The organism is Epilithonimonas arachidiradicis (genome assembly GCF_003610695.1).
GTDB lineage: Bacteria > Bacteroidota > Bacteroidia > Flavobacteriales > Weeksellaceae > Epilithonimonas > Epilithonimonas arachidiradicis.
This window is the reverse complement of the sequence record NZ_RAQH01000002.1, coordinates 346,029-403,699: the sequence shown is the minus strand read 5'-3', so window position 1 is coordinate 403,699 and position 57,671 is coordinate 346,029. Positions and strand designations below refer to the sequence as shown.

Annotated in this window: 57 protein-coding genes and 2 tRNA genes (2 of these 59 cut by a window edge); 23 read left to right on the top strand and 36 right to left on the bottom strand. The window is 35.2% G+C overall.

Annotation, left to right across the window (positions count from 1 at the left end):
* The 6 genes from argB to BXY58_RS05745 all read right to left on the bottom strand — a co-directional run.
* Nucleotides 1–582, bottom strand: the 5' portion of a protein-coding gene (argB, locus tag BXY58_RS05770) for an acetylglutamate kinase (protein WP_120212864.1). 210 nt of this gene lie to the left of the window's left edge; 582 of the gene's 792 nt are visible here — the first part of the coding sequence; its start codon is at nucleotides 580–582; its stop codon lies off the left edge, out of view.
* Nucleotides 583–673: 91 nt separating this feature from the next.
* Nucleotides 674–1,633, bottom strand: coding sequence for an N-acetylornithine carbamoyltransferase (locus BXY58_RS05765; protein ID WP_120212863.1), 960 nt, complete (start codon nucleotides 1,631–1,633; stop codon nucleotides 674–676).
* Nucleotides 1,634–1,759: 126 nt separating this feature from the next.
* A complete protein-coding gene (locus tag BXY58_RS05760) occupies nucleotides 1,760–2,929 on the bottom strand; it encodes an aspartate aminotransferase family protein (RefSeq protein ID WP_120212862.1) in 1,170 nt (389 codons plus the stop codon).
* Nucleotides 2,930–3,001: 72 nt separating this feature from the next.
* Nucleotides 3,002–3,967 carry an N-acetyl-gamma-glutamyl-phosphate reductase gene (gene argC, locus BXY58_RS05755; protein ID WP_120212861.1) on the bottom strand — a complete coding sequence of 322 codons (966 nt, stop codon included), beginning with the start codon at nucleotides 3,965–3,967 and terminating at the stop codon, nucleotides 3,002–3,004.
* Nucleotides 3,968–4,200: 233 nt separating this feature from the next.
* Nucleotides 4,201–5,394 (bottom strand): argininosuccinate synthase, encoded by a 1,194-nt coding sequence (locus tag BXY58_RS05750; protein ID WP_120212860.1) that lies wholly within the window; start codon nucleotides 5,392–5,394, stop codon nucleotides 4,201–4,203.
* Nucleotides 5,387–5,965 (bottom strand): GNAT family N-acetyltransferase, encoded by a 579-nt coding sequence (locus BXY58_RS05745; RefSeq protein ID WP_120212859.1) that lies wholly within the window; start codon nucleotides 5,963–5,965, stop codon nucleotides 5,387–5,389. The genes BXY58_RS05750 and BXY58_RS05745 overlap by 8 nt, the downstream gene beginning before the upstream one ends.
* 196 nt (nucleotides 5,966–6,161) lie before the next feature.
* On the opposite strand from BXY58_RS05745, the gene acs reads away from it, so the two are divergent.
* The 5 genes from acs (at nucleotide 6,162) to BXY58_RS05720 (ending at nucleotide 10,211) form a co-directional block, all read left to right on the top strand.
* Complete coding sequence (gene acs, locus BXY58_RS05740) at nucleotides 6,162–8,069, top strand: acetate--CoA ligase (RefSeq protein WP_120212858.1); 1,908 nt, start codon at nucleotides 6,162–6,164, stop codon at nucleotides 8,067–8,069.
* 193 nt (nucleotides 8,070–8,262) lie between these two features.
* The gene (locus BXY58_RS05735) at nucleotides 8,263–8,655 is read left to right on the top strand and encodes a VOC family protein (RefSeq protein ID WP_120212857.1); all 393 of its coding nucleotides are present in this window, start codon (nucleotides 8,263–8,265) and stop codon (nucleotides 8,653–8,655) included.
* Nucleotides 8,656–8,893: 238 nt separating this feature from the next.
* Complete coding sequence (locus tag BXY58_RS05730) at nucleotides 8,894–9,085, top strand: hypothetical protein (RefSeq protein WP_120212856.1); 192 nt, start codon at nucleotides 8,894–8,896, stop codon at nucleotides 9,083–9,085.
* 31 nt (nucleotides 9,086–9,116) lie between these two features.
* Complete coding sequence (gene arr, locus BXY58_RS05725) at nucleotides 9,117–9,557, top strand: NAD(+)--rifampin ADP-ribosyltransferase (protein ID WP_120212855.1); 441 nt, start codon at nucleotides 9,117–9,119, stop codon at nucleotides 9,555–9,557.
* Between the two features lie 69 nt (nucleotides 9,558–9,626).
* A complete protein-coding gene (locus BXY58_RS05720) occupies nucleotides 9,627–10,211 on the top strand; it encodes a dual specificity protein phosphatase family protein (protein ID WP_120212854.1) in 585 nt (194 codons plus the stop codon).
* A 37-nt stretch (nucleotides 10,212–10,248) separates the two neighbouring features.
* On the opposite strand, the gene BXY58_RS05715 is transcribed toward BXY58_RS05720, so the two are convergent.
* The 3 genes from BXY58_RS05715 to cphA all read right to left on the bottom strand — a co-directional run bounded on the left by BXY58_RS05715 (nucleotide 10,249) and on the right by cphA (nucleotide 16,015).
* Complete coding sequence (locus BXY58_RS05715) at nucleotides 10,249–12,093, bottom strand: chloride channel protein (protein WP_120212853.1); 1,845 nt, start codon at nucleotides 12,091–12,093, stop codon at nucleotides 10,249–10,251.
* Between the two features lie 69 nt (nucleotides 12,094–12,162).
* Complete coding sequence (locus tag BXY58_RS05710) at nucleotides 12,163–13,293, bottom strand: alpha/beta hydrolase-fold protein (RefSeq protein WP_120212852.1); 1,131 nt, start codon at nucleotides 13,291–13,293, stop codon at nucleotides 12,163–12,165.
* Nucleotides 13,294–13,387: 94 nt separating this feature from the next.
* Nucleotides 13,388–16,015: a cyanophycin synthetase gene (gene cphA / locus BXY58_RS05705; protein WP_120212851.1), complete on the bottom strand. Its 2,628-nt coding sequence runs from the start codon at nucleotides 16,013–16,015 to the stop codon at nucleotides 13,388–13,390.
* Nucleotides 16,016–16,428: 413 nt separating this feature from the next.
* Here cphA and BXY58_RS05700 point away from each other — a divergent pair, with 413 nt between their 5' ends.
* The 5 genes from BXY58_RS05700 to BXY58_RS05680 all read left to right on the top strand — a co-directional run bounded on the left by BXY58_RS05700 (nucleotide 16,429) and on the right by BXY58_RS05680 (nucleotide 19,436).
* Nucleotides 16,429–17,325, top strand: coding sequence for a cyanophycinase (locus BXY58_RS05700; protein ID WP_120212850.1), 897 nt, complete (start codon nucleotides 16,429–16,431; stop codon nucleotides 17,323–17,325).
* A gap of 100 nt (nucleotides 17,326–17,425) precedes the next feature.
* Nucleotides 17,426–18,268 carry an isoaspartyl peptidase/L-asparaginase gene (locus BXY58_RS05695; protein ID WP_120212849.1) on the top strand — a complete coding sequence of 281 codons (843 nt, stop codon included), beginning with the start codon at nucleotides 17,426–17,428 and terminating at the stop codon, nucleotides 18,266–18,268.
* 81 nt (nucleotides 18,269–18,349) lie between these two features.
* On the top strand, nucleotides 18,350–18,865 hold the full coding sequence (locus tag BXY58_RS05690; protein WP_221408288.1) for a hypothetical protein: 516 nt from the start codon (nucleotides 18,350–18,352) through the stop codon (nucleotides 18,863–18,865).
* The gene (locus BXY58_RS17200) at nucleotides 18,862–19,167 is read left to right on the top strand and encodes a DUF2752 domain-containing protein (RefSeq protein WP_120212847.1); all 306 of its coding nucleotides are present in this window, start codon (nucleotides 18,862–18,864) and stop codon (nucleotides 19,165–19,167) included. The genes BXY58_RS05690 and BXY58_RS17200 overlap by 4 nt, the downstream gene beginning before the upstream one ends.
* A gap of 20 nt (nucleotides 19,168–19,187) precedes the next feature.
* Nucleotides 19,188–19,436 carry a hypothetical protein gene (locus BXY58_RS05680; protein WP_083600754.1) on the top strand — a complete coding sequence of 83 codons (249 nt, stop codon included), beginning with the start codon at nucleotides 19,188–19,190 and terminating at the stop codon, nucleotides 19,434–19,436.
* Between the two features lie 70 nt (nucleotides 19,437–19,506).
* Here the strand turns inward: BXY58_RS05680 and BXY58_RS05675 are convergent, their stop codons facing one another.
* Genes BXY58_RS05675 through BXY58_RS05665 form a run of 3 tightly spaced genes read right to left on the bottom strand, consistent with a single transcriptional unit; the run spans nucleotide 19,507 to nucleotide 22,392 of the window.
* The gene (locus tag BXY58_RS05675) at nucleotides 19,507–20,490 is read right to left on the bottom strand and encodes a PLP-dependent cysteine synthase family protein (protein WP_120212846.1); all 984 of its coding nucleotides are present in this window, start codon (nucleotides 20,488–20,490) and stop codon (nucleotides 19,507–19,509) included.
* A gap of 24 nt (nucleotides 20,491–20,514) precedes the next feature.
* Nucleotides 20,515–21,120, bottom strand: a complete 606-nt coding sequence (locus BXY58_RS05670) for an LURP-one-related family protein (protein WP_120212845.1) — start codon at nucleotides 21,118–21,120, stop codon at nucleotides 20,515–20,517.
* 42 nt (nucleotides 21,121–21,162) lie between these two features.
* A complete protein-coding gene (locus tag BXY58_RS05665) occupies nucleotides 21,163–22,392 on the bottom strand; it encodes an ABC transporter permease (RefSeq protein ID WP_120212844.1) in 1,230 nt (409 codons plus the stop codon).
* Nucleotides 22,393–22,396: 4 nt separating this feature from the next.
* Between BXY58_RS05665 and BXY58_RS05660 the strand changes: the two genes are divergently transcribed.
* Nucleotides 22,397–23,593 carry an exo-beta-N-acetylmuramidase NamZ family protein gene (locus BXY58_RS05660; protein WP_120212888.1) on the top strand — a complete coding sequence of 399 codons (1,197 nt, stop codon included), beginning with the start codon at nucleotides 22,397–22,399 and terminating at the stop codon, nucleotides 23,591–23,593.
* A gap of 44 nt (nucleotides 23,594–23,637) precedes the next feature.
* Here the strand turns inward: BXY58_RS05660 and BXY58_RS05655 are convergent, their stop codons facing one another.
* Together BXY58_RS05655 and queD are read right to left on the bottom strand one after the other, a co-directional pair.
* The gene (locus BXY58_RS05655) at nucleotides 23,638–24,285 is read right to left on the bottom strand and encodes a porin family protein (protein WP_120212843.1); all 648 of its coding nucleotides are present in this window, start codon (nucleotides 24,283–24,285) and stop codon (nucleotides 23,638–23,640) included.
* 96 nt (nucleotides 24,286–24,381) lie between these two features.
* The gene (gene queD, locus BXY58_RS05650) at nucleotides 24,382–24,825 is read right to left on the bottom strand and encodes a 6-carboxytetrahydropterin synthase QueD (protein WP_120212842.1); all 444 of its coding nucleotides are present in this window, start codon (nucleotides 24,823–24,825) and stop codon (nucleotides 24,382–24,384) included.
* Between the two features lie 96 nt (nucleotides 24,826–24,921).
* Here queD and BXY58_RS05645 point away from each other — a divergent pair, with 96 nt between their 5' ends.
* A complete protein-coding gene (locus tag BXY58_RS05645) occupies nucleotides 24,922–25,389 on the top strand; it encodes a hypothetical protein (RefSeq protein WP_120212841.1) in 468 nt (155 codons plus the stop codon).
* Here BXY58_RS05645 and BXY58_RS05640 read toward each other — a convergent pair whose 3' ends face one another.
* From BXY58_RS05640 to dnaN, 5 genes are all read right to left on the bottom strand, one after another.
* Nucleotides 25,390–26,220 carry an alpha/beta hydrolase family protein gene (locus tag BXY58_RS05640; protein ID WP_120212840.1) on the bottom strand — a complete coding sequence of 277 codons (831 nt, stop codon included), beginning with the start codon at nucleotides 26,218–26,220 and terminating at the stop codon, nucleotides 25,390–25,392.
* Between the two features lie 52 nt (nucleotides 26,221–26,272).
* The gene (gene hemN, locus BXY58_RS05635) at nucleotides 26,273–27,631 is read right to left on the bottom strand and encodes an oxygen-independent coproporphyrinogen III oxidase (protein ID WP_120212839.1); all 1,359 of its coding nucleotides are present in this window, start codon (nucleotides 27,629–27,631) and stop codon (nucleotides 26,273–26,275) included.
* A 193-nt stretch (nucleotides 27,632–27,824) separates the two neighbouring features.
* Nucleotides 27,825–29,078, bottom strand: coding sequence for a YCF48-related protein (locus tag BXY58_RS05630; protein WP_120212838.1), 1,254 nt, complete (start codon nucleotides 29,076–29,078; stop codon nucleotides 27,825–27,827).
* Nucleotides 29,079–29,152: 74 nt separating this feature from the next.
* On the bottom strand, nucleotides 29,153–31,552 hold the full coding sequence (pheT, locus tag BXY58_RS05625; protein WP_120212837.1) for a phenylalanine--tRNA ligase subunit beta: 2,400 nt from the start codon (nucleotides 31,550–31,552) through the stop codon (nucleotides 29,153–29,155).
* A gap of 159 nt (nucleotides 31,553–31,711) precedes the next feature.
* The gene (dnaN, locus tag BXY58_RS05620) at nucleotides 31,712–32,842 is read right to left on the bottom strand and encodes a DNA polymerase III subunit beta (RefSeq protein WP_072998965.1); all 1,131 of its coding nucleotides are present in this window, start codon (nucleotides 32,840–32,842) and stop codon (nucleotides 31,712–31,714) included.
* Between the two features lie 115 nt (nucleotides 32,843–32,957).
* On the opposite strand from dnaN, the gene BXY58_RS05615 reads away from it, so the two are divergent.
* The 3 genes from BXY58_RS05615 to coaD all read left to right on the top strand — a co-directional run bounded on the left by BXY58_RS05615 (nucleotide 32,958) and on the right by coaD (nucleotide 34,925).
* Nucleotides 32,958–33,323 carry a diacylglycerol kinase gene (locus tag BXY58_RS05615; RefSeq protein WP_120212836.1) on the top strand — a complete coding sequence of 122 codons (366 nt, stop codon included), beginning with the start codon at nucleotides 32,958–32,960 and terminating at the stop codon, nucleotides 33,321–33,323.
* A 73-nt stretch (nucleotides 33,324–33,396) separates the two neighbouring features.
* Nucleotides 33,397–34,380: a D-alanine--D-alanine ligase gene (locus tag BXY58_RS05610; RefSeq protein WP_120212835.1), complete on the top strand. Its 984-nt coding sequence runs from the start codon at nucleotides 33,397–33,399 to the stop codon at nucleotides 34,378–34,380.
* A 74-nt stretch (nucleotides 34,381–34,454) separates the two neighbouring features.
* Nucleotides 34,455–34,925, top strand: coding sequence for a pantetheine-phosphate adenylyltransferase (gene coaD, locus BXY58_RS05605; protein WP_120212834.1), 471 nt, complete (start codon nucleotides 34,455–34,457; stop codon nucleotides 34,923–34,925).
* Between the two features lie 123 nt (nucleotides 34,926–35,048).
* Here the strand turns inward: coaD and BXY58_RS05600 are convergent.
* The 4 genes from BXY58_RS05600 to BXY58_RS05585 all read right to left on the bottom strand — a co-directional run bounded on the left by BXY58_RS05600 (nucleotide 35,049) and on the right by BXY58_RS05585 (nucleotide 38,496).
* Nucleotides 35,049–35,121 (bottom strand) — tRNA-Phe (locus tag BXY58_RS05600).
* A gap of 119 nt (nucleotides 35,122–35,240) precedes the next feature.
* Nucleotides 35,241–35,313 (bottom strand) — tRNA-Phe (locus BXY58_RS05595).
* A gap of 93 nt (nucleotides 35,314–35,406) precedes the next feature.
* Complete coding sequence (locus BXY58_RS05590; RefSeq protein ID WP_120212833.1) at nucleotides 35,407–37,251, bottom strand: bifunctional lysophospholipid acyltransferase family protein/GNAT family N-acetyltransferase; 1,845 nt, start codon at nucleotides 37,249–37,251, stop codon at nucleotides 35,407–35,409.
* Between the two features lie 6 nt (nucleotides 37,252–37,257).
* Nucleotides 37,258–38,496, bottom strand: coding sequence for an aspartate kinase (locus BXY58_RS05585; RefSeq protein ID WP_120212832.1), 1,239 nt, complete (start codon nucleotides 38,494–38,496; stop codon nucleotides 37,258–37,260).
* Between the two features lie 239 nt (nucleotides 38,497–38,735).
* Here BXY58_RS05585 and fbp point away from each other — a divergent pair, with 239 nt between their 5' ends.
* The 8 genes from fbp (at nucleotide 38,736) to map (ending at nucleotide 45,705) form a co-directional block, all read left to right on the top strand.
* Complete coding sequence (gene fbp, locus BXY58_RS05580) at nucleotides 38,736–39,755, top strand: class 1 fructose-bisphosphatase (protein ID WP_120212831.1); 1,020 nt, start codon at nucleotides 38,736–38,738, stop codon at nucleotides 39,753–39,755.
* A gap of 59 nt (nucleotides 39,756–39,814) precedes the next feature.
* Nucleotides 39,815–40,822: an o-succinylbenzoate synthase gene (locus tag BXY58_RS05575; RefSeq protein WP_120212830.1), complete on the top strand. Its 1,008-nt coding sequence runs from the start codon at nucleotides 39,815–39,817 to the stop codon at nucleotides 40,820–40,822.
* A gap of 62 nt (nucleotides 40,823–40,884) precedes the next feature.
* Entirely contained in the window at nucleotides 40,885–41,598 is a 714-nt protein-coding gene (locus tag BXY58_RS05570) for a DUF3108 domain-containing protein (RefSeq protein WP_120212829.1), read from the top strand.
* Nucleotides 41,599–41,680: 82 nt separating this feature from the next.
* Nucleotides 41,681–41,911 carry a hypothetical protein gene (locus BXY58_RS05565; protein WP_120212828.1) on the top strand — a complete coding sequence of 77 codons (231 nt, stop codon included), beginning with the start codon at nucleotides 41,681–41,683 and terminating at the stop codon, nucleotides 41,909–41,911.
* A 442-nt stretch (nucleotides 41,912–42,353) separates the two neighbouring features.
* On the top strand, nucleotides 42,354–42,632 hold the full coding sequence (locus tag BXY58_RS05555; RefSeq protein ID WP_072998155.1) for a co-chaperone GroES: 279 nt from the start codon (nucleotides 42,354–42,356) through the stop codon (nucleotides 42,630–42,632).
* Nucleotides 42,633–42,679: 47 nt separating this feature from the next.
* A complete protein-coding gene (gene groL, locus BXY58_RS05550) occupies nucleotides 42,680–44,302 on the top strand; it encodes a chaperonin GroEL (RefSeq protein ID WP_120212826.1) in 1,623 nt (540 codons plus the stop codon).
* Nucleotides 44,303–44,372: 70 nt separating this feature from the next.
* Nucleotides 44,373–44,909: a HEPN domain-containing protein gene (locus BXY58_RS05545; RefSeq protein ID WP_120212825.1), complete on the top strand. Its 537-nt coding sequence runs from the start codon at nucleotides 44,373–44,375 to the stop codon at nucleotides 44,907–44,909.
* A gap of 31 nt (nucleotides 44,910–44,940) precedes the next feature.
* Entirely contained in the window at nucleotides 44,941–45,705 is a 765-nt protein-coding gene (gene map, locus BXY58_RS05540) for a type I methionyl aminopeptidase (protein WP_120212824.1), read from the top strand.
* Nucleotides 45,706–45,775: 70 nt separating this feature from the next.
* Here the strand turns inward: map and BXY58_RS05535 are convergent, their stop codons facing one another.
* The 13 genes from BXY58_RS05535 to BXY58_RS05475 form a co-directional block, all read right to left on the bottom strand.
* Nucleotides 45,776–46,144 carry a septal ring lytic transglycosylase RlpA family protein gene (locus BXY58_RS05535; RefSeq protein WP_120212887.1) on the bottom strand — a complete coding sequence of 123 codons (369 nt, stop codon included), beginning with the start codon at nucleotides 46,142–46,144 and terminating at the stop codon, nucleotides 45,776–45,778.
* A gap of 520 nt (nucleotides 46,145–46,664) precedes the next feature.
* Nucleotides 46,665–47,966 carry a 30S ribosomal protein S12 methylthiotransferase RimO gene (gene rimO, locus BXY58_RS05530; protein ID WP_120212823.1) on the bottom strand — a complete coding sequence of 434 codons (1,302 nt, stop codon included), beginning with the start codon at nucleotides 47,964–47,966 and terminating at the stop codon, nucleotides 46,665–46,667.
* A 58-nt stretch (nucleotides 47,967–48,024) separates the two neighbouring features.
* A complete protein-coding gene (locus BXY58_RS05525; RefSeq protein ID WP_170144199.1) occupies nucleotides 48,025–49,212 on the bottom strand; it encodes a beta-galactosidase in 1,188 nt (395 codons plus the stop codon).
* Nucleotides 49,199–49,744 carry a dTDP-4-dehydrorhamnose 3,5-epimerase gene (rfbC, locus tag BXY58_RS05520; protein ID WP_120212821.1) on the bottom strand — a complete coding sequence of 182 codons (546 nt, stop codon included), beginning with the start codon at nucleotides 49,742–49,744 and terminating at the stop codon, nucleotides 49,199–49,201. The genes BXY58_RS05525 and rfbC overlap by 14 nt, the downstream gene beginning before the upstream one ends.
* A gap of 22 nt (nucleotides 49,745–49,766) precedes the next feature.
* Nucleotides 49,767–50,747, bottom strand: a complete 981-nt coding sequence (locus tag BXY58_RS05515; RefSeq protein WP_120212820.1) for an MraY family glycosyltransferase — start codon at nucleotides 50,745–50,747, stop codon at nucleotides 49,767–49,769.
* Between the two features lie 114 nt (nucleotides 50,748–50,861).
* Nucleotides 50,862–51,761: an NAD-dependent epimerase/dehydratase family protein gene (locus tag BXY58_RS05510; protein ID WP_185140462.1), complete on the bottom strand. Its 900-nt coding sequence runs from the start codon at nucleotides 51,759–51,761 to the stop codon at nucleotides 50,862–50,864.
* Between the two features lie 2 nt (nucleotides 51,762–51,763).
* A complete protein-coding gene (locus tag BXY58_RS05505; RefSeq protein ID WP_120212818.1) occupies nucleotides 51,764–52,810 on the bottom strand; it encodes a WaaS/CpsH family glycosyltransferase in 1,047 nt (348 codons plus the stop codon).
* Between the two features lie 30 nt (nucleotides 52,811–52,840).
* Nucleotides 52,841–53,971 carry an NAD-dependent epimerase/dehydratase family protein gene (locus tag BXY58_RS05500; RefSeq protein ID WP_120212817.1) on the bottom strand — a complete coding sequence of 377 codons (1,131 nt, stop codon included), beginning with the start codon at nucleotides 53,969–53,971 and terminating at the stop codon, nucleotides 52,841–52,843.
* Nucleotides 53,972–53,974: 3 nt separating this feature from the next.
* Nucleotides 53,975–54,571, bottom strand: coding sequence for a DapH/DapD/GlmU-related protein (locus tag BXY58_RS05495; protein ID WP_120212816.1), 597 nt, complete (start codon nucleotides 54,569–54,571; stop codon nucleotides 53,975–53,977).
* A gap of 10 nt (nucleotides 54,572–54,581) precedes the next feature.
* A complete protein-coding gene (locus BXY58_RS05490; protein WP_120212815.1) occupies nucleotides 54,582–55,268 on the bottom strand; it encodes a glycosyltransferase family 2 protein in 687 nt (228 codons plus the stop codon).
* 39 nt (nucleotides 55,269–55,307) lie between these two features.
* Nucleotides 55,308–56,135, bottom strand: a complete 828-nt coding sequence (locus BXY58_RS05485; protein ID WP_120212814.1) for a glycosyltransferase family 2 protein — start codon at nucleotides 56,133–56,135, stop codon at nucleotides 55,308–55,310.
* 6 nt (nucleotides 56,136–56,141) lie between these two features.
* Complete coding sequence (locus tag BXY58_RS05480) at nucleotides 56,142–57,311, bottom strand: EpsG family protein (RefSeq protein ID WP_120212813.1); 1,170 nt, start codon at nucleotides 57,309–57,311, stop codon at nucleotides 56,142–56,144.
* Nucleotides 57,312–57,313: 2 nt separating this feature from the next.
* Nucleotides 57,314–57,671, bottom strand: the 3' end of a protein-coding gene (locus BXY58_RS05475) for a flippase (RefSeq protein ID WP_120212812.1). Its footprint extends 1,109 nt past the window's final position; only the last 358 of its 1,467 coding nucleotides appear in the window; its start codon lies beyond the right edge, outside the window — the gene reads right to left on this strand; the stop codon is at nucleotides 57,314–57,316.

Sequence of the window (57,671 nt, the reverse complement as noted above, 5' to 3'; positions counted from 1 at the left end):
AATATTTTCCAAAACCCCATTTTTATCGAAACAGAACAGTAATTCTGTATCGAAATATTTTGATAAAGCCTGAGCGATAGTTCCGGCAATCGTGTCTGCATTGGTGTTGAACAGATTTCCTTTTTTATCGTGAGTGATTGCAGAAAACACCGGAACCAGACCCAGATTTATTATATTAATAATCAATTCGTGATTGATACTTTTTTCATTGATGTCGCCAACAAATCCAAAATCAATTTCCGGATGTTGTCTTCTTTCGGCTTTGATGACGTTACCGTCTGCACCAGAAAATCCAATCGCATTGCAATCGAAACTTTGCAGTTTTGCCACGATGTTTTTGTTGATTCTTCCCGCATAAACCATCGTTACGACTTTCAAAGTTTTCTTATTCGTGATTCTTCGTCCGTCAATCATTGTTTGCCTTATTTTTAACTTTTCAGCTAAAGTTTCAGCAATTTTTCCACCGCCGTGAATCAGGATTTTAGCGCCTTTGATTTTTGAAAATTGTTCAAGGAAAGCCTTCAATGATTTTTTGTCATCGATAAGAGTTCCGCCAATTTTTATGATATATAGTTTTTGCATTTTTTTTAACGCAAAGAGCGCAAAGGTTTTTATTAATTATTGAAAATATTTTAAGGTTCGCAAAGGCGCTTACGCTCAGCAAATATTTATTCTAATTTTTATTTAATTCGTCTAAAATTTCACTGAAAACCGCTTGTGCAGAAAATATTCTGTTTTTAGCCTGCTGATAAATGACTGAGTTTTCGCCATCCATTACTTCATCGCTCAGTTCCAGATTTCTACGAACCGGCAGACAATGCATAACTTTCGCTTGATTGGTTAATTCTAATTTTTCATTCGTCAACATCCAATTATCTTCAACTTCCAGCACTTTTGCATAATCATCAAACGAAGACCAATTTTTCACATAAACAAAATCCGCATCTTTCAACGCTTCGTCCTGATTGTGAATCACTTTTGTACCTTTCGTGAAATTTTTATCCAAATCGTAACCTTCCGGATTGGTAATCACAAAATCAACATCCATCTGCTGCATCCACTCGGTAAACGAATTTGCGACCGCCTGCGCAATCGGTTTGATGTGAGGCGCCCAGGTCAAAACGACTTTTGGTTTTCTATTTTCTGTCCAATTTTCGGTGATTGTGATGCAATCTGCCAAACTTTGCAACGGATGTCGAGTTGCGGACTCAAGAGAAACGACAGGAACTTTAGCGTGTTTCAGAAATTGACTAAGAATACTTTCATTCACATCATCTTCTTTGTTTTTCATTCCCGCAAAACATCTCACGGCAATGATATCGTAATACTGATTCAGAACTTCTATCGCATCTTTGATGTGTTCGATTGTGTCGCCGTTCATTACGGTTCCGTCAGCAAATTCCAGATTCCAAGCTTCCTGAGCAGAGTTGAGAACCAGGACATTCAGTCCCAAATTCTGAGCGGCGATTTGTGAACTTAATCTTGTTCTGAGACTTGAATTGAGAAAAACCAAACCAATCGTTTTTCCTTTTCCTTTGGTTGGATTTTCTAATGGATTTTTTTTTATTTTTAGAGCTTTTGCAATGATTTCCTGCAAATTATCTATATCGTAAACCGAAGTGAAATTTTTCATTTTATTTAATTTTATCGCAAAGGCGCTAATTATTTTGTGTAATTCAACTTTTATAAGTCGCAAATTTTAATGCACGATTTTTGCGACTTTTCAACATTATAATTATTGATTTCTTGTGCCTTTGCGTTATTTAAATTCTATAATTTCTTTTTTCGCATCAATAGATTTCAAGGTTTTTTCTAAAGCATTGATGAACAAATCGGATTCTTTTTCCGAAATGTTAAGCGCCGGTAAAATCCGCAGAACATTCTTGTCATTGGCATTGCCCGTGAAAATAAAATGCTCAAACAGCAATGCTTTCCTGACATCTGCACAAGCTTGGTCGAGCTCAATTCCAATCATCAGACCGCGCCTTTTGATGTTTTTGATATGAGGAAAATGTTTGATTTTTTCTTCGATATAAGCTCCTATTTTTTCTGAATTTTGGATTAAATTTTCTTTTTCAATGACTTCTAAAACCGCTAAACCAGCGACGCAAGCCAAATGATTTCCTCCAAAAGTGGTCCCCAATAATCCGTAACTCGCTTCGAATTTTGGACTAATTAAAACTCCACCAATCGGAAAACCATTTCCCATTCCTTTTGCAACTGTAATCAAGTCAGGTTTGATGTCAAATTCTTGATGCGCAAAGAATTTCCCGGAACGTCCGTAACCTGACTGAACCTCGTCCAAAATCAAAATCGAATTGTTTTCTTTGCACAATTTTTCAATCTTTAAAATGAAATCTTCCGTCAATAAATTGATTCCACCAACACCTTGGATTCCTTCTACAATCACAGCAGAAATTTCGTTTTGATTTTCTGCAAAAATCTTCTCCAATTCTTCTGAATTATTGAATTCACATTTGATAAAATTCTCAGATTCGTTGACTGGCGCAACAATTTTTGTATTGTCTGTTACGGCAACTGCGGCAGAAGTTCGTCCGTGAAAAGCTTCTGAGAAATAAACCACTTTCTTTTTCCCGTTATGAAATGAAGCCAGCTTCAAAGCATTTTCATTCGCTTCCGCTCCGGAATTGCATAAGAACAACGAGTAATCTTCGTACCCAGACAATAATCCCAATTTCTCAGCCAGTTCTTGCTGAATCTTGTTCTCCACAGAATTGGAATAAAAACTGATTTTCTCCAATTGATTTTTCAACCTTTCAACATAATGCGGATGATTATGACCAATGGAAATCACAGCGTGACCGCCATAAAAATCGAGATATTGCTGACCGTTTTCGTCCCAGAGAAAAGAACCTTGGGCTTTTACTGGATTGATGTTGAAGAGTGGATATACGTTGAATAAATTCATTTTACTTTTTATTTTTAACGCAAAGAGCGCAAAGATTTTTTTTAATTTCAAACTGCTTTTAAGTCGCGAAGTTTAGAATGCTAAAGGTTTTAAATTCAAGCCTAAATTTTGTTCCCAGCCATTGGCAATATTCATATTTTGAACAGCTTGTCCTGATGCTCCTTTCAGAAGGTTGTCGATTGCAGAATGGACTGCTATTTTGTTTCCTTGTTTTTCTATTTGTATGACGCAGAAATTGGTATTAACAACTTGTTTCATATCAATCGGTTTTTCTGAAACTTTCACAAAAGATGAATCCTTGTAAAAGTCTTTATATAAAGAGTAAATCTTCTCCAATTCCCAATCACATCCGATAATAGAGCTTGTGAAAATCCCTCTTGCAAAATCGCCGCGCCACGGAACAAAATTGAGCTCTACTTCTTGATTATTCAGCGAATTGACTTGTTTTAAAATCTCATCAACGTGCTGATGATTCAAGGTTTTGTAAGCGGAAATATTGTCATTTCTCCAAGTGAAATGCGTTGTCGCCTGCAACGACTGTCCAGCTCCGGTTGAACCAGTGATTCCCGTTGTGTAAACATCTTTCAACAGATTTTCTTTCGCTAAAGGCAATAATGCCAACTGAATCGCAGTCGCAAAACATCCCGGATTAGCAATACTTTTCGAATTCTGGATTTCATTAAAAAAAATTTCCGGCAAACCGTAGATAAAATTTCTGTTTCCAAAATCACCATCCAATCGAAAATCGTTTCCTAAATCAATAATCAAAGTTTCCTCTGACACTTTGTTTTCGTTCAGCCAATTTTGACTTTCTTTATGAGGTAGGCAAAGGAAAAGAATGTCGGTTTGTGAAATTTCATTCGTCAAAATCAAATCGCAAATTGAATCCAAATCCGGATATAATTCTGAAATCTTCACTCCGGAATTGGAACGGCTGAACAAAAACTTTAATTCTATATTCGGATGAAAAGCCAGCAATCGAACAAGTTCGCTTCCTGTGTAACCGTTGGCTCCGATGATTCCGACTGATTTTTTCATTTTTATTTTTTAATATTTTTGAACGCAAAGAGCGCGAAGATTTTTTTATTTTCAAACTGCTTTTTAAGTCGCAAATTTTTTGAATCTTTTATTTTTTATCGCAGATTTTTCTGATTAAACAGATTTTCAATCATTGAATTGCTCGCAGCCCGACCTGAGTGGAGCTCTTTTTCTTTTTTTTGAGAAAAAGAAAAAAGCGGGAATGGAGGGCGGATTAAGCTGCCCAAATAATTCTAGTTCAGTTTATTGACCTGATGGTAAATGTTAAGCGAGTTGCTGAGGATTTTGGTAAATCCTTTCACATCTTCACCACTCCAGGCGAGATTTTCTTCGCCATAACTTCCAAATTTTGAAGACATCAAATCATTTTCAGACTCGATTCCGTTCAGAATGAAACGATACGGATGAAGCGTGATGAATACCTTTCCATTAACGGTTTTCTGAGAATCCTGCAAAAATGATTCGATATTTCTCATTACCGGGTCAAGGAAAAGCGCTTCGTGAAGCCAGTTTCCGTACCAATCCGACAACTGTGATTTTATCGTCTGCTGGTATTTTGATAAAGTGTGTTTCTCCAGCAAATGATGCGCTTTGATGATGATTGACGCTGCAGCAGCCTCGAAACCGACACGTCCTTTGATGCCGACAATCGTATCTCCGACGTGGATATCACGACCGATTCCATAAGGAGAAGCTAATTCCTCAATCTTCTGAATCGCCAAAACCGGATGAGAAAACATCTCGCCATTTACAGAAAACAATTCTCCGTTTTTGAACTCGATTTCCAATGGAGAAGGCTCTGTTTTCTCGATTTGAGAAGGAAATGCTTCTTCCGGAAGGTAATTCTGAGATGTCAAAGTTTCTTTTCCACCAACCGAAGTTCCCCAAAGTCCTTTGTTAATGGAATATTTTGCTTTGTCAAAATCCATTTCGTAATTGTGATTTTTCAAAAATTGGATTTCATCTTCACGTGACAAACTCAAATCACGAATTGGTGTGATGATTTCTATTTTCGGACACATTACCTGGAACATCAAATCAAAACGAACTTGGTCATTTCCTGCTCCTGTGCTTCCATGCGCAATCGCATCCGCTCCGATTTCCAAAGCTACTTCCGCAATCGTCTGCGCCTGAATCGTCCTTTCCGCACTCACAGACAATGGATAAGTATTGTTTTTCAAAACGTTACCAAAAATCAAATACTTGACACAATCATTATAATATTTTTCCGAAGCATCAACAAACCTGTAAGAAGCCACACCTAATTTTTCCGCTTTTTCTTTTAGCAAAACTTCATCTTCCTTATCAAAACCTCCTGTATTAATCGTGACTGCGTGAACTTCATAAGCCAAAGTTTCACTCAGATATTTTGCGCAATAAGAAGTGTCCAAACCTCCGCTAAATGCCAAAACTACTTTCTTACTCATTACTATTATTTATGGATTCAAAATTTTTCTTTTTCTCTTTATTCAGATTTTCGGGAACGAAAAGCATTGCTGTACAAAGACAGTTTTTACGTTCTTTCATCATCAAAATATCGTAGTTCACACAATTTCTACAGCCATTCCAGAATTGTTCATCCTGAGTCAGTTCAGAATAAATAACCGGCTTGTAACCTAAACTGCTATTGATTTTCATCACCGCCATTCCTGTTGTCAATCCAAAAATTTTCGCATTCGGATATTTTTCACGGGATAATTGGAAAATCCTTTCCTTAATCTGAGTTGCCAAACCGGCATTCCTGAATTGAGGCGAAACTATCAATCCGGAATTGGCTACATACTCACCGTTTGTCCAGGTTTCTATATAGCAGAAGCCTGCCCAGGTACCATTTTCGTCAATTGCTATAATAGAATTGCCTTCTGAGATTTTTTTGCCCAGATATTCGGAAGAACGTTTTGCGATACCAGTTCCGCGTTTTTTAGCGGAATCCTCCATTTCGTTTCTGATTTCTTCTACATAAACCAAATGTTTCTCTGAAGAAACTTCTAATTTCATTGATATTATCTAAATTAAGGTGCAAAAATAGAAATAATTATCTTTATAAAACAAATTAAAAAGATAATATTATCTGTTAAATTTATATTAACAATAATTTTAATCCTGAAACCGAGTCATATCCAGTTCATATTTGCTCAATTTTATGTAAATTGGCTTGAACGTAACAAGAGTTAAAAACATAATCAAAATATATATGAGAAATTATCACATTCAGAATCTACAGGATTATTTCAAGGAGTATAAGAAATCGATTAAAAATCCTAAGAAGTTTTGGGACAAGATTGCGGATGAGAATTTTGTGTGGTATCAACGTTGGTCCAAAGTCGTGGATTATAATATGGAGGAAGCCAACATCAAATGGTTCAAGAACGCAAAACTGAACATTACCAAAAACTGCCTGGACAGACATCTTTCCGTGCGTGGTGATAAAACCGCTATCATCTGGGAACCGAATGACCCAAAAGAAGAAGCGCAACATATCAGCTTCAATGAACTTTATGAAAGAGTGAATAAAACCGCCAATGTCCTGCGTGAAATGGGTGTTGAGAAAGGCGACAGAGTCTGCATCTACCTTCCGATGATTCCCGAATTAGCAATAACGATGCTGGCCTGTGCTAAATTGGGAGCGGTTCATTCTGTGATATTTGCAGGATTTTCCGCATCGGCTGTTGCTTCCAGAGTGAATGACTGTGGTGCAAAAATGGTTATCACATCAGACGGAAGTTATAGAGGAAACAAAGTCCTTGACCTGAAAAGTATTGTGGACGAAGCTTTAGAAAAAGCTCCAACCGTAGAAAATGTTTTGGTTGTTAAAAGAACACACAATGATGTAAAGATGAAAGAAGGCCGAGACCACTGGATGTCGGATTATTATGATAAAGCTTCTTCGGATTTTGTTACGGTAATTATGGATGCGGAAGACCCATTGTTCATTCTTTACACGTCCGGTTCTACAGGGAAACCAAAAGGGATGCTTCACACTTGCGCTGGTTATATGGTTTATACAGCTTACACGTTCAAGAATGTGTTTAATTATAAGGAGAATGACATCTATTGGTGTACGGCAGACATTGGCTGGATTACGGGGCACTCGTATATTCTTTACGGTCCGTTACTGAATGGCGCAACAACAGTAATCTTCGAAGGGGTGCCGACTTATCCTGATGCGGGAAGATTCTGGGAAGTGATTGAGAAACATAAGGTAACTCAGTTTTACACAGCACCAACGGCGATTCGGTCATTGGCAAAGGAAAGTGTGGAATGGGTTCAGAAACATAATCTGGATTCTTTGAAAGTCATCGGCTCTGTTGGTGAACCCATTAATGATGAGGCGTGGCACTGGTATAATGATAATGTCGGCAAGAAGAAATGCCCCATTGTCGATACGTGGTGGCAAACCGAAACCGGCGGCATCCTCATCTCACCAATTCCTTTTGTGACGCCTACCAAACCCACTTATGCGACTTTGCCTTTACCCGGAATTCAGCCGGTGTTGATGGATGATAAGCGCAACGAAATCTCCGGCAACCAAGTCACCGGGAATCTTTGTATCCGCTTTCCTTGGCCAGGTATTGCCAGAACGATTTGGGGTGATCATCAGCGGTATAAGGAGACTTATTTCTCTGCATTTCCTGGGAAATATTTCACTGGTGACGGGGCTTTGAGAGATGAGGTCGGTTATTACAGAATCACTGGGCGTGTGGATGATGTTGTGATTGTTTCCGGGCATAATCTTGGAACAGCACCAATTGAAGATAGTATCAACGAACATCCTGCTGTAGCCGAATCTGCGATTGTTGGTTACCCGCACGATATCAAAGGAAATGCTCTTTATGGTTTCGTCATTCTGAAAGAATCCGGAGAAGTCCGAAACAAAGAGAACTTGGCAAAAGAAATTAACCAGTTGATTTCTGAACAGATCGGACCGATTGCGAAGTTGGATAAAATCCAGTTTGTGTCGGGGTTACCAAAGACCAGATCAGGGAAAATTATGCGTCGAATCTTGAGAAAGATTGCGGAAGGCGACTTCTCTAACTTTGGAGATACTTCTACCTTGCTGAATCCTGAGATTGTGGATGAAATCAAGGATGAGAGAGTTTAAATTAATGATGAATTATGAATGATGAATGATTGTTTGGCACTTCGAGCAGCGTATTGAGAGTTGGGTGTAAGAAATACTAAGGTTTTCGATACAATTTTTCTTCGTGCTGCTAAAAATAATTCGAACTTACGGTGGGGATTTTGAGTTAGATACTATGAGCGTTATATTTGAGTTAAATTAAATAATCTGGACTATGATAAAATTTGCTTACACCATTCTATACGTTCAAGATGTAGAGAAAAGCATTTCGTTTTATGAGAATGGATTTGGTTTCACAAGAAAATTTGTGACTCCAGAGCAAGATTATGGTGAGCTTTTAGTAGGCCAAACGACTCTTGCTTTTGCTTCGGTCACTTTAGCACAATCTAATCTATCCGAAGGTTTTACAGAAAGTAAACTGAGTAATAAACCATTCGGGATCGAGATTGGTTTCACAACAGATGATGTGGAAGCGACTGTTGAAAAAGCAATAACAGCAGGTGCCACGCTTGCAGAAAAACCTAAGATCAAACCGTGGGGACAAACCGTTGCCTATCTGCGGGATCCTGACGGCTTTCTCATCGAAATTTGCACACCTATGGAATAACTTTAAAACCGCTTTATTGAAGCGGTTTATTTGTTAAAGATCCTTTTTCAAGAGCCCATCTTCAAAGGTCAAGACCTCTAATTTCCGGTCAACCTATACCTTCAAGTTATGGCCATGGTTTCTATAATTGAAACCCATTAGACCAGTCTATAGTGGAAGGTTGACCTCATCCATCAGCTTCTGTTTATCTTTATTAATTGTATATTTGAAACGCTAATCAAAAACTAAACTCTAAACTATGGAAAATAATAAAGCTCCTATCTTCACCATGCTCGTGGTAGCAATAATTGTAGGCTCTGCTTTGTATAAACAAATCGATTTTAAAACAATGACTGTAGAGAAGCCTGCATTGGCAATTCTTTATACGGTCACGCTCTTGTTTGCAGCATTTGTTTTGGTAAAGAACTTTAGAAAAAAGGCGGAGAAATAAATCATTTTTCAATAAGATATCAACTTTCATAATGGGAAAGGAAGAAAACAAGCAGGAACACAGACCAACGGTTTTCCAGCAAACTTATTTCCACGGAACCAAGGCTGATCTAAAATTGGGAGAACTCATAGAGCCTGGGAAAATCTCCAATTTTGGAAAGCAGAAAAATGCCAGATATATTTTTCTAACCGCTACTTTGGATGCCGCTATTTGGGGAGCAGAACTGGCAATTGGCGAAGGGCGCGAAAGGATCTATCTTGTGGAACCAACAGGTGAAATAGAAGATGACCCCGATCTGACGAATAGAAAATTCCCGGGTAATCCCACTAAATCTTACCGATCTACTTTGCCTTTCAGAATCGTAGGAGAAGTTACAGCTTGGGAAGGCCACCCCAAAGAGCAGTTAGAAAATATGAAAGCTGCCCTGGCAAAACTTAAAGATGATGGTGTAGATTCTCTCAATGATGAATAACCTCTCAAATTTATTTACATTTCATTTCGATTATCAAATCATTATGAAAGTTTTACAATTTTAAATTTTATGAGTTTAAACTTAAAAAGCACAGCATTGAAGAAAATTATTTTTCTTTTTACTGTTATAGCAATCCTGATCTCAGCCTTTGTGTATTACCAGAAAAAGCTACGGCATAACCTAGTGACCATCTCGGAAGGCAAGGTTTATAACTCCGGTGTGGTGCCGCCAGGCGAACTAAAGGATTTTCTGAAAAACCACGGCATCAAAAGTGTCATCGATCTGCGCGACGGCGAGGAACAGACCGAACTGAATCCCGAAACCAAGAAACAAGTAGGCGCGGAGGAAAATGCAATTGATAAAATCTCGAACGTTAATTATTTCAATCTGCCAACGGATCAGATTCCACAAGATAGCACAGTTCAAAAATTCCTGAAGATTATGGATGATCCCAAGAATTACCCGGTGCTCATCCATTGCCACCACGGTGTTGGACGTTCCAGATTATTCAGTTCCATTTACCGAATCGAGTACGAAAATTTCAGTAATGAGGATGCCCGGTCGCATGCCCGTTATCTTTGGGAGCTGAGTGGCAACTTCTCAAAAAATTCCAGCAAAGGGAAATACCTCCTCAATTACAAAAAGAGAAAGTAACTCCACAAAAAATCCCCCATACGAACGGTTCGTTTTTTTATTCGGAATATAATTTCAGTAACTGACGGTAGCCAATTAATATCGACGATTTGGAAATAAAACCAATAAACTGATTTTGATGATCCACCACCGGAAGATTCCAAAGACCGGTATCATCAAAGATCTGGAGGATATCCGGCGCTTTACTATCCGGAAATATGACGGCTGGCGGTGCTTTCATAATTTTGGTCAACGATAGCGTATCTGTCTCATTACTGAAAAGATAAGGTCGAATATCATCCAGATCAAGAGTCCCTTTCAGCTTGTTTGCCTGATCCACAACTGCAAAAGCGTTTTTGTTTCCGTTTTTGATCATATCGAACAGCTCTGTGATGGACGCATTTTCATTAATGGTTTGAGACTCATAATCAATATAGTCCTGGGTATTCAAGGAAAACAAAAGGTTTTTATCGTGCTTATTGGTAAAGATTTTTCCTTGGTCAGCGAGCGATTTAAGCTCAGGGGAAATAGGAGAAAACCGCTTAGCCATCAGGTATGATATTACTGAAACAATCATCAGCGGAATGAAGAGATCGTACCCAAAACTGGATTCGGCAATCAGGAATATTGCAGTGAGCGGCGCATACAGAATTCCGCTCATAGCACCTGCCATTCCTACCAACACCAGATTGGTAACCGGAACGTCTTTGAAGCCTAGCTGCTCGCAAATCACCGCAAAGAGAAATCCCGCAGTGCCGCCTGCAAACAACGACGGCGCAAAGTTACCGCCATTACCGCCACTGAAGATCGTAAACGGTGTTGCAAAAGCTTTCAGTACCAAGACTAAAATTAAAAACACAATGACTGTCAAACTCTTGACCTCAAAGTATCTGAACAGGCTGTTCTCTATTATCAAAAGTGTATCACCATTGGTAAACGACTTAATAGTATCATAACCTTCCCCAAATAACGGCGGAAACAGTACGCAAAGCAACGATAATACTGCGCCACCAAACATGGCTCTTCGCAACGGTGACATCTTAAGCTGATGGATCAGATGCTCTACTTTCTGAGAAACCAATACAAAATACCGTGCATATAGACCTGTAAAAATCCCCAATATCAAATAATAAGGAACGTTTCTGTAATTGAATGCTTCTCTTGTATAAAACCTGAACAGGACATCTTCCTGAAGCAATATTCTAGATAACAAACTGCCGCAGACTGCCGCCACAACTAGAGGAATAAAATCGGTAAAGACGACACCTGTCAATAGAATCTCGAACGCAAACATTATCCCCGCAATGGGTGCATTGAAAGCAGATGCGATACCTGCACTGGCACCAGCCGCCAGCAGCAAAGTCCGCTCTTTGTAACTCAACCTGTATGTCTGCGCATAGTTAGAGCCAATCGCTGCACCAGTAACTGCAATGGGACTTTCCAAACCTGCTGAACCTCCCAATCCCACTGTAATCGCACTTTGGATAATCTGAGAATACATCTTGACCGAGGAGACAATACTGGAATTCTGTGCAATCTCATACAAAATAGCACCTATTCCCTTTCTGTCCTGTCCTTTAAATAAAGTCTGAACCGTGATCGTCGTTAATACAATACCCAGAAACGGGAAGACGATGTAGAATAAAATCTGATACTCAAAGTGAACTTTGTGGGTGATGAAATAATGAATGTTGTGTACCAGCGTTTTCAAAATCACGCCTGCCATCCCAGCGGTAAGACCTACCAAAATACCCGAAACTACCAAAAACTGATTTCTGCTAAGCCGATTATTGAGCCAGTGCAGAATCAATTCATAGCTGCGTGCTTTTTCCAATCCATATTCCTGGAAATCCCGTTTGAATTTTAAAAAGCTTAGATATTTTTTCTTGTTATGGATCTTCACTACTGTGAGTTTATGCAAATATACCAAATGAAAAAGCGAAAGACGAATCTCTTTGTTTTTATCAATTTATTATTTAAAAATCTTCTGAGCAAACTCATACAAACAACGTCTCCAAGTCAGCCATTCGTGGTAAGTTCCGGCAGATTGGTATTGTTCGAACGGATATTTATTTTGATGTAAATAATTACTCAACAAATTATTATAATTGATAAAACGCTGGTCTTCTTTTTCGCCAATTCCCATAAAAAAGAAAGGCTTTGACTTCGACTTCAAAAGATTATCTATCGGCAACTCTTTGAAAGGCTGACTTTCCGTTCCTTCATAAATCACCGGACTGAACGAACCAATCGCAGAAAATAAATCCGGATGATTAGCGCCAATCAACATCGCCTGATAACTTCCCCGCGAAAGTCCTGCAATGGCTTGTTTTTGAGTGGTTTTATATTTTTTATCGATGTACGGAATCAATTCCTGAACTACAATTTTGTCCAAATTCTTAGCAGAAAGGACTGTTCTTGGATAATCATCTGGTAATTTTTCCTGTTCAGGAGTCAAAGCAACGCCATAATCCATTACCACAATCATCTCTTTAGCTTTTCTTTCTGCAAAAAGATTATCCAGAATATTTTTGATATAACCTTGCTTTTCCCAACCTGTAATATCTTCGCCAGTCCCGTGATACAAGTATAAAACTGGAAATTTTTTCGTTCCGTAACTTGGCGGCAAATACACTTTGAAATTCCGTTTTCCATTCGTGATTTCAGAATCTAGATTGTCATCAACAATTTTCCCGTGCTTAACATTTTTTTCGAAGAAAAAATCTTCATTTGTAGGAACTTCAATTCCGCTTGTTGGCTGTCCGTAACCGAAATACAATTCTGTATTCGGGTCGTTGGTGCGTTTTCCATCGACATTGAACCAATAGTAATGGAAACCAATTTCCAATGGAGAAGTTGAGATATTCCAAAAGCCTTCTTTACCTTTAGTTGTCGTAGATTTCACATTTTGCATTCCGTCGCCGCCTTCCAGAATTACAGATTTTGCGTCTGGAAAATAAACTTTGAACTGAGCCTTTCTATCATTATCAATTTTTGGAAATTCTTCACCAGATTTTGCTGTTGAAGATGTTTTATAACTCTGTGAAAATACAAGTGATGAACTTAAAGTAAGAACAGCAGTTATTATTTTAAATAGTTTCATTAATGTCAATTTGAATGGTTGAATTTAAGAATTCATTAATTCTTCAACAAAAAAACCGCCAACAAATGACGGTTTCTGTTTATATTTTTGAAGTTCAATAATTCCCTTCGTCCTGGAGTTCACGGGTCTGATATTCCTGAACCAACTCTATCGCATTGTGGATCACATCGCTGAGAGCCGTGATAAAAGTACCTTCTTCCGCCAGACTCATTGCATGTTTCAGCGCATCAATTTCTTTAGGGATACATTCGTAGCTTACACTTTTGTCAACACTTTGGATACCTTCTATAATCAGTCCATTAATTTCATCTTCAAGTCTGCCTCTCAAGTGTTTTTCATTTCTAATAATGATATGGTCAAACATTCTTGCGGCAATCTTACCACATTCGCGGATGTCATTATCCCGCCTATCTCCAACTCCAGAAATAATCCCGATTTTTTTGTTGGATTCTATATTTTTAAGATAATCTTCAATCGCTTCATAACTCGCAGGATTATGTGCAAAGTCAATCATCACTTTGAAGTTTTTGAATTTGAAAACATTCAGTCTTCCCGGTGTTAACTGAGCACTTGGGATGAAAGTTGTCAACGCTAAAGCGATATTCGGAATTTCGAAGCCGTAAACATAAGCCGCTAATGACGCAGCTAAAACATTTGCAATCATAAATTTGGCTTTTCCTTCCATTGTGATTGGGATATTCTTGACCCTTTCGATTCGGATTTTCCATTCGCCTTTTTTGATGGTTACAAAACCTTCTTCGTAAACGCAGGTAATTTTTCCTTCTTTCGCAAATTTCTTGATATGAGGGTTATTTTCATCCAAACTGAAAAGCGCCACTTTGGAATGTAAATCACCAGCCAATCTCATAGAATACTCATCATCTGCATTCAAAATACACCAGCCATCTTTTTTCACGCTATCCAGAACGACACGTTTTACCCTTGTCAAATCCTTAAGATTATGAATATCACTGATTCCCAAATGGTCTTCTTTAATATTCGTCAAAACACCAACATCGCAAGTTCCAAAACCTAATCCGGAACGAAGAATTCCACCTCTGGCAGTTTCCAGAACAGCAAATTCTACAGTCGGGTCTTTCAGAATAAATTCTGCGGACATCGGTCCGGTTGTATCGCCTTTTTCAAGCAACGTATTTTGGATGTAAATTCCGTCTGAAGTCGTAAACCCTACTCTTTTTCCATTATTTTTAACAATGTGAGCAAGAAGTCTAGTCGTTGTAGTTTTTCCATTAGTTCCAGTCACCGCAATGATCGGAATTCTGAATTCTTTTCCTGGCGGATAAAGCATATCAACAACTGGAGCTGCAACGTTTCTTGGTAAACCTTCACTTGGAGCCAAATGCATCCTGAATCCAGGTGCAGCATTCACTTCCAAGATAGCGCCGCCACTTTCTTTCAATGGCTGAGTCAGATTTTCCGCCATAATATCGATACCGCAAACATCTAATCCGATGATTCTGGAAACACGTTCAGCCATCTGAATATTCTCCGGATGAATCATATCTGTAACATCAATCGATGTTCCTCCTGTAGAAAGATTTGCTGTAGATTTCAGATAGACGATTTCGCCTTTTTGTGGAACAGTTTCTAGTGTATAATTGAGTTTTTCAAGAAGTTCGTTGGTGTCTTTATCAACATCAATTTCGGTTAAAACATTTTCGTGTCCGTAACCTCTTCTAGGATCAAGATTTTCTTTGTCGATTAATTCCTGAAGATTCAGTTCGCCATCACCGACAACGTGAGCAGGAACCCTTCTCGCCGCCGCAACCATTTTGTGATTAATGACTAAAACCCGGAAATCAAAACCTGTAATATATTTTTCTACAATAACTTTTCTGGAATATTTCTGAGCGTGTTCCAAACCGATAACAGCCGTTTCATAATCTTTAACATTGATGGATGCACCTTTTCCGTGGTTCCCATCCAAAGGTTTCAGAACCAACGGATAACCAATTTTCCTGATAACTGCTTGCAAATCTTCTTCATCTACAACCAAACCTCCGGAAGGGACAGGAATTGCCGCATCTTCCAGCATTTTTTTAGTCAGTTCTTTGTTACAGGCGATATCAACAGCAATACTGCTTGTATTTCCGGTAATCGTGGCCTGAAAACGTTGCTGATTAATTCCATAACCCAATTGAACTAAAGAATTTTTCCCCAATCTAATCCAGGGAATTCTTCTGGACGCCGCTTCCTCAACAATACTTCCTGTAGATGGACCTAGTCGTTCTCTTTCCCGGATTTCTTTTAGAGTCTGAATACAAGAATTGATATCATAATCGGTTCCTGCGATGAGACTTTCTGCAATTTTCACCGCTTCTTCCGCAGCGAAAACGCCGGCTCTTTCTTCGATGTAATTGAAAACAACATTGTAAGTTCCCGGTGTTTTGGTTTGTCTTGTTCTTCCAAAACCGACATCCATACCTGCCAATGTCTGGATTTCCAACGCTATATGCTCGATCACGTGTCCCATCCAAGTTCCCATTTCTACGCGTTTAAAAAATCCGCCTTCGGTTCCTTCGGAACATCTGTGAGAATACAATGATGGTAACAATTGCTCTATCCTTTCCCGGAAACCTTCAATTTTGTTGGTTGGATGATGCTCTGTTTCCTCCAGGTTGAGCCGCATCTGAATTAATTTTTTTCGGGTAATGCTCCAAATATTGGGACCTCTTAAAACTTGTATTTTTTCTATTTTCATATTTCTATTTCACTGATTTTAACCTATGATTTTACGCTGAATTGCACGCAGCCCGACCTGAGTGGAGCTCATTTTTATTTTTGATAAAAATAAAAATAGCGGGAACGGAGGGCGGAAAAAGCTGCCCAAATCTAATGCCGAACTAAAATATCAGATCAAATACACTTGCTAATTTGTAAATCGTTATTCTCTATTTTATCAAAGATAATGTAAAATCAAGAAAAATTGAAAATAATTATTCTGTTATAAAAGAAATTTGTTATTGATTCATTAGAATAATTAACAATTCATTAATCAACAAGCATTGTTTTTCGGAAATAAGTCCTTAATTATTAAAAGTTTAAATCTGTTTTGTGGATTTTTAAGCGATTAATATGAGGTTTATTCTGTAATGATTTATTATTTTTGTTAATATGAAATCAAAAGGAAAACTAGTCATCATTGGAGGCGCTGTGAACAAAGGTAGTTTTACGGAGACCAGTTTTGACCAAAATGTTGAAAAAAATCTTAACTTTTTTGAACGCGGAATCCTCCGAAAGATTATTGATGAATCGAAGCTGAAAGAAGATTCTGTCATTGAAGTAATTACGACCGCATCTCAAATTCCTGATATCGTTGGTCCAGAATATAAAAAAGCGTTCGAATATCTTGGCGCAAAAAACTGCAATATTCTTGATATCCAAAATCGAGAACAAGCCAACAGCGACGCCATTGTTGCAAGAGCCAATGCGGCAGATGTTGTGATGTTCACTGGGGGCGACCAGCTTCGTTTAACATCAATTCTTGGAGGAACGAGATTTCACGATGCGATTTTGACTAAATATCAAACCGAAGATTTTATCTACGCAGGAACGTCTGCCGGAGCTGCGGCTGCATCGGAAAATATGATCTATCAAGGTTCCAGCTCCGAGGCACTTTTGAAAGGTGAAATCAAAACAACTCAAGGTCTTGGCTTTATAGAAAATGTGATTATTGATACTCATTTTGTACAGCGAGGAAGAATCGGAAGATTATTTCAGGCGGTTGTGAACAACCCGAGAACGTTGGGAATTGGTCTTGGTGAAGATACCGGCTTGTTCATTGAAGAAGAAACGATGACGGCGATTGGTTCGGGTCTTGTGATTTTGGTGGACGGACTTCAGATTAAAGATACAAACCTCACAAATGTAGAATTGGGTCAACCGATTTCTATCAAAAATCTGATTGTAGATGTGCTTTCTATGAATGATACATTCGATTTGAAAAGCCGTGAAATGACAATTGTCAATTCACAATATAATCCGATTCCGCAAGTGAGTGCTGATAACTAAACAAAAATAAAACACTTCGACTCCGCTCAGTGTGACATTTATTAGGCATTGTCAGTCTGAGGTTCTAGAAGACTTATAAAAACTAAATTTCCATATTAGTATGAAAATAATCATTCACGGCGGATTTTTCTCAGAAAGCAGTCAAAGTAATGAAGTGAAGTTGGCTAAACAAAATTCACTGAAAGATATTGCGAAAAAATCCTATGAATTCTTAAAAGACAATTCTGCTTTTGATACGGTTGCTTATGCTGTTTCGCTGCTGGAAGATGATGAACTCTACAATGCCGGAATTGGCTCACAAATCCAAAGTGATGGCATTATCCGAATGAGCGCTGCGATAATGAATGGCGAAACTCAGAAAATGAGTGGCGTGATTAATATTCAGGATGTAAAAAATCCGATTTTTGTTGCCAAAGAATTAATGAAAGAAGATGACCGCGTTTTGGGCGGCAACGGAGCCAAACAATATGCTAATCAACATGGTTTCGAAAACTTCTCAACGGAAATCCCTCAGCGGAGAAAAGAATATGAAGAGAAACTAAAAAACGGAGGAAAAGGAACTGTTGGCGCTGTTGCGATTGACAAACACGGGAAACTGGCTGTTGCAACTTCAACCGGTGGAAAAGGTTTTGAAATCCCGGGAAGAATCTCTGATTCGGCGACTGTTGCAGGAAATTTTGCCAATCAGTTTTGTGCAGTAAGTTGTACTGGTGTTGGCGAAGATATCGTAAGCAATGCGACTGCCGCAAAAATTGTAACCAGAGTAACTGACGGTTTAACTATAGAAAATGCTTTTGACAGAACCTTTGAAGAACTGAAAGAAATAGACGGTTTTGCAGGCGCAATTGGTATTGATTCTGAAGGTAATATCTTCCATCAGGATTCTTATCCGACAATGGTTTTTGCTAGTTTTGATGGGATTGACTTTGAAGTTTTTGTGTAAGTTTCATAACTAATACCAACAATGCCCATCACATCAATTCAAATATTATTTTTCTGTCTAATTCCAATTGGTGTTTTTATTATGGTTAAAGGCATACAATTAATTAGAAAAGCTTTTAACGGAAAACTTCTTTTAGAAATCCCGTATTTGGACAAAAGTGGGCAATTTTCGATTACAAAAGAAGGCTACTTTTCAATTTGGCAGAAAGGACAAATGTTTAAAAGAACGCCAATTGACCAATTCAAATTACACATCTACGAAGAATCTACAAATGAGGAAATAAAATTAAGTTTTTCTCTACTGAGACCACAAATTAATAATTTTTCTACAGGAAGAATGGAACTTTACAGATTTCGCGCACCAATCGGAAATTATAAAATTGAATTTAAGGATGGCAGCAACATTTCGAAAATAGAAAGTATGATAGGAAGCATCATTCCCCTTCAACCAGTAGATTCATCAAAATATTTTATCGAAATAAGAGAATCTCAGTCCCAAATTATAACATTAATAGCAATCCCGATGATTTTATTGGGTGTATTTGGAACTGTTGGAGGTTTGGTTTTAGGATTATTAGCAGATCAATTGATAAAATGATCAAAACAATCTATAAAAATCAAGAACTAAAAAGTGCAATCAGAATCGTTTGGCAGATTTCAGCAATCATATCTATATTGATATTGTTGCTTTTATTTCTCATTGATGATGATAAACTTTTATCTATTTCGCCAACGTGTGAGTATCAAAAAGTTGGAAAAGAATGTTTGTTATGTGGTTCGACGAGAGCTTTTATCGAAATCAAACATTTTAATCTTGAAACCGCTTTTCATTTAAACCCATTCAGTATTTTTATTTTCGGATTATTAATCCTAAATTCAATTTTATTCTTAAACTATTAAAAAAATATAAAAACAAAACTATGAAAAAAGCAAGTCTAGTAATGGGAATCTTAGCCATCTTCGGGATGTTGTTTGGATTTATTCCTTGTCTTGGAGCCTTTAACTGGATTAATATTCCGTTTGCAATGATAGGATTGGTAATCAGCATTGTGGCTTATGTACAGGAAGATAATTTACCAAAAGGCAATGCAACGGCTGGAATTATTATGTGTTCAGCCGCAGCGATCTTTGGATTTTTAAGATTGATAGTTGGTGGCGGAATTGTATAATCCTAATCACATCATATAAAAAACCGCTATCTCTCGACAGCGGTTTCTTTATTTTATCATTAATTCATCATTATTCCAGCCAACCCATTTCCTTCATCCACTCATCGTTGTAGATTTTTCCTACATAACGGCTTCCATGATCGTGAAGCAGAACTACGATGACATCATCTTTCGTGAATTGGTCTTTCATTTGGACCAAAGAAGACATCGCACTTCCTGCAGAATAGCCACAGAAAATCCCTTCTTCTTTTGCCAGTTTTCTTGCGTAGATTGCACCATCTTTATCAGTCACTTTTTCAAAATGGTCTATCACACTCATATCATAATTCTCAGGAAGAATATCTTCGCCAATTCCTTCAGTAATATAAGTGTAAGCGTGGTTCAAGTGAATCTCTCCTGTCTCGTGGATTTCTTTCAGAATTGAACCATAAGTATCAACGCCAATCACTTTGATGTTTGGATTCTTCTCTTTGAAGAATTTTCCGCAACCAGTTATAGTTCCGCCTGTTCCAGCACCTACTACAAAGTGTGTTAACTTTCCTTCCGTCTGTTCCCAGATTTCCGGTGCTGTACTTTCGTAATGCGCTTGTCTGTTGGACAAATTATCGTATTGATTCACGTACCAACCGTTCTCTGTTTCAGTTGCCAGTCTTTTGGAAACCGAATAATAAGAACGCGGATCTGTCGGTTTCACATCCGTCGGGCAAACAATCACTTCTGCACCAACTGCACGAAGGATGTCGCATTTTTCCTTGGATTGTTTGGAATTGGTCACGAAAATACATTTGTAACCTTTTTGAATTGCCACCAAAGCCAGTCCCATTCCCGTGTTTCCGGAAGTTCCTTCGATGATTGTTCCGCCAGGTTTCAGACGTCCGTCTTTTTCAGCATCTTCAATCATCTTAAGCGCCATTCTGTCTTTCACAGAATTTCCGGGATTGGTCGTTTCTACTTTTGCCAAAACCAAAGCCGGGAAATCCTCTCCCAAGACTTTATTGATTTTAACCAAAGGTGTGTTACCAATCGTTTCAACTATATTATTGTAATATTTCATATTCTATTATTTTAATTAAGGCTGTTATCCTCTCGCTCTTTCTAAAAGAACCATCATCAGAAAACTCAAAACAACAAGAGATTCGTCTTCGTCATCAATATCAATTAATCTTTCTAATTGGAATCTCCTCCCAACCAAAGAAGGCATTTTTTTAAGTCTGAAGTATTCTTTACCCGCATTATCTTTCACGGTGTAAGAAGGATTCAGAAAATAACCTGTGAACAATCCTATAATAGGAATCTCGCCAATGAAACTGTCAAAAACCTTTACCCAGCCATTGTCTTCATTGATCTGATATTTGGGCTGGTCATTTTCATCGATGATATCATACCGGGATTTCCAGAGAGAACGAACCCCTTTTCTTGCTAGTCTTCCGAACTTTTTACCGTTAACCAAATCCGTCATCACATAAGATGCGTTGAAATCAATCCATTGGTTCGCTTTAATATTGAATAATTCCTGAGTTTTGCTCTCATCATTGAAAACAATTACATCTTCCTTCAGCTTAAACATTTTCTGACGAACATAAGCCACATAATTCCCGTTTCTGTCCGTAATGTTAAAGTCGCTGGCCAATGTGGTGATCTTGAATTTAAAATCAAGTGGATAATTGAGGTTTTTTAGTATCATTTAATTATTTTGTTTAAGGTGCTTTAAATCTATAAAAATAAATTAACTGTATTTAATAGCCTTTAATGGCGAAATCCTACTGATCAAATAACTTGGTAAAATCATTGCAATGCCCGATACGATAAAAATCCCTACCGAAATCGAAATGATATATAAAGGGTTAAGATCTACCGGAACGGTACTGATGAAGTAATTTTCCGGATCAAGCTTGATAATTCCTGTATATTTCTGGATCAACAGCAATCCGATTCCTATCACATTTCCTGCCAACAATCCCGGAATCATAATAATTAATGTATAATTAATGAAAATGGATCTGATCTGTGCATTAGAAGCTCCGAATGTTTTCAAAAGCCCTATGGAATTGGTTCTTTCGATAATCAAAATCAGTAAAACCATAATGATGTTGATAACTACAACAATCAGCATAATAGCAATGATCAAAGAGATATTCTGATTGAAAATATTGACCCAATCCAAAATCTGCGGATATTTTTCCGTTACTTTTTCTGCATAATTTTTATACCCAATATATTTTTCGATTTGAGGGAAAGTAGCATCGATTTCATTCGTATCATCCAAGAAAATATCCAAACCACCGACGTCTTTATCACTCATATTCATCACTTTGCGAACGTGATTGATATCGCCGATCATATAAAGATCATCAACCAATTTGATATCGGTTTTGTAAATCCCTTTAATCACAAATTTTCTGTAAATCGGTTTTTGGTCTTCTTTTGAAAAGATAGCTACAATGCTGTCATTGGCTTTGAGTGAAAGATCACTGGCGATTTTGTCTGACAAAATAACCTCGTTATTATAACCGTCTTCTTTATAATCCGGAATCGAGCCCGAAATCATAAACGGCTGAAATCTTTCTTTATCAAAATCTTTCCCTACACCTTTCAAAATGATGCCTGCAAAATTATTTTCAGTTCTAAGGATTCCACTCACTGAAGCATAAGATTGTAAACCGGCAACGCCAGGAATTGATCTCAGAGCTTTTGTGTCCAATCCTTTTGTATCCAAAACAGAAGAATTATAAGAAGAATTGGAACGTGTGGATTTTACAGAAATATCTCCGCTGAAATTAGAAATCCTGTCTTCGATGGCTTTTTTAGAACCGAGACCTGTGGAGATTGTAATCAGCGAAACAATGATGCCCAAAGCAACAGAAAGCCTGCCGATATAGACAATCACCTTGGAGAGATTATTTTTGTTATCTTTGGAAAACGCTATCTTTTTCGAGAAATATAACGGAAAATTCAAATCAATGATTTTAAGCTTCAAAAATAAAACTTTAGTTTTTATCCTGCTAATTTATTTTAGTTCAATCCCATTTATTAAGTCTCAAAATCAATTCAAAGATTGTTTTGCAACCGCTGCTGATAGACCGGAATTGTATTTGCCTTTGCTTAAAAATAAAAACGTCATTGTCGCCGCTAACCAAACCAGTCTTCTGAAGAATAAAAAACATTTAGTTGATTTCTTGGTCGAAAACAATATAAAAATCAAATCTATTTTTGCGCCTGAACACGGTTTCCGAGGCGTTGCAGATGCCGGCGAACACGTTAAAAACGGAACCGATAGTAAAACCGGCTTACCAATTGTTTCATTGTATGGCGACAACAAGAAACCAAAATCCGAATATCTGAAAGGTGCTGATGTTATTTTGTTCGATATCCAAGATGTTGGTGTAAGGTTTTACACTTATATCTCGACACTATCTTATATTATGGAAGCGGCGGCTGAGAATAATGTTGAAGTGATTGTCCTAGACAGACCAAATCCGCATGACGGTTATACAGACGGACCAATAATGCGAGATCAATGGAAAAGTTTTATCGGACTTCACAATGTTCCTGTTGTTTACGGTTTAACAATCGGCGAATACGGAAAAATGGTCAATGGTGAAAAATGGCTAAAAAATGGAGTGACTGCAAAATACACATTGATTCCAATGCTTAATTACCATAAACAACAGCGTTACGGTGTTTCTGATAAACCTTCTCCTAATCTTCCGAATGACAAATCCATCAATCTCTATCCAAGTCTATGTTTTTTTGAAGGAACGCAGGTTTCCGTAGGAAGAGGAACGGATTTGCCTTTTCAAATCTATGGTTCGCCCTGGACAAAAGATTTCCCATATCAATTTACTCCGAAACCAATCGAAGGTGCAAAAGATCCTTTCCTGAATGGAAAATTATGTTACGGCGAAAATCTGAGTCAACGTTCCCAAGATTTAAGACAAATAAATCTTGAATGGCTTTTAAAAGCCTACAAAAATTATAAAAACCCTCAACAGGATTTCTTTTTGAAAAATCTTTTCTTTGATAAGTTGGCTGGGAGTGATGAGCTTAGAAAACAAATCATCTCTGGCAAATCTGAAAAAGAAATCAAAGACAGCTGGAAAAATGACCTCGACAATTTTGAAAAAGTAAGACAGAAATATATTGTCTATCCAAACTAAAAAAACCTCGCTGTTGCGAGGTTTTTGTTTTATTGAAAATTGAATTAAAATTTATAACCTAATCCAATTTGTAAATAACTTAAATGCGCTTTTTCACCATTCTCCGGATTCTTCACCATATTTGTTATTCCAAAATTATATCTTGCATCGAAAAATAATCCATTAGACAATGTATATTCTGCACCTACGAAAGGAGATAAATTTAAAGTCTTAATATTATCTTTAAAATCACTTTCTGTCTCTAGTTCATCAATATAATCTGCATATTCTGCTGGAAGGTTGTGATCGATGTCAACTTTAGTTTTCGCTGACACTACAAAACCGAAATTAAGACCTGCTGATAAAGAGAAAGCATTCGCTACAAAATATTTAGCAGAAATAGGAACAAGTAAAGAACCAATATTGTCTTTTCCTGTAGCTTTTACATAATAGCCACCTTCAGACTCTTCTTCTGTTGTTTTTCCTCCTAAGTCAGCGTACAATAATTCTGCTTGCAAAGCAAATTTGTCTGTTAATTTATGCTCAACTAATCCTCCTACATAAAAAGAAGATTTTCCATCAGAATTAACCGACATATTATTTACTTCATATTTTAATGTAGACAAAACATATCCAGCTTTAACACCAAATGTTGTTTGAGCATTCATAGCTCCGAAAAGTGCAACTGCACCAACTAATAATAGCTTTTTCATAGTTTATTTAATTTGAGGGTGCAAAAATATTAAAATTTTATAATTCCACAAATTATCTATAAAAAAATAACTTATTTTTTATTAATTCAGAAAAATCTAATTTTCTTCCGCAAGCCATTCTCCGTAAGAGTTTTCCGTCTCGTGAAGTTTGAGATAAGCTAGTTGTACGTGATCCGGCAAATTAGATTTAATCTTTTCAGCGATGTCGTAAAGCATATTTTCACAAGTTGGCTGGTAATCACAGAAAATAACTTTGTGACCTTGATGTTGTAAACCTTCGCCTAATGATAAATGAGGAGAAGCACCATTGACCAAAACTGCATGGTCCCAAACATCTACAATTTCTTCTTTTACAATTTTTTTAATATCTCCAAAATCGACAACCATTCCGTTCTTTGGGTCATCCAGATTATTGATTGGATGGCCTTTCACCGTTACATATAATTTATAGGAATGACCGTGCATATTCTTGCATTTGCCGTCATAATTATAAAGAACGTGCGCTGTTTCGAAAGTGAAAATTTTTGTAATCCGTATCATTTTACAAAGATAACTAAAAAACGTTTGATTATTTTTGGTCAAAGATTTGTGTATCCAATTTACAATAACTTAATTTGTAAAGAAGACACAGAAAATATGAAAAAATTAGTTCTCTTATTTGGTTTGATTTCCTCGGTTTGTTTCTATTCTCAGAATTTTTCTGCAATCAATGATATTTTGGAAAAAATCGAGAGCAAAAACAAGAAGATGAAAGATGCTTCCGGCTATATTATCAACAACAAGAAGTTTGTTTTGATAGAAGATTTCGAGGATCATTCTGAACGTCATATTTTAGAATTTAAAAATGACAATAGCATTACATTGATTGAGTTGATTGATGACAAAGCCACAGGACAGACTTTCTCTAATATATTTTCAGGTGATTTTATCCGCAAGAAAAACGCCATTTCTATAAGAGCGAATTATCTGGAAGGTAAGCAGATTGCTATTCCGCTTATTTACAGCCTCTATCTGATGAACGCTAATGATATTTGGTATTTGAAAGACATCAACACCAGCAAACGTTGGATCGAGAATAATAATCTGACTAAAAAGAAAAAGTAATCAATTCTTTTTCAAAAAATCAATACAAGTTTTAACGGCTTCATCTAATTCTTTTGGAAGAGAATCGTCTTCCCAAGGTTCTTTTGCGCCGAAAGTATGGTTGGCTTTGTCGATGATTTTCAGTTGAGAATCTTTCGTCCAATGATGAAGATCTTCAGAGTGATTTAACGGAACCGATTCATCATTAGAACCGTGAATGTACAGACTTGGAATAGTCAGCTTCTTGCATGCTTTTTCTACATCAAACCTGTCTTTATCCATTTCAAAATCTTTGTAGAATTGAAAATAATGCGGCATTTTCTGCTTCGTTCTTGCATTTTCGACAAAATAGACGCCATCATTTTTCCAGTTTTCAAAGGCGTCATTTTTAGGAAATCTATCCAATGTTGAAACACTAGCTAATGTAATTAATTTAGAAATCGATTGATTTTCGGAAGCTTTGACAATAGAAATTCCGCCACCACGGCTGTGGCCTAACAAAATGATTTCATCAGCATTGACTTCTTTTTGACTTTTGAAACGGTTAATTACCATTTCCAGATCCTTTAATTCTTTGGAATAATTATTCTTTCCGAATGCTTCTAAATCCGCAAATTCCTTAGGATTGTCAATTGTAGTTCCGTTATGTGAAAAATTGAATTTAACAAAATAAAAACCTGCATTCGCAAATTTCTCTCCCATCAGTTCCCAAGCGCCCCAATCTTTGTAACCTTTGTAGCCGTGAACAAAAATGATTAGAGGAAGCTTTTCACCAGAATCAGGAAAAATTGCATCAGCCAAAAATTCTCTGGAACTTTTGAGAATGATGTTTTTTTGTTGGGTTAAATTCATTTTCAATCTTATTTAAAATAAAAAAAGAAGTTACTAAAACTTCTTTTAATCATTATATCGTCATTGAGAAAATTCGGGTTTCAGGCTTGTTTCTCATCATTCTTAGGTCAAAGACCATTGCTACATTTCGTGTAAAAGCTCTTCCTTTTTCAGTGATTTTAATTTGATTGTCGGAGATTTCTACCAAACCGTCCGTTTCCATTTCTTTCAATTTTTCAATTGCATTTTCGATTTCCGGAAATGAAGTTTGTAAATCCCAGCTCGTTTCCAATTGGCACATCAGATTCAGAATATGTTTTCTAATTGTCAAATCTTCATCATCCAAAATATGTCCTCGGAAAACCGGAATCTCGCCTTCTTCAACAATCTTCTGATACTCTTCCACCGTTTTTGCATTCTGCGCAAAAGCATACCAGGAATCGGAAATTGCTGACATTCCCAAACCTACCATCAACTGGGTTTTGCTGGATGTATAACCCATAAAATTACGATGCAGTTTTTTCTGAATCAACGATTGGTAAAGGTCGTCGTGCTCTAGCGCAAAATGGTCCATTCCAATCTCGATATAACCCAATTCTTCCAGCAGTTTTTTTCCGTCTTCGTACAATCTTCTTTTTTCATCGCCACTTGGCAGATCACTTTCGTCAAAACCTCTTTGTCCGACTCCTTTCACCCAAGGAACATGTGCGTAAGAATAGAACGCCAATCGGTCAGGTTTCAACTCCAAAGTTTTTCTAATCGTATATTCGGTGGCTTCCCAAGTCTGGTGCGGCAATCCGAAAACCAAATCGTGACTGATTCCTTTATAGCCAATTTCTCTCGCCCATTCGGTTACATTTTTCACATTCTCAAAAGGCTGAATCCTGTTGATTGCTTTCTGAACTTTTGGATCATAATCCTGAACACCAAAACTCACTCTATTGAAGCCTAAATCAAATAAAGTCTGAAGATGTTCCCGAGTTGTATTATTCGGGTGACCTTCAAAACTGAATTCCTGTTCTTCCGCAATCTCAACTGTATCGAAAATCCCTTGTAAAAGTGTTTTCAGATTTTCCGGAGAGAAAAAAGTCGGCGTTCCACCACCCAAATGAAGTTCTTTCAGCTTCGGTTTTTCATTGAATAATTCAAGATATAATCTCCATTCTTTCAAGACACTTTCCAAATAAGGAATTTCTACCGAATGCTGCTTCGTAATCCTTTTGTGACAAGCACAAAATGTACAAAGTGCTTCGCAAAAAGGCAGGTGAATGTAAATGGAAATTCCTTCTTGGGCATTGCTTTCAGAAAAGGATTTAATTACAGATTTTTTCCAAAGTTCTGGCGTAAAATCTGCCTCATTCCAATAAGGAACAGTAGGATAAGACGTATAACGCGGACCTGGAATATTGTATTTGTCAACTAAAGAATTCATCGCTGCAAAGTTACAAAAACTATGTTTGGAATGATTTTGAATTAGAGATGATTTTTGATTGGTGGTTTCTATTTCTAATATCGAAATCTATATTGATGACCAATGCCCTAGCCCCGATAGGAACGGCATCCTTTTTCTTTTTTTGCAAAAAAAAGAAAAAGATATAGTGGATAGCGGGATTAAGCTCCTAAAACTATTTCTTAATAATTTTTATAGACTGTCTTCCCAAATTGGATTGTACCGCCAAAAGATATTCACCAGCAGAACATTTGAAGTCCAGAGAATATTTTTTGAGACCTTTTCCACTAACATCATCTTTTAGAATATTGCCCAAAAATTTTCCTGTCAAATCATACAATCCTATAATAATATGATCTGAATGGATGTAATGAATGTTCAAATTTAGCTTATCGTTTACCGGATTTGGAGCGATTTCTATTTTCAGGTTTTCAACTTTTTCATTGCCTGACTCATTGGTTGATAAGCCTGTTGTGGTCATCTTATAAATCTGATTTCCTGATGCGAAAGCAGTGGTTCCATTAACAAAAAAAATACGGTTAAGAGAACCTCCAAGATTTTTATTGACCCAAGTATTACCACCATCAAAAGTCTCCATAAAACCTGAATTGTGGCCGCCCATCCAACCGTGCGTAGTTGACACAAAACCAACCGCCTGAACATATGGGTCAGGGAAATTTTTTGTTTGCCAGGTCAATCCGCCGTCAAAAGTTTTCAGTAATTTGCCTTGAGTTTCGGATTCAATCGAACCGAAAATGATTTTATTATCCGGGAAAATTTGCAGTTTCCAAACGTAATCGCCATATTCTCCGGCACTGTAGATTTTGGTCCAGGAGTCGCCACCGTCAGTCGTTTTGAGAATCACAGCACCCTGTTCGTCACTTCCTGAAACAAAACCGATATTTTCATCAATGAACTGAACTTCGACCAATGCAGATGCATAAGCTGACATATCGATAAACTTCCAAGTATTGCCGGAATCTGTCGACTTAATAACATAAGCTGGAGAAAACCACGCTCCACAACCATAAACCGTGGATGATCCAACTGTATCTAGTCCACAGATTGCTGCCGGATAAGGGGAAATATTATTGACTTTCGTCCACGTTGTTCCTCCATTTGTCGTCTTATAAAAATTATTATTCAGAGTTCCCAGAAAACCGATATTTTCATTCAGAAACTCTATATTCCTGAAGTATTGCCCCGTTTGTGAACTAACAATTTGTTCTGTCCAGGTCGTTCCACCGTTTGTGGTTTTGAAAACAGTTCCATTGCCTCCTCTTGCAGCCCAGCCTAAGTTTTCATTAAGAAAGAAAACATCGTCATAACGACCAGTAGTTGAAGGGGGAAAGTTTAATGTGCTCCAATTGTACGTTTGTGAAGAGACTAAACCGGCAACAAAAAGGAAAGAGATAAAGATTTTTTTCACGGTTTTAATTTTTTGCTAAAAATAAAAAAATCGGGATAATTTTCCCGATTTTAATTTATATCAATTTGAATTAATTATCTTAATTCAGCTTTGAATTCTTTTTCAAAAGATTTGATAAGAGAATTCATAACTTCGGTAATGTCTTTGTCTTCTAAAGTTTTTTCTTCGTTCAGAAGTTCAAAACTTAAAGCATATGATTTTTTGCCTTCCGGAAGATTTTTCCCTTCGTAAACATCAAACAGATTAACATTTTTCAGGAACGGCGACTTGTTAGATTTCGCGAGCTCATATAATTCTGCATAAGTAATGGTTTTATCCACTAGCAAAGCCAAATCTCTTCTGATTTTGTTGAATTTAGGAATATCTACAAATTTCAGATTTTCTTTTGTTCTCAAAGCTTGGCAATTTTCCAACTCTATTTCCGCATAGAAAACTTCTTGACTAATATCGAAATCTTTCAATAATTGCGGTGCAACTTTTCCTAATCTTGCTACAGTTTTATCGCCGGATTTGATTTCCAAAGCATCGGAAAAACGGTTGTCTTCCAACGCAGATTCGTGAAGTTCAAGGTTGAGTTTTTCCAAAAGAACTTTAACATAAGCTTTCATATAGTAGAAATCTGTCGCGCTTTTTGGTTGAAGCCAGTTTTCCGCAACTTCTCTTCCCGATGTTAGAATCGCTAATTGCTTTCTTTCTTCGTATGTTTCTTTCTTATGATAAATTTTCCCTAATTCGAAAAACTTAATGTCAGATGATTTTCTATTGATATTATAAATGGCGTTTTCCAAAAGTCCTTCCAGCAAAGATTTTCTCATAAATGCTAAATCATTGCTTAAGGGATTCAATAACTTCACAGCATTCGTTTCATCTTTTACAGAACGAAGCGAATTGTTCATTACCTCGTGAAAACCGTTGGATTGCAGTGTTCTTGCCCAAGAATTTTCCAAAGCATCCTGATCGTCGAAACTTAATTTCACTGGCGTAAATGATATTTTTTTCGGCGCATCGATTTTATTGTAACCGTAGATTCTCAAAACTTCTTCGATAACATCGATTTCTCTTGTCACATCTGCTCTGTAAACCGGAACAGATAATTCAAGACCATTTTGAATTTCATTAAGAATATGAATATCAAGAGATTTTAAAATTTCTTTAATCTTTTCTCTGTGAATTTTAGTTCCTAGAATCTGATCCAATTTCGAATATCTGAAAACCACATAATGGTCTTTGATTTTTTCAGGATAATGTTCCAAAATCTCTCCAACCAACTTTCCCCCAGCCAATTCCTGTATTAAATTGATTGCGTGAGTCAAAGCCGTTCTGGCATTATTCGGGTCAACACCTCTTTCGAAACGAAAAGATGCATCAGTATTCAAACCGTGTAACTTAGACGCTTTTCTAATCGCAACCGGATTGAAATAAGCACTTTCCAGGAAAATGGTTTTGGTTTCAGATGAGACGCCACTTTCGCTTCCACCAAAAACTCCGGCAATACACATTGGTTTATCTTTTCCGTCTTTGATGATGATTTCTGAACCGTTCAAAGTTCTTTCCACATTATCCAAAGTTTTGAATTTGGTTCCAGCTTTTACAGTTCCAACTTTCACAGTTTTGTCTGCAATTTTATCAGCATCAAAAGCGTGAAGCGGTTGTCCAAGGCCGTGAAGGATATAATTGGTAATATCTACAACATTATTAATTGGTGAAAGTCCGATGGCTTTCAATCTGTTTTTCAACCAATCCGGAGAATTTTTAACCTCAACATTTTCGATAACAGCGCCTAAATATCTTGGCGTCAATTCAGAATCTTCAACTTCCAATTTGAAATCGTGAGAACCTTCGATATTTAAAACTTTAGATTCTATTTTAGTAAATTCTGATTTCAAATTATTCGAAGAAACAAACGCTTGCAAATCTCTGGCAACACCATAATGCGACATTGCATCGGTTCTATTTGGAGTCAAACCAATTTCGTAAACCTCATCATTCGTCAATTCAAAATAATCAGCGAAAGGTTTCCCAACTTCATATTTAGTTTCGTCCAAAACCATAATGCCGGCGTGGTCATCGCTCAGACCTAATTCATCTTCGGCACAAATCATTCCTTCGGAAACTTCGCCACGGATTTTAGCTTTTTTGATTTCGAAAGAATTGCCATCTTTCGCGTAGATTTTAGTTCCAACCACAGCAACAGGAACCGTTTGTCCAACAGCAACATTTGGAGCACCACAAACGATTTCCAGAACTTTTCCGTTGCCAACATCCACCGTTGTTTTACTCAATTTATCGGCATTCGGATGTTTTTCGCAAGTCAAAACTTTACCTACAACAATTCCTTCCAGACTTCCTCTTATGCTTTCGAATTGATCAACACCTTCTACTTCCAAACCGATATCGGTAAGGTAAGCACTGATTTTTTCAGAGTTAAGGTCGGTTTTGATATAATCTTTAAGCCAATTATTAGAAATTTTCATTCTTTTTTATATTTGAATTTTTTGAACACAAAGTGCACAAAGATTTTTTAATTTAAACTGCTTTTAAGTTCACAAAGGAGTAAACTTTAATAAGTTTTTAAACTAAAATTTGAGACCTGAATTTCAAATCTCAAATTTTAAATATGATTAATTTTAAAATTATAAACCTATAACAGGCATTGACAGCATCAGAATACTCTCGTTCTCCTCCAAGCCGTCAACTGGTTCTACAATTCCTGGTCTGTTGGGTTGAGACATTTTCATCGTGATATCATCAGAAGCCAAAACAGACAACATCTCTGTCAGGAATTTTGAACTGAAACCGATGTTGATATCATCACCGTTATAGTCGCAAGGAATCTGCATATCAGCTTTGTTTGCGTATTCCGTATCTTCTGCGTGAAGATGTAGAACGTTACCAGACAACTTGAATCTTACCTGATTCGTAGATTTGTTTGACATAATAGATGCTCTTCTGATAGAACCTAAAAGCAAACTTCTGTTGATGGTCAAAACGTTTGGATTCTCTTTAGGAATTACCGCATTGTAGTTCGGATATTTTCCGTCAATCAAACGACAAATCCAGATGTTATTTCCAAAAGTGAATTTCGCCATATTATCACTGAATTCAATCACAACATCTTCGTTGGAATTGTTCAGGATATTTTTGAAAATTGACAATGGTTTCTTCGGCATAATGAATTCCAGAGTCTCAGGATGTACAATATCTGTTCTTTTGTAAACCACCAATCTGTGAGAATCTGTGGAAACAAAATTAGTCTCATCTTCTTTGAATTGAAACAAAACACCAGTCATCACAGGACGTAGAGAATCGTTACTCGTAGCAAACAAAGTGTTCGCCAAAGCTTCTGCCAAAATTCCGCCGCCAATGGTCACTTTCTGAGACGCATCAAACTCCGGCAATTCAGGATAATCGTCCGCATTGTCCAATGCTACCGCAAAATTGTCTTTCTCATCCAGGATTTCCAAAACGCTTCCGTTTCCGTCTTCTGAATCTTTAACCGCAAGAGTCAAAGGCTGCTCACCATAAGTTTTCAAGAAATCCTGAAAAATCTTACCCGGAACTGCTAATTTTCCTTTGTCATCCGACTTCACTTCAAGAGAAGTAATCAAAGTCGTTTCTCCGTCAGAAGCCGTCACTGTCAATAAGTTCTGGTCTAACTCGAAAAGAAAATTCTCCAAAATTGGTCTGGATTGTGAACCGGAAATCACGCCACTCACCGTCTGTAAAGCTTTTTGCAAATCGCCACTGGCAACAATAAATCTCATAAACTGTATTTATTTCAATTCCACAAATATAATGATTCCGATTCGATTGTAAAAGTTGATTTTATTTAGTTATTAACAATTATGATAATAATCTATCTTTGTTGTTATTATTACAATGAAAAAACCGCCATTTCATAAAAGTGTTCAGTTTACCTTTCGGGGAATTATATGGATTTTGAGAAACGAAAGGAATTTTCAGTTCCATATTTTAGGATTGATTATTAATCTTTTTCTGATTGTTTTTTTTGGACTTTCTAATGTTGAAACAGCTTTGATTCTTCTTTGTTGCTTTTTTGTTTTGGTAACAGAAGCTTTGAATACTTGTGTTGAGAAAATCTGCGATTATATTCAGCCTGAGTTTGATTCCCGAATTGGGATTATTAAGGATTTGGCTGGTGGTGCGGTGATGTTAGCAACGATTTCTTCGATTTGCGTTGGGGCTTTGGTTTATTGGCCTTATTTGAAATTGCTTTTTTATTGATTTTAATAATTGTAGAAATTAACATCTATCTTTTTCATAAAATCTTTACATTTGTTTTCAATATATTTCTAAAATGAGCAAAAAAAATGTGGCCGTTGTAATGGGCGGCTATTCTGATGAATACAAAGTTTCTTTGAAAAGCGGACAATTGATTTTTGATTCGCTTGACCGTGAAATTTATGACGTCTACAAAGTCATTATTTTAAAAGATGAATGGTACTTTTTAGACGAAAACGATCATAAAAAACCAATCAACAAAGCCGATTTTTCTGCAGATCTTGGAAATGGAGAAAGCTTGAAATTCGATGCTTGTTTCAATATAATCCACGGTACGCCTGGCGAAAACGGAATCATGCAAGCTTATTGGGATGCAGTTGGGCAAAAATATACAGGTTGTGATTTCTATCAAAGCGCATTGACCTTCAACAAAAAAGACACCTTAGCTGTTTTATCAAAATATGGAATCCCTTCTGCAAAAAGTATTTATCTAAGAAATGGTGAGGAAATTTCTGATGACGAAATTGTTGAAAAATTAGGACTTCCGGTTTTTGTTAAACCCAATCAAAGTGGTTCTTCACTCGGAATTTCTAAAGTTAAAGACAAAAGTGAACTAAAATTAGCGACTGAATTTGCTTATAAAGAAGATGATGAAATTCTAATAGAAAGTGCTTTGAATGGAATGGAAGTTTCTGTAGGTGTTTTGGATTACAAAGGCGAAGTGATTGTTTTAGGAATTACAGAAATTATTCCTGATAAAGAATTCTTCGACTACGAAGCCAAATACGAAGGTGCTTCTCAGGAAATCACACCAGCAAGAATTGATGAAGAAACCCGAAAAAAAGTAGAAGAAATTTCTATCAAAGCTTACAAATCGCTTGGAATGAACGGATTTTCCCGTTCGGAATTCATTATCGTTGACGGAATTCCGCATCTTTTAGAAATGAATACTAATCCTGGCTTTTCACCGGCCAGTATCCTTCCCCAACAAGCCAAAATCTACGGCATCTCTATCAAAGATCTTTGCGGAAACGAAGTAGAAAAAGCACTTAACAAATAAATCATCAATGATAAATTTTAGATTTTAAATGATGCAGAGAATCTAAAATTCATAATCTAAAATTTAAAATTTCTATGAAAATTGCTGTTTTTCCTGGGTCGTTTGACCCAATTACACTTGGCCATTATGATATTGTGGAACGCGCGGTTCCGTTATTTGACAAAATCATTATCGCCATCGGAAAGAATTCTCAGAAAAAATATATGTTCTCTCTTGAACAACGTAAAGAATTCATCAAAAAAACTTTTGAAAAATTCCCAAACGTTGAGGTTGATGATTTTGAAGGCTTGACGATAGACTATTGTAAAAGCAAAAATGTCAATTTCATTTTGAGAGGTCTCAGAAATCCAGCAGATTTTGAATTCGAAAAGTCGATTGCTCAAACCAATAGAGCCCTGACCAGAGAAAATACAGTTGAAACTATTTTCCTTCTGACCTCTTCCGGAAAATCTTATATCAGCAGCAGCATTGTAAGGGAAATCATTTCCTATGGCGGAAATTATGAAATTATGGTTCCTGACGCCGTGAGAGTTGAGAAAAAATAAATTAATCCTGAAGTTAGCTTCAGGATTTTTTGATTTTCAGAACAAAATCCAATTTTATCCTTGTTTTGTTCTAGATCATGTATAAAAAAAAAAAAAAAACCGCCTAAGTTAGGCGGTTTTAAGTGGTTTCTCCAGGGATCGAACCAGGGACACACGGATTTTCAGTCCGTTGCTCTACCAACTGAGCTAAGAAACCATTACTCTTGTTGTTTTTGAGTGGTGCAAAAATACACTCTTTACTCTTATAATCCAAATTAGATTAACACTAATTTAATATTTCTAATAAAAAAGCCACCTATTCAGGCGGCTTTTAAGTGGTTTCTCCAGGGATCGAACCAGGGACACACGGATTTTCAGTCCGTTGCTCTACCAACTGAGCTAAGAAACCATACTCTATTGTTGTTTTGAGTGGTGCAAAAGTATATTCTTTATTCTTATAATGCAAATAATATTAGAATATCTTAACCTATTTCTATAAAAATCACTGATTATCAGAAGATTTTTTTTCAGTCTGTGCCTTGAAAAAGTCACTTAACTCTTCCAAAACCGGCTTGATTGTATCTTCCGGAAGATCACTAATCCTGATATACATTAATCCATCAATCGCATCATTGAAATTAGGATCGACATTAAAAGCAATCATTTTTGCATTTTGCTTGATATATTTCTTAATCAAAACCGGCAATCTTAATTCAGGTTCAAGATCATCAATGATCTTATCCAACTTATTGAGATCAGCATCCATATCTTCAAAGAATAAGGCTTTATCACGCTCCTTCATCACCACCTTGAATTCATTCTTTGGGTGAATGTATTGAGCCACTGCAGAATCATAATAATGAGAGCGCATAAACTCTATCATCAAAGATTTTGAAAACTCTGAAAACTTGTTACTGATGCTCACACCGCCCATCAGGAATTTGTGTTCCGGATTTCTTAGACAAACGTGAACAATTCCTCTCCAAAGCAGGAATAAAGGAAACGGTTTTTGCTGATATTCAACAGAAATATAGGCGCGTCCCATTTCAATAACTTTTCGGAAAAACGGTTGTAGTTCCGGATCATATTCGAAAAGTGAACTGGTATAAAATCCATTGATACCGTATTTTTTCATCACTTCGGAACCGAGTGCCATTCTGTAAGCTCCAACCAGCTTTTTGTCAGCATTATCCCAAAGAAAAAGATGGTGATAATGATTATCGTACTCATCCAGGTCAAAAGGCAAATTAGTTCCTTCACCAATGGCCCGAAAGGTCAGTTCTCTTTGCCTTCCGATCTCTCTCATAATAGAAGGAATCTCTTCTGACTTGGTAAAGAAAACGTCATAATCGCCGTGTGAAAAAAGTTTTTTATTCTCGGTAACTTTCAGTTTTTCAATTTCGCTAATAATATCTTCAACAGGTGTTTCATCAATAATATTCTGGACGATATTATTCTGTTTTTGCAATGGAAGCTTGAGAGACATATTAGGCAGCTTCAGTTTCTCGGTAATGCTTTTTCTCCGTTCATAATAAGACTTCAGCATATAAACCTTATTATAGAGATAATCGCCTAGCTCTTCAATCGTTTCCTCCTCTTCCATTTGTTTCACAGAGATTGGCTTTCCGATTCGGATTCTGATCGGCTTATCTCTTTTCTTCATCATTTCTGCAGGCAGCATCATCGTTTGCAAATCAGGGTGCAGCTTGGCTACATTATAAAACATTTGGCTGTTGGTCGCGTGAAAATACATTGGAACAACAGGGACTTTTGCTTTTTTGATAATTTTCAGCGCCGTTTTTCCCCACGGTCTGTCGAGAACTTCGCCGTATTCGTTATTTTTATTAGAAACCTCGCCGGCAGGAAAAATCCCCAAACATCCACCCTCTTCCAAATGTTTGAAAGTTTCTCTCATTCCGGAAGAACTGCTGTAAGCTTCTTTTCTGCTTTCGAAAGGATTAACGGAAATCACGAAAGGAGCCATTGGTTCTATTTTCGATAACAGGAAATTCCCCATTACTTTGAAATCTGGCCGAACGCGTAATAATATTTTGCACATTAGAATCCCGTCCAATGCACCAAGCGGATGATTGGAAACAATAATGAACGGGCCTGTTTTCGGAACTTTGGCAAGATCTTCTTCAAATACAATATAGCTAAGGTCTTGTTCTCTGATAAATTCATCAAAAAACTCTACACCTTTTGTATGTTTGAGTTTATTGTAAAGATTATTAACATCATTGATCTTAGCAAGATTCATAATAGCTGAAGCTACAGGTCTCTTGAGGAAACCAATCTTATCCAGCCCGGATGCTTTTATCAAGTCTTCTTTGGAAATTAAGCTCATAGTTTTTTACATGGTTACCATTTGGAAGGTTTTTTTGGCGATCTGTTCCAACAGGACTTTTTTGTCTTTGTAGAATTGATCCAGCTTCTCCAATTCAGCATTTCTAACCGTAAACAATGACACATTCTTGGTCATCTGAGTGATGAAACTCTGCTGCAATTCTTCATTAAGCTGGTTGACGTTTCCAAATTTATCTTCCAAACATAAAGCTAAGGAAATTGCTGAATTCTGCATCAAAGAAACTTTAATTTTATATTTTGCCAGAAGTGTAAAGATCAAACTCATATGATCCTCTGCAATAAAGGAAAAATCCCTGGTTTCAACATTCAGTAACGTTTGATTTTCTTTAAGAATATAACTTTCGATCAATTCATTCTCTTCCGAATTTCCAACTTTGGTTCCAGGTTTTTTAGGTTCTACAAAAGATTTTACAAAAAACGGGATATTCTTCTGCTTAAGCGGCTGAAGCGTTTTTGGGTGAATTACCGATGCACCGTAATAAGCCATTTCGATCGCTTCTTCGTAAGAAATATGAGATAGCAATTCTACATTTTCAAATTTTCTCGGATCGCCAGTCATCACACCTGGAACATCTTTCCAGATTGTCATTTCGTCAGCATTAAGACAATAAGCGAAAATCGCCGCCGTATAATCTGAACCTTCTCTACCTAATGTCACTGTAAAATTATTGCTTTCCGAACCAATAAAACCTTGTGTCACATAACAGTTGATCTTATCCAGTTTAGAAATATTCTGTTCAGTTTCCTGCCAGTTCACAATTCCTTCTCGGTAATTACTGTCCGTTTTGATGTAATCTCTCGCATCCAACCAGTGATTGAAAAACTGAATATCATTCAAATATTCGCTTAAAATTTTAGATGAAATCATTTCCCCGCAGCTTACCACCTGGTCGTAAACAAAATTATAGTTCGGTGATTTATTTCTTCTTAAAAATGAATCGATATCATCAAAAAACAAAGAAATCTCTCCAAAAACCGGATGATTTTCTGAAAATAAACCTTTGGCAATATCGATGTGATTTTTTTTGATTAATTCAATTTCTGCCTGATAATCCTGTTTCTTGAAATAAAACTCGACCACTTTTTCTAGTGCATTCGTTGTTTTTCCCATTGCTGAAACCACCAGCAGACATTTTTCAAAACCCTGTGTTTCAAGAACCAAGGCCACATTTTTCACACCTTCGGCATCTTTTACAGATGCTCCACCAAATTTGTAAACTTTCATTAGATTTTTAACTGTTAGTATTTATTTGTCAATCAAAAAATGGTTAATTGATTATTAACCTTCAAAAATATTAATAATGAACGAAATATGAAAATTGACACTTTATTTCCATTGCTTCGAAATGAGATAATAAAACCATATTAATATATATTATAATGATTATTATCAATTCTTGATGAATTTAGTTTTATTTGATTAAAAAAAAATTTAGTTTTGTAAGAAATCAAATTAACCAATTTATGTCGCATCAAGGTTTACAGACTTTAGGAGAGTTTATCATCGAAAAACAGGATGATTTCAAATATTCTACAGGGGAATTATCGCGTCTCATCAGTTCTATAAGAATTGCTTCAAAAATCGTAAATCGAGAAGTCAATAAAGCCGGAATTGCTGACATCATTGGTAATGTAGGCAACCAGAATATCCAGGGTGAAGATCAGCAAAAGCTGGATGTTTTAGCCAATGACATCTTCATCGCAGCTTTATCCCAAAGAGAAGTGGTTTGCGGAATTGCTTCCGAAGAAAGTGATGATTTTATCGAAATCAAATGCACAGAAAATGCTCACCTCAGCAAATATGTTGTATTGATAGATCCTTTGGACGGATCTTCTAATATTGATGTCAATGTTTCTGTAGGTACAATTTTTTCCATTTACAGAAGAGTTACCAATCCCGGAACTCCTGTTGAGCTTAAAGATTTTTTACAAAAAGGCGTTAACCAGGTTGCCGCAGGCTATATTGTTTACGGTTCTTCTACAATGATTGTTTATACTACCGGGAACGGCGTGAATGGTTTTACGCTTGATCCATCAATCGGAACTTATTATCTTTCCCATAAAAATATCAAATTCCCAACTTCCGGGAAAATATATTCTATTAATGAAGGTAATTACATCAAGTTTCCCCAAGGTGTGAAAGATTACATCAAATATTGCCAGGAAGAAGAAGGTGACAGACCCTATACCTCACGTTACATAGGATCATTAGTATCTGACTTTCATAGAAATATGCTAAAAGGAGGCATCTACATCTACCCTTCCACTTCGCAATCTCCTAATGGAAAACTGAGACTGCTTTATGAATGCAATCCAATGGCATTTTTAGCCGAACAAGCTGGCGGAAAATGCAGTGACGGATTCAAAAGAATTATGGAAATCGAACCAACAGAACTGCATCAGCGCGTTCCTTTTTTCTGTGGAAGCGCTGCAATGGTCACCAAAGCCGAAGAATTTATGGCAAAAGCTGTCAACAAAAAATAATATTGAAATTTTAAATCATATAAAAGACCGGTTCGTCGGTCTTTTCTTATTTTTGTAGTATGAAGACGGCAAAATTTCATCAGTATATTCTGAATTTTAAAGTACCAAGCGGAACTTCGCGCGGTGTTCTGAATACCAAAGAAACTTATTTTATAGAGATCTCTGAAGGTGATAAAAAGGGAATCGGAGAATGTTCTCTTTTCCGGGGATTAAGTTTTGATGATGATGATGACTATGAAAATGCTTTGGAATGGGCTTGCCGAAATATTAATTTGAAACTGGAAGAACTGCAGGAAGAATTGGTCAATCATCCTTCTATTATTTTCGGAATCGAGCAGGCGCTTCTTAATCTTGAGCATCAGGGAGATCTTTATTTTCCAAGTGAATTTACAGAAGGAAAAGATTCGATTAAGATTAATGGTTTAATTTGGATGGGTGATTCAGATTATATGCAGTCTCAAATTGAGGAAAAAATAAAGAATAATTTTACTTGTATCAAGTTAAAGATCGGTGTGGATTGGGATTCGGAAAAAAAAGTTATACAAACCCTCAGAAAAAAATTTCCGAAAGATAAAATCGAACTTCGTGTGGATGCCAACGGCGCTTTTTCTCCAGAACAGGCTAAAATTGTTTTACAGGAATTAGCAGATCTCGATATTCATTCAATAGAACAACCGATAAAAGCCGGAGATTGGGAAGCAATGGCGGAACTTTGTAAAAATGCGCCGACACCAATTGCTTTAGACGAAGAACTGATTGGCATTCTTAATTATGAATCCAAAAAAGATCTACTTAAAATAATTAAACCACAATATATTATTTTAAAGCCAAGTTTAATTGGAGGATTTTCAGGATCTGATGAATGGATAGAATTAGCTGAGCAAAATAACATCGGTTGGTGGATCACTTCTGCTCTGGAAAGTAACATCGGCCTCAATGCTATTGCTCAATATACTTACACCAAAAAAAATCCGATGCCACAAGGTTTAGGCACAGGAGGTTTGTTTACCAATAATTTTGAAACACCTTTATTTTTGGAAGGGGAAAATCTAAGATTCGGAAATTAGATTAATGTAAACTCAGCTGGCTGTAACTATATCACATTCGGCACTACTTATTATTAAAAAATATGAGAACATTTCTTATCCTTTTAATAATTGGTAGTGCCAATTTTTTTTCGGCACAAAACCTTCTTTCACCAACAAATGTTAAGCTTGATTCAAAATATATCCAAGATGAATCATCGGAAGTAAGCTGGATAATGGAAAATGCTGGTTCAAAAATTGAAATTGGCAAAGTGATCACCGATTTTAAGAAATTAAACAAAAAAGACCTCCTGATAAAAACGACAGTCAAGATGAAACAGTCTCCCGAAGCTTGGATTGATTCTACTATTGTTAAAATCTCAAATTTCCAACCGGTTTATCACTCGTCTTTTAATTCAATGAGAAATATGTCGATTAGCTTTAATAAAAACAAAGCGATTGGATATTATCTTGATAAGAAAACTCAGAAAAAAGATATGATTAATGAGGCGACGACTTTGCCTTATTTTGATAGTAATAGTTATCCGGCTTTGATTCGATTTTTACCTTTGACTGAGAATTATACAGCCGAAATTTCTATTTTTGATTATAATCCGACAGCTAAAAAAGGCGTTATCAAAGCTTACATAGAAAAAGTTGAGAAATCTGAATATAATGGTAGAAAAGTTTGGGTTGTAAAAACGACTGATGATATTCAGGAGAGAAAAGCCGAGAGCACTTATTACATTGATATGATTACACGAAAAGTGATTAAGCAGGAAATCAATGCGGGTGGAAGGAAAATGATAATGGAGTAAATAATAATTCAATAAACTTTGAAAATATTTAAATTGATATAAAACTAAATATTTTTGTTTAATTTTACTTAAATTTAAAAAGATGGAAACAATAAAACTAAGTATTGAAATTGAAAAAGGCAGTTTTCCATTGGTGAAAAAATTTCTTGAAAATATAAAAGGAATTGTAAACGTAGAGGAAGAAGATGAATTATTAGATACCTTTTTGAAAATGGAATCCGACTTTCTTGATGGAAAATTAGAAACTGTGAGCGAAGAAGATTTTAAAAAAAATATTGAGGATAAAGTATGCGAGTTGTATTCTAAAAAGTAGCGGACAATCATTATCAGGATATTTTAGCAAAACTTGCAGAGAAATGGACAGAAAAAGAAATCAGAGTTTTTATTTCTGAATATGAAAATGTGATTGAAAATATAAAAATCAAATTGGTTTCGTATCCATACTATTCCAAAAAACAAAAAATCCAATTTGCTTTAATTGGCAAGAAGAATGTCAAAATGTTTTTTAAAATTTATCCAAAAGAAAATCTAATATTTGTTTTCGATTTTTTTATCATAAAAAAAGACCCAAACAAATTATATAAATTGTAAAAAGTCATTCAGTTTGAATGACTTTTTTTTCTGCCAAAATTTCAGTCTAAAAACAAATCTCTGCCAAAATTTAACATCCACCATCCATCTTCCACTTTCCATCGTTAATTGGCACATTGTTGGAGATGTAGGAAGCAGAATAACATTAAAATTATATACTTATTATGTCAGTAAATTTTAAACCATTAGCGGACAGAGTTTTGGTAGAACCAACTCCAGCTGAAACTAAAACAGCATCAGGAATCATCATTCCGGACACAGCAAAAGAAAAACCACAAGAAGGAACTGTTGTTGCGGTAGGACCAGGAAAAAAAGACGAGCCTACTACTGTAAAAGTTGGTGACAAAGTTCTTTATGGAAAATATTCCGGAACCGAATTAAAATTTGAAGGTAAAGACTACTTGATTGTAAAAGAAGGAGATTTACTAGGAATCATCGGTTAATATTAAAATTCATCTGAAATTAAAATTTTCGACTAAATCAAAAAATTATGGCAAAAGAAATAAAATTCGATATCGAATCAAGAGATGCTCTTAAAAGAGGTGTTGACGCATTAGCTAATGCAGTTAAAGTAACTCTGGGACCAAAAGGTAGAAATGTTGTGATCGAAAAATCTTTCGGTGCTCCACACGTAACTAAGGATGGTGTTTCTGTAGCAAAAGAAATCGAGCTTGAAGACAGAGTAGAAAACATGGGAGCTCAGATGGTGAAAGAAGTCGCTTCCAAAACCAATGATATCGCTGGTGACGGTACAACAACAGCGACCGTTTTGGCACAGGCTATCGTAAGAGAAGGTCTTAAAAACGTAGCAGCCGGCGCCAACCCAATGGACCTGAAAAGAGGAATTGACAAAGCGGTTTCTGCGGTTGTTGAAAACCTGAAATCCCAATCTCAGACTGTTGGTGACAACAACGATAAAATTAAGCAAGTCGCTTCTGTTTCTGCAAACAACGATGAAAACATTGGTTCTCTAATCGCTGAAGCATTTGGAAAAGTTGGTAAAGAAGGTGTTATCACAGTAGAAGAAGCAAAAGGTATCGATACGACCGTAGATGTTGTAGAAGGAATGCAGTTTGACAGAGGTTACCAATCGCCTTATTTCGTGACTAATCCTGAAAAAATGGTTGCGGAACTTGACAATCCATACATCTTATTGGTAGAGAAAAAAATCTCTTCTATGAAGGAATTATTGCCAGTTCTTGAGCCGGTGGCGCAAGGCGGTAAATCTTTGTTGATTATTTCTGAAGAAGTAGAAGGTGAAGCATTGGCAACCTTAGTAGTAAACAAATTGAGAGGTTCTCTTAAAATCGCTGCGGTTAAAGCACCAGGATTTGGTGACAGAAGAAAAGCGATGCTGGAAGATATCGCTATCTTAACTGGTGGACAGGTTATCTCTGAAGAAAGAGGTTTCACAATGGAAAATGCGTCTATCGAAATTTTGGGAACTGCTGAGAAAGTAGTAATCGACAAAGACAATACAACTATCGTAAACGGTGGTGGTGATGAGGCTCAAATCAAAGGAAGAGTAGCTCAGATCAAAGCTCAGATGGAAACGACGACTTCTGACTACGACAGAGAAAAGCTTCAGGAGAGATTGGCTAAACTAGCTGGTGGTGTTGCTGTACTTTACGTAGGTGCTGCTTCCGAAGTAGAAATGAAAGAGAAAAAAGACAGAGTGGACGATGCACTTCACGCAACCAGAGCAGCTGTTGAAGAAGGTATCGTAGCCGGAGGCGGTGTTGCGCTTGTAAGAGCGGTTTCAGCACTTAACTTCGAAGGTGATAATGCTGACGAAACAACCGGTATCAAAATCGTAAAAAGAGCGATTGAAGAGCCATTAAGACAAATCGTGGCTAATGCTGGTGGTGAAGGTTCAGTAATCGTTGCAAAAGTAGCTGAAGGACAAGGTGATTTTGGTTATAACGCCAAATCTGACGAATATGTGAATATGCTGGAAGCCGGAATCATTGACCCAACTAAAGTAACAAGAGTTGCTCTGGAAAATGCTGCTTCTGTATCAGGAATGCTTTTGACAACAGAATGTGTTATCACAGAAGTTAAAAAAGATGAACCTGCAATGCCAATGGGTGGCGGAATGCCAGGAATGATGTAACGGTCAACGGCCGAAGCAATATAAATTAAACCGTTCAGATTTCTGAGCGGTTTTTTTGTATTTTTATAATATGGATTATAAAGCTACAGATATCGTCTATCAAGCACAAAAATTTGAAAACGCAAGTCTTATTTTAGAGCAAAATCATATTAAAAAAAATAACAATCTTGTTAAAGAAAAAACTTTAATACTAAATAAGCAAAGTTTTACTCACGAAATTGAGCCTGCATTAACTTTATGCGGACTATCATTAGAATTATACTTAAAAGCGATATACTTCCACGAAAATGGTAAACCTAAAAATGGTCACGATATCTTTAAGCTATACAATTCCTTAAGTCCAAACTCAAAGAATTCTATTATAAACTTCTTTAATACAAATAAAGAAAGTTTTATTAAGATTTATGAAAATTTCATCACACATAATCATATAAAAATCATTTCATTTGAGGAGACTCTAAAAGAATTATCAGACATATTTATAAGTATGCGATATATGTATGAAAATTTAAGCATTCAAAAGAATTTATTATTTAGAGAACTTATGAGGCAAAGTTTTGTAAACAGGATTAATGAACTTAATTTCTTAGATTACTTATTAGACTGATTAATTTATATTTGTAGTTAAAATCAAAACAATGTCGATCCAAAACGAGTCAGAATTAATCGGAATGCAGGAAGCCAGCAAAGCAGTTGCCTATACCTTAAAGGCAATGATAGACTTCGCAAAACCCGGAATGAGCACAAAAGACCTGGATGATTTCGGAGGGAAAATTCTGGCCGATTTCGGAGCCAAGTCTGCACCTTGTTTAACTTACGGCTTTCCCGGCTGGACTTGCATCAGTGTAAATAACGAATTTTGCCACGGTATTCCTTCAGAAAAAAGAATATTGAAAGAAGGCGATCTAATCAACATTGATGTTTCTGCTGAACTGAATGGTTTTTGGGCGGATAACGGTTCGTCTTTCGTTATTGGAAAAGATTTTCATAAGCATCAGAAATTAGTGGATGCTTCTAAAGAGATTTTGAAAAAAGCAATTAATCAAATAAAAGGCGGCGTCAAGATTTCGGACATTGGTTACCTGATGGAAACCGAGGCCAAGAAACGTGGATACAAGGTGATTAAAAATCTCGGCGGTCACGGCATTGGAAGAAGTCTGCATGAACAGCCGGATGAATTACTGAATTACAGAAATAGATTTGATCAAAGACGATTCAAGAAAAATTCTGTTGTAGCAATTGAAACTTTTATTTCAACGACATCATCTATTGCTGAAACAACAGAAGACGGCTGGACAATGATTGGAAACAAAGGCGGTTTTATGGCACAACACGAACACACGATTGTCATTACAGACGGAAAACCAATTATCCTCACAGCAATGAACGACATCTGGAATTAAAACAGAAAACATATAAAACTAAAAACCATCTCAAAAATGAGATGGTTTTTCTTTTTAATGTAAGATAATCTTAGTCGATAATTTCGTATTCAATAGCGATAGTACCTTTTCTGGTATCAGCGATTGAACTAAATGCAGCTTTGGATAGATCAAAGGCTCTTGAAGAATGGTAAGGACCTCTGTCATTCACTTTCACTACAACACTCTTCCCAGAAATCAAATTAGTAATCTTTACTTCTGTTCCAAAAGGAAGGGTTCTGTTAGCAGCGGTTAACTCTTTATTATTGAAAATCTCTCCGCTTGCTGTTTTTCTACCATTAAATTTATCGTGGTAGAACGATGCAAAACTTGTTTTGGCATCTGTGGCATTACTCTTGAAGGAATAAATACCAAGTGTTGAAATCATCATTATGATTACGAGAATAACTCTTTTCATCATTTTGAACATATTTATTGGTTTTGACTCTGCAAAGATATTCGGAATGATGTCTGAAACATCGCTTTTCGATTTCAGATGCTGCGGACAAGAAAAAAACAAAATTTTGATAGTCGCAATGTAGCCATAGTAAGGCGATGACAGAATTTGTTAAAAAACGTTAATTATTTTGTAACATTCTTAAAAAATGCCCATTACACTGACCCACTACAAATATTAAAAATACTGAAAATCAATACTTTAAATTTTAAACATTAATTTAATATTATCAATACAAAACAATATTAAATCAATGTTAGCTAAATATCAACATTATAAAGTAAAATAATATATTGATTCGATAAAAAATAACAAATTTAATTATCAATAATTCAAAATATTAAAATTTAAACCATTTAAAGACCTGAAAGAAATGATAAACAATTGAAAAACAAAGACTTATGCAAATTCATTGTTTTTTTTAACAAAAACAAAAAAACACCATCTTAAAAATAAGATGGTGTTTTTATTATAAAATGTTGAGTTATACTAATTCTCCAATCAAATCATAATCCTCAGCCGAAGTAATTTTGACGTTGGCGAACTCTCCAATAGAGATATAAACGTCTTTTGCAGAAACTAAAACCGTATTATCGACGTCCGGAGAATCATATTCCGTTCTTCCTACGAAATAATCACCTTCCTTTCTGTCAAATATACATTTGAAAATCTTACCAACTTTCTCCTGGTTTTTCTCCCAAGAAATTTGCTGCTGGATTTCCATAATCTCCTCTACTCTTTTCTGTTTCACCTCGTCCGGAATGTTATCTTCCAAAACATAAGCCGTCGTATTTTCCTCGTGAGAATATGTAAAGCAACCCAATCGGTCAAATCGCTGGTCTCGCACCCATTGTTTTAATTCCTCGAATCTTTCTTCTGTTTCTCCTGGAAAACCAACAATCAAGGTTGTTCTGATCGCCATATCCGGCACTTTCTCACGGAATTTGTCCAGAAGTGCATTAGTCTTCTCGAACGTCGTTCCTCTTTTCATTGCTTTCAACAATTCTGTATTGATATGCTGAAGCGGAATATCTATATAGTTACAAATCTTAGGCTCGGTTCTGATAATATCCAGAACATCTTCTGGAAATCCTGTTGGGAAGGCATAATGAAGACGAATCCATTCAATACCTTCCACTTTGATGAGTTCCTGTAAAAGTTCACCTAGAGCTCTTTTTTTATAAATATCCAACCCGTAAAAAGTCAAATCCTGAGCGATAAGAATCAATTCTTTAACGCCTTTTTTCGCTAATTTTTGAGCTTCTATGACCAATTTTTCGATAGGTGTAGAAATGTGACCACCTCTCATCAAAGGGATTGCACAGAACGAGCAAGGCCTGTCACAGCCTTCAGAAATTTTTAGATAGGCGTAATGCTTGGGAGTTGTTGTTAGCCGCTCTCCTACCAATTCGTGCTTGTAGTCCGCACCAAGATGCTTCAATAAAATTGGCAAATCACGTGTCCCAAAATATTGGTCAACATCCGGAATCTCACGAATCAAGTCAGGTTTATATCTCTCCGAAAGGCAACCTGTCACGAAAACTTTCTCAACAACACCTTGATTTTTCAAATCAACATACTCCAAAATAGTGTTGATACTTTCTTCTTTCGCATTATCAATAAATCCGCAGGTGTTAATCACCACAACATCACCTTTTTCCTCATGAACTACTTGCTTTCCATTAGCTTCCAGCTGACCCATCAAAACTTCTGAGTCATAAACATTTTTGGAACATCCAAGAGTTACGATATTAATTTTCTTTTTACCTACAGATTTTGTACGCATTATCTACAATTTTAAGTTTGCAAATTTAGGAATAAAAAAAGAACCAATCTTGGTTCTTTTATTTATATGCAAAAATTAAAATATCTCCTGGTGGGATACTGGATATATTCGCATTGGTTGTTATTGTCTTTCTTTTTCCTGTTTTATTATCAATGACGTAGACACCGAGTTGCGCTTGATAATTGAAAGGCATTGTTTTGAAAACATCCTTATTTTGAATAATTATAAATTTTTGTGTTCCAATCGACTGAAAAGAAACTAATGCATTCCTACCAAAAGTTTTAAAGACTTTAAATTTATTTGGAAGGAAATTTAACCTTTTTGTACCAACTGGGATTGTATCACCTATATGAAAAACGGAATCAACTTTTGATTTTGTGAAAATCCATGAAAGATTCTTTATCTGTTGATTAAGGTTTTTCACAAGACTATATGTAGGTGTTGGCTTACCATTATTGTGGACAATTGCATAACCAAAATTATGTTTTTTCCAGTATTCGTCATCCATAGTAATATAAGTGAAATATTGTAAGCCCTTCGCACCATAAAGAAGATTGCTAAACTGTTGTAATTTGAGTCCACCTAATGTGGGTTGTCTGTAATTATTAAAGATAGTTGTATTGGCGAATGCCCAGAAGGGTTTACTGTTTTTTTGTGAATTATTTCTTATAATTTCTAAATTATCATACCATGTACTAAGTATTTTGTTATCAGCAAGCGGATAATTGTCAAAAGATAAAATTTCCACATTAACTGTTTTTAAAAACTTGTCAACATATACATTGTAACTTAAATTTCCCAAATATGTTGAAGGTGCATAATTAGGATGTAAATTAATGTAAATAGGATGTTTGGAATCTAATTTTTTTACTTTTTCAATAAGCCTTTGTAAACTCTCAAAATCTTTTGGAGAAGGCTCATCTGCTAAAAAATAAGCAAATAAAGCAGGATGATTTCTAAATTTTTTTACGGTATTTTCTGTATCAACCAATAATTCATCAGAATATATAATCATTTTAATTCCTACTTTCTGAGCTAGATTTAATGCATTTTGAACTTGATCATTAGTTCTAAAAATTGTGTGATTGATATTAAATCCAGCTTCTTTGAATTTTTTAAAATTCATTAGATTTGAAGTCTGTGGTGTGAAAGAATGAAAAGCCATTATTGGCAACTCATCTGTTTGTGCAGAAAAGAAAACCGATAACAATAAAAATAATAATCTTAATTTTCTAAAAATTTTCATCTTTGAAGTTTGGAGAATGCTTATCTTTTTCTGAAAGTATGACATCATGTTCAGGCAATTGCCAGTCTATTCTTAAATCAGTATCATTCCACAAAACGCTTCCCTCTGATTCCTTATTATAAAAATTATCACACTTATATGAAAACACTGCCGTTTCGCTTAAAACAGAAAATCCGTGTCCGAATCCTCTTGGAACATAAAGTTGTAATTTATTTTCTGCTGTAAGTTCTATGGAAAACCATTTGCCAAAGGTTGGAGAATCTTTTCTGAGGTCTACAGCAACATCAAGAACTCTCCCCTCTAAGCAAGACACTAATTTTGCTTGTGCATGCTTTCCTTTTTGTAAATGTAATCCTCTCAAAACACCATAGCTTGATTTTGATATATTGTCTTGAACGAAGTGTCCGTTCATCCCGGTAAATTGTTCAAAGGTTTTTTCATTGAACTTTTCATAGAAGTAACCTCTATCGTCATTAAATATTGTGGGTTCAAGAATGTAACAGTCTTTCAGAGGGGTTTCTTTTATTTTCATGTAGTTACAATTTTTTCTATTATCAAATAGTTTTGTTTGTTGTCAATATAATATTTTTTTTAAGATAAGATTTTAGCAAAAGATACAGTAATCCGAATGGTAAAACTATTGCAAAAATACACTGGATAAAACTAAAATCGAAATATAAAATAACAAAATTAATAATTAATTGAGTGAATGCATACCAAGAACTTATCAAAAGATGAGACTGTTTTTTTTCGTTAACTAAAATCTGGTATAAATGTTTTCTATGAGCTTCAAAAATATTTTCCTTAAGAAATATTCTTTCTATTATAGTCAAAACTGAATCAACTCCATAAACAGTAAGTAAAAACAAATATCTATAATCACCTGTTTGGAGTATTACTGTTCCTATAATTACAAGTATCAAATACGCAATGCTGAAACTACCAATATCTCCGGCAAAACATCGAGCCTTTTTCCTAAAATTGAAAAATAAAAAAACAAAACTTGCTAGTATCGGAAATAATATAAAATCTTTTGAAAAAAAACCATACTCAGTATTAATATAATAGAGTGTACATAAAGTTATTAAGCTATATAAACCCGTGATGCCATTGATCCCATCCATAAAATTAAAGCAATTGAGTATTCCAATTACAAATATATAGTAAAACAAAATAATCCATACTGGTTGAGAAAAACCTGAAATAGAATATAGCAATACAGTGACACTGATAAAGTGAAATATTAATCTTAGCTTGGGAGATAATAATACTATATCGTCCACAAAACTGATTGCAGAAATTATCAAAAGTCCCAAACCGATGATGAAATTAAGGTAATTTTCATCAATATTATCAAAAGAAAAAAAAATTAGTAGAGCATATGATAAAGGATAAACAATACCTCCACCTCTGATTGTTATTTGTGTGTGTGAACTTCTTTCATTTGGTTTATCGATTATATTATATTTATTAGCAATTTTAAAGTATATTAAAAGTCCAATAAATATTAAAATGGTTATTAGCAGATAGTACATTTGTGTTGTATTTTCAAATTGCAAAGGTAATCATTTTAGTTTTTATATACTTCGTCATTTTTGAAGTCGCAATTATTAAACAATATCAAAATAGTTAAAAAAATATCAGATAATTTATTTGGATTTATTAAAACTATCAATAGTTGCTCTTAATCCATCTTCAGCAGTTATAGGTAATTTTTCAATTCCTATTACCGCTTTTATTTTAGCATTAGATACCACGTAACTTTCTGTAAGTTTTTTCAGTCTTTCAGAATTCAATGGTAGTTTGATGATATTTCCAATTTTAGCCACAAGAAAAATTAACCAAGGAGTGATGTTCCATAATTTTGGCTTTTGTCCTATTGTATTTGCAATTACAGAAACCAACTCATTAGTAGAGAGACTCTCGTCATCAGAAAAATTATAAATTCCAGATGGCACATTCCTATTTTCTAAAATTTTCATTATCAAAAAATTAAGATTACTTATACTTAGAAATGATCTTTTATTCTCAAAAGCGGCTAGAGGCCAGGGCAAACTTTTCTCTACAATTTTGTAAAGAAGATTAAGGTTTCCTTTATTGCCCGGTCCATGAATCATACATGGACGTATGATAAATAGCCTTTTGTTTTCTGGTAATATTTTAGAAATCAAGTAATTTTCGGCGTCTAACTTGGATTTACCATATATGGTTTGAGGATTGGAAAAGTGTTCCTCACTCAATATTCCCTCAACAGTATCTGCCGCTGCTTTTACACTACTAAAGTAAAAAAAATCCCGAATAGAAGATTTCAAAAAATCATCAAACAATTTGACAGTAAGTTCTGTGTTGATTTTATAGTAATCATTATCATCTGAAATATTGGTTGTATCGTGTGCTTTACCTGCTAAATGAATTATAGCATCTAAATCAGTTGAAAGCTTCCAAGAACTCCTTAATGATAATTTATAAATTTCAAATCCTTCTCTGAGAAGATATGTAGCCAAATTTGTTCCAACAAAACCTGAAGCACCTGTTATTAAAACTTTCATAATCAGTTTATATTCATTATAGATTTCCAGTCATCTTTCTCATCTTTTAAAAATATGTCTGACAACCAACCTTCTATTGAGCATCTGTAATATAATTCATCCGAAATAATTTTTTTCGAACTCGAAAAAAAATCAGGATCTAAAATTATATCATTTCTGTCAATCACATAAAATATGTCCGGAGAATAGAATGGATATTTTTTTATTTCTTCGTTAGTTGTTATCATCTTTTTTCCAGCTCCAATTGTTTCAAAAGTTCTCATAGTCAGCCCTTTTTGTCCAGGATGATTGATATCTAATATGATATTAGAATTTTTGTACAAGTCTACAATTTGATCCGTAGAAAGACTGTTGAAACTTAGTTTTTTGTAATCAAATTCCCTAAAACTTTTGTCAAAAATCTTTTGATAAAAATAGACTGCCTTGCTATGCATGTAGTAATAAGTAAAAGTTCTAAATCCATTTTTAACACACCATTCTGCCACTTTTGAACTTATTATATATCTGTCAGAGTGGGCAGTGCCTAAAAATAATAAATCATATTTATAATTACTACTGGATTCTTTTTTTATTTTTTTATATTTATCCAAATAAAATAAAGGCCGGAAGCCAATATTATATTTTTCAGCATCTTCTCTATCAAAACTGAATCTTTTTTCAAAATACTGTAGAATTGTTGTTGGGTGCGAATGATTAGTAAAGGAATCCCATGTAAAAAAAATCATTTCACAGTTGGGCTGAAGTTTTTTAAATTCCTTTAAAAAATTTGCAGTAATTACTTCTCCACGATTAACAAAGAGAAAATCAAATGTTTCTTTTCTAATAGAATCTAAAATACTTTGATAGTATGCGTCAATTTTCTTTTGATACATAGCTCTCTTCAACCGAATAATACCTTTTGTAAAATTGCTATTAGAAGGTCGTTCATCATAATATGTGACGATCGCTCCATTTTCTTCCATTTTATTTTTAATCTCTTTTTCGAGATTAAAGGTCTGCACAGAAAAGAAAAGTATTTTTTTGCCTGATATTTTATTTCTAAGTAGCACCAATTGTGTTTTTAATTATTAAAAATAAATCTACTTGTACAGACCTTTAGCTTTCATCTCATCAATAGATTTCTGATATCTATCCTCTTCTATCTCTTGCGTATTGACCCAATCTGTAAAGTTTTTCAGTCCTTGCTGGAATGTAAACTTTGGTTGAAATCCCAGTACAGATGTTATTTTATTAAGATCTGCAAAATTATGACGGATATCACCTAATCTGTAATTTCCAGAGATATTGATGGGAACATCTATGTTATAGTTTCTGGATAATGATTCTGCTACGGTAATCACATCCGTCGCAATGCCTGTTCCAACATTGAAAACATGATTATCGGCTTCGTTTTTTTCTATTCCCAAAATGGTAGCGGCTACAACATCATCTATGTAAACAAAATCGCGACTTTCTTTACCGTCTTCAAAAATATTAATGCTATTACCGTTTTTTATTTGAGTAGAAAATATTGATAAAATACCTGTATATGGATTTTTGAGGGATTGTCCTGGTCCGTAAACATTTTGGTAACGGAAGGCTACTGCAGCAATACCAATTGTAGGACACACTGTGAGTACCATTTGCTCCTGATTCTGCTTGGTAATACCGTACACAGAAGAAGGGTGTATTTTAGAATCCTCATCTGTGGCTACAAGCTGGAGCTGGGAAGCACCAGGATAGACGGGTTCGAAATTACCTTTGTCCATTTCCTCGGCGGTGCGGTGTTTTGGATAAACTGCGCCTAATTCTTTACTGATATATTTGCCTTCTCCATAGATTGACCGTGAGGAGGCTACGACAACTTTTTTAACCTTATGGTTTCCGTTGACCAAAAGATCTAACATGAGTGATGTTCCACTGATATTGACATCCACATATTTTTGCACTTCGTACATAGACTGGCCTGTTCCTGTCTCTGCGGCAAGGTGAACTATTACTTCCTGATCTCTCAAGGCTTTTTCCCAATCTTGTGGACTGGTAACTGAACCTTCTATAAAATTGACTTTGTCTTTTATACTCAAGAATAAGGGAGATGTTTCCTTAGGATTGTCTCCATGTATCTGCGGGGATAGATTATCCAAAACAGTGACAGTATGTCCTTTTTCAATCAATTTCAAGGCAAGATTACTTCCAATGAATCCTGCGCCTCCTGTAATAAGTATTTTCATAGTTTATAAAGCTTTATATTTTTCCCAAGTTTGTGTTTCGAAATTATATTTTTTAATTGGTTTGGCTGGTGTTCCCACAGCAATAACATACTCTGGTAAGTCTTTTGAAACAACGGAGTTAGCCCCTACAATTGTTCCCTTTCCAATTTTCACTCCTGGTAAAACTGAAACAAATTCTCCTAGCCAGACATTATCCTCTATAATAACAGGCTTGGAAAACATTTTCCTATCTTTAGGATTTTCTAATGGAGAACTATCATATTGGTCTCCACTATAACTACCATGAGAGCAATCTGATATATATATTTTGCTTGCAAGCAAAACATTTCTTCCAATGCTTACACTTTGCATTGCAGTGATATGAACATAGTCATTCATTTGGAAATTTTCGCCTACAAACAAAGTTTTAAAATTGCCTTCCGGATAAGCTTCTAACCTACACCCAACACCTGTAGTAAAACCTTTTCCAATATCCATAAATTTTCTACCTCTTATATCAATAGGAAACCTAATTATTCTTGCGTTTTTAAAAACAAAATTGGTTCTCATTTTAAAATAAATGAGTTTTAATAAATTAAAAAAACCATATTGTTTTAGCATAAGAAATAGTTTATATTCTACTTAAAAGTTTTGCAAATGTATAAATTCTTACTTTTAATTTATGATAAAGTGAGTTTTTACTTTTTTCTCCACCAGTAGAGGCATTTGAGCCGTGTCTTCTGTACTTTATTAGAGGTTGGTCAACAAGCTTAACATTATAATAAAATTCGCTTACATTTGCAATCCAATAATCATGTGCACATAATTTGGGGTTATTCGGGAATGGCATGATTTTTTTAAGAATATTTTTGTTAAAAGCCATACAAGCTCCAATATATCTTGTTTTTAGCCAATTATTTAAAAATCCATTTCGAGTTCCATGGAGTTTAAAATGTGATCCTAATGTGACTCTTAGATCTTCATCTGTAATTAGAGCATCAGAAATTACCACATCAGCACTTTCCAACTCTTCAATCATAGTTTGTACTTTATTTGGCATCCAAACATCATCTTGATCACTTAAAAACACTACATCTCCAGACGAATGTGCTATGCTATTTTCAAAATTTTTCGAATAACCTTTTCCCAATTCGTTTACAAATATTTTTATTCTTATGTCATTTAGAGCTTTTATTATTTCCAGAGTATTATCCGAAGAATGGTCATCAGAAATGATAATCTCATCTTCTTCATGAAGTTGAGAGAGTATAGAATCTAATTGTTCTTTGATATATTTTTCTCCGTTGTATGTGGCCATACAGACGGATATTTTTTTTCTCATATTTACAGTACAAGATTATTTTAGCCTTGCGGAATTAAATCTGCTTTTTAACAAATAGTATTTTAACAAATTAATTTTCGTGTATTTTTTAACAAAAAAAAATGTTTTTAATTGAGATTTTATAGTTTTTCTTATGTGAAATATTTTTCTTATTAATTTGCTAAGTGACACTTTATCTGCTCCAACTACATTATTAAGATGTTGCCTATATAAAATTAATGGTTTTTTAATGTAGTCAACTTTCCCCATTTGTAGCGCTTTTATTATAATATACCAATCATGCATTAGTATACTTTGATCATAATCCAAAGAGAGATCTCTTAGACTCCGATTAAAAATCATAGTACAGCCTGGGGCACAATTAAAAACATTAATAAAATCTGGATTTTTAATTAATAGTTCAGGTAAAACCTTGTTATAATTCCAAAATGAATTGTCTATTACATTCAAATTTTCATCCACAACCTTCAAATCAGAAAATACTAGCGAGGGAGTATGCAAATTTCCTTCTAGTTCTTTAATTTTTTCTAAAGAAATAGCTATCTTATTATCATCCCATTGATCATCTTGATCACAAAACATGTAATATTCTGCATTAATCATTTCTACCATCTTCATAAAACTAAGAGCGGATCCAAAATTAGTATCACTCTCAACTATTATAATATTACCATATTTTTCAGCATACTTGGTAATGATAGTTTTTGTGGAATCAGTTGAGCCATCATCCCTTATGAAAAGTGTCCAATTAAAAAAACTTTGGTTGATAACAGATTTTAATTGATTTTCTAAATATTTTTCTCCGTTATAGGTTGATAACAAAATTGCTACTTTATATATCATAATAAATTAATTAGCCCACATTTCCCTAATAAATCTTTCTCTTGCTTTCGTTTCTTTTTTGTCTAAAACACTTTCATAAGGAAAATAAACAGAATAGTAATAATATTTATTGTCAATATTTGCTACTAGTAGTTTAACTCCTATGATACTAAAAATAAATAGATATAGAGATGATATAATAGCTTTTTTACCAAAAAATGTATTTACCCATTCTTTTTTATTATAAATAACATGTGTAACAAAAATAATAAATGGCAAGTAAATATAGTTACTAACTCTATCAAAACCAACCATAACTTGAGATAAAATGGACATCCACAACAAACCTACAAACATCCAATCAAAATTTTTGTCTCGAAGTTTATTTTTTGAATAATAAAATAAAAATGGAATGAATACTATAACCCTTACAAAATAAAAAAACAGTATCCCTAATATACTAAATTCCATTTCAGAATAAGCTTCTCCTTTTTTTTGCATAAAATCTGTAACCAAAATCACTTTAATAAAATCTATAAAGAAGATTTTACTAAATAAAAGCGGTATTGAAATAATAATTGAAATAATTAAAAAGCGGGTAGAAAATTTAATTAACTTAAATAACGGGAGAATAAAAAGAAAAATAGCTGATATATGAAATCCAAAGGCTACAATACAAATCAAAAAATATGGAAGCCATTTGTTTTCCATAAAATATTTATAAGCTACAAGAAAGCAACAAATAGCAAAAATTTCCCTTTGTATTTCGAAGCCAAAGTAAAAATACAATAAAAAAATATAGCTTATTAAAATAGTCGTAAATCTATATTTTGAATATTTTTTAATAAACCAAAAAAAGAAAGAATTGTAAATGATTGAATGTATAATTTGATAAAAATAATAATCTGGATTTAAGGATTTGCAAAAAGCAACAAACAACAAATATAATGGTTGATATCCAAAATATTCATTATCTCCATTTAGAAAAGAGAAATATGTCCGAAGATCAGGGTAAAATGGAAAATAATCTTCATAAGCTAAGGTATCCCCTCCAACTCTGTAGCGGAGTCCTGTTAATAGTATACAATATATAAAAATAAAATAGTAATATAAATTTTTTAAAATTGTTTTCCCTCTGTAATCAAAATGAAAAACACCAAATATCAAAATAAATAGTAAAAAGGAATAAGCCAACATAGCTATTTTTTTATTTTATTAAAAATTATTTTATCGAAGATATCTTTAGTATGTTTTTCTTTTAAGAAAAATAAAAGTAGTGCATAAGCTATAGGGAATAAAATAGAAGAAACTATCAGATTATTAAAGAAGTTAATCTTCGTAAATAAAAAAATATAAAAAACAGAGAAGACTATAAAATTTGCAGCTAAAATTTTCAATAAATTATTATCAAAAAGACCATAAACTAATCCATTATTTTTTAAGTAGACAAACATAAAAACAATTGCGATTAATTCAGATAATACAGCAACTACAGCTGCTCCATTGTGTTGAAAATTTTTGATAATGTAAAAATTAATAATTAAACTGAAAATTGCA

Excerpts from the sequence above, each read along its gene's own strand:
- BXY58_RS05765 (WP_120212863.1), bottom strand. The coding sequence starts at position 1,633 with ATGAAAAATTTCACTTCGGTTTACGATATAGATAATTTGCAGGAAATC.
- BXY58_RS05760 (WP_120212862.1), bottom strand. The coding sequence starts at position 2,929 with ATGAATTTATTCAACGTATATCCACTCTTCAACATCAATCCAGTAAAA.
- argC (WP_120212861.1), bottom strand. The coding sequence starts at position 3,967 with ATGAAAAAATCAGTCGGAATCATCGGAGCCAACGGTTACACAGGAAGC.
- BXY58_RS05750 (WP_120212860.1), bottom strand. The coding sequence starts at position 5,394 with ATGAGTAAGAAAGTAGTTTTGGCATTTAGCGGAGGTTTGGACACTTCT.
- BXY58_RS05745 (WP_120212859.1), bottom strand. The coding sequence starts at position 5,965 with ATGAAATTAGAAGTTTCTTCAGAGAAACATTTGGTTTATGTAGAAGAA.
- acs (WP_120212858.1), top strand. The coding sequence starts at position 6,162 with ATGAGAAATTATCACATTCAGAATCTACAGGATTATTTCAAGGAGTAT.
- BXY58_RS05735 (WP_120212857.1), top strand. The coding sequence starts at position 8,263 with ATGATAAAATTTGCTTACACCATTCTATACGTTCAAGATGTAGAGAAA.
- BXY58_RS05730 (WP_120212856.1), top strand. The coding sequence starts at position 8,894 with ATGGAAAATAATAAAGCTCCTATCTTCACCATGCTCGTGGTAGCAATA.
- arr (WP_120212855.1), top strand. The coding sequence starts at position 9,117 with ATGGGAAAGGAAGAAAACAAGCAGGAACACAGACCAACGGTTTTCCAG.
- BXY58_RS05720 (WP_120212854.1), top strand. The coding sequence starts at position 9,627 with ATGAGTTTAAACTTAAAAAGCACAGCATTGAAGAAAATTATTTTTCTT.
- BXY58_RS05710 (WP_120212852.1), bottom strand. The coding sequence starts at position 13,293 with ATGAAACTATTTAAAATAATAACTGCTGTTCTTACTTTAAGTTCATCA.
- cphA (WP_120212851.1), bottom strand. The coding sequence starts at position 16,015 with ATGAAAATAGAAAAAATACAAGTTTTAAGAGGTCCCAATATTTGGAGC.
- BXY58_RS05700 (WP_120212850.1), top strand. The coding sequence starts at position 16,429 with ATGAAATCAAAAGGAAAACTAGTCATCATTGGAGGCGCTGTGAACAAA.
- BXY58_RS05695 (WP_120212849.1), top strand. The coding sequence starts at position 17,426 with ATGAAAATAATCATTCACGGCGGATTTTTCTCAGAAAGCAGTCAAAGT.
- BXY58_RS05690 (WP_221408288.1), top strand. The coding sequence starts at position 18,350 with ATGGTTAAAGGCATACAATTAATTAGAAAAGCTTTTAACGGAAAACTT.
- BXY58_RS17200 (WP_120212847.1), top strand. The coding sequence starts at position 18,862 with ATGATCAAAACAATCTATAAAAATCAAGAACTAAAAAGTGCAATCAGA.
- BXY58_RS05680 (WP_083600754.1), top strand. The coding sequence starts at position 19,188 with ATGAAAAAAGCAAGTCTAGTAATGGGAATCTTAGCCATCTTCGGGATG.
- BXY58_RS05675 (WP_120212846.1), bottom strand. The coding sequence starts at position 20,490 with ATGAAATATTACAATAATATAGTTGAAACGATTGGTAACACACCTTTG.
- BXY58_RS05670 (WP_120212845.1), bottom strand. The coding sequence starts at position 21,120 with ATGATACTAAAAAACCTCAATTATCCACTTGATTTTAAATTCAAGATC.
- BXY58_RS05660 (WP_120212888.1), top strand. The coding sequence starts at position 22,397 with ATGATTTTAAGCTTCAAAAATAAAACTTTAGTTTTTATCCTGCTAATT.
- BXY58_RS05655 (WP_120212843.1), bottom strand. The coding sequence starts at position 24,285 with ATGAAAAAGCTATTATTAGTTGGTGCAGTTGCACTTTTCGGAGCTATG.
- queD (WP_120212842.1), bottom strand. The coding sequence starts at position 24,825 with ATGATACGGATTACAAAAATTTTCACTTTCGAAACAGCGCACGTTCTT.
- BXY58_RS05645 (WP_120212841.1), top strand. The coding sequence starts at position 24,922 with ATGAAAAAATTAGTTCTCTTATTTGGTTTGATTTCCTCGGTTTGTTTC.
- BXY58_RS05640 (WP_120212840.1), bottom strand. The coding sequence starts at position 26,220 with ATGAATTTAACCCAACAAAAAAACATCATTCTCAAAAGTTCCAGAGAA.
- hemN (WP_120212839.1), bottom strand. The coding sequence starts at position 27,631 with ATGAATTCTTTAGTTGACAAATACAATATTCCAGGTCCGCGTTATACG.
- pheT (WP_120212837.1), bottom strand. The coding sequence starts at position 31,552 with ATGAAAATTTCTAATAATTGGCTTAAAGATTATATCAAAACCGACCTT.
- dnaN (WP_072998965.1), bottom strand. The coding sequence starts at position 32,842 with ATGAGATTTATTGTTGCCAGTGGCGATTTGCAAAAAGCTTTACAGACG.
- BXY58_RS05615 (WP_120212836.1), top strand. The coding sequence starts at position 32,958 with ATGAAAAAACCGCCATTTCATAAAAGTGTTCAGTTTACCTTTCGGGGA.
- BXY58_RS05610 (WP_120212835.1), top strand. The coding sequence starts at position 33,397 with ATGAGCAAAAAAAATGTGGCCGTTGTAATGGGCGGCTATTCTGATGAA.
- coaD (WP_120212834.1), top strand. The coding sequence starts at position 34,455 with ATGAAAATTGCTGTTTTTCCTGGGTCGTTTGACCCAATTACACTTGGC.
- BXY58_RS05590 (WP_120212833.1), bottom strand. The coding sequence starts at position 37,251 with ATGAGCTTAATTTCCAAAGAAGACTTGATAAAAGCATCCGGGCTGGAT.
- BXY58_RS05585 (WP_120212832.1), bottom strand. The coding sequence starts at position 38,496 with ATGAAAGTTTACAAATTTGGTGGAGCATCTGTAAAAGATGCCGAAGGT.
- fbp (WP_120212831.1), top strand. The coding sequence starts at position 38,736 with ATGTCGCATCAAGGTTTACAGACTTTAGGAGAGTTTATCATCGAAAAA.
- BXY58_RS05575 (WP_120212830.1), top strand. The coding sequence starts at position 39,815 with ATGAAGACGGCAAAATTTCATCAGTATATTCTGAATTTTAAAGTACCA.
- BXY58_RS05570 (WP_120212829.1), top strand. The coding sequence starts at position 40,885 with ATGAGAACATTTCTTATCCTTTTAATAATTGGTAGTGCCAATTTTTTT.
- BXY58_RS05565 (WP_120212828.1), top strand. The coding sequence starts at position 41,681 with ATGGAAACAATAAAACTAAGTATTGAAATTGAAAAAGGCAGTTTTCCA.
- BXY58_RS05555 (WP_072998155.1), top strand. The coding sequence starts at position 42,354 with ATGTCAGTAAATTTTAAACCATTAGCGGACAGAGTTTTGGTAGAACCA.
- groL (WP_120212826.1), top strand. The coding sequence starts at position 42,680 with ATGGCAAAAGAAATAAAATTCGATATCGAATCAAGAGATGCTCTTAAA.
- BXY58_RS05545 (WP_120212825.1), top strand. The coding sequence starts at position 44,373 with ATGGATTATAAAGCTACAGATATCGTCTATCAAGCACAAAAATTTGAA.
- map (WP_120212824.1), top strand. The coding sequence starts at position 44,941 with ATGTCGATCCAAAACGAGTCAGAATTAATCGGAATGCAGGAAGCCAGC.
- BXY58_RS05535 (WP_120212887.1), bottom strand. The coding sequence starts at position 46,144 with ATGATGAAAAGAGTTATTCTCGTAATCATAATGATGATTTCAACACTT.
- rimO (WP_120212823.1), bottom strand. The coding sequence starts at position 47,966 with ATGCGTACAAAATCTGTAGGTAAAAAGAAAATTAATATCGTAACTCTT.
- BXY58_RS05525 (WP_170144199.1), bottom strand. The coding sequence starts at position 49,212 with ATGAAAATTTTTAGAAAATTAAGATTATTATTTTTATTGTTATCGGTT.
- rfbC (WP_120212821.1), bottom strand. The coding sequence starts at position 49,744 with ATGAAAATAAAAGAAACCCCTCTGAAAGACTGTTACATTCTTGAACCC.
- BXY58_RS05515 (WP_120212820.1), bottom strand. The coding sequence starts at position 50,747 with ATGTACTATCTGCTAATAACCATTTTAATATTTATTGGACTTTTAATA.
- BXY58_RS05510 (WP_185140462.1), bottom strand. The coding sequence starts at position 51,761 with ATGAAAGTTTTAATAACAGGTGCTTCAGGTTTTGTTGGAACAAATTTG.
- BXY58_RS05500 (WP_120212817.1), bottom strand. The coding sequence starts at position 53,971 with ATGAAAATACTTATTACAGGAGGCGCAGGATTCATTGGAAGTAATCTT.
- BXY58_RS05495 (WP_120212816.1), bottom strand. The coding sequence starts at position 54,571 with ATGCTAAAACAATATGGTTTTTTTAATTTATTAAAACTCATTTATTTT.
- BXY58_RS05490 (WP_120212815.1), bottom strand. The coding sequence starts at position 55,268 with ATGGCCACATACAACGGAGAAAAATATATCAAAGAACAATTAGATTCT.
- BXY58_RS05485 (WP_120212814.1), bottom strand. The coding sequence starts at position 56,135 with ATGATATATAAAGTAGCAATTTTGTTATCAACCTATAACGGAGAAAAA.
- BXY58_RS05480 (WP_120212813.1), bottom strand. The coding sequence starts at position 57,311 with ATGTTGGCTTATTCCTTTTTACTATTTATTTTGATATTTGGTGTTTTT.